Here is a 52,605-nt window from a genome sequence, read left to right on the forward strand (position 1 = left end):
GGTCACGTCGTCCGGCGCCTCTTCACCGAGGGGTACGGCACGCCCGCCCTCATCGCGATTCAGCAGGACGTATCGGGTCGGGCGCGCGATCTCGCCCTCGCCTACGCGATCGGTATCGGCGCCGGTCGCGCAGGCATCCTCGAGACGACGTTCAAGGAGGAGACCGAGACCGATCTCTTCGGCGAGCAGGCCGTCCTCTGCGGCGGCACGTCCGAGCTCGTTCGTGCCGGATTCGAGACCCTCGTCGAGGCCGGATATGCACCTGAGATCGCCTACTACGAGTGCCTGCACGAGCTGAAGCTGATCGTCGACCTGATGTGGGAAAACGGTCTCGCCGGCATGCGCTATTCGATCTCCGATACGGCGGAGTTTGGGGACTACACGCGCGGTAAGCGCGTGATCGACGAGCACGTGCGCGAGGAGATGAAGGGCATCCTGGCCGACATCCAGTCGGGCGCCTTTGCCCGGGAGTGGGTCGAGGACATGGACAACAACGAGGCCCGGCTCAAGGCGATGCGCGCCGAGGCGGCGCAGTCGCAGCTCGAGACCGTCGGTAAGGAGCTCCGCGGCCTGATGCACCGCGCAGGAGACCGCTGATGCGCAGCCCCCGCATCGTCGACCGCGTACCCGTAGGGGACGGGCGGATGCCCGTCCCGCGAGCGAGCGGATCTCCGATCATCCTCAGTGGCGAACCGGCGCACCGTGCCGTGGCCAGGCGCTAGACGTGGTCTCCGTTGACGTACCGGTAGCCCTCCTCGGGTACGGCACGGTTGGTGCCGCAGTCCATCGCCTGCTCGAGGAATCGGCCGACGAGATCGAACGCGCCACCGGGCATCGCCTCCGGGTCACACGCGCGCTCGTCCAGGACACGAGCAAGGACCGCGGGTTCTCGCCGACGCCTGGCGTTCTCACCGACGACATCGGCGATATCCTCGGCGACCCCTCGATCCAGGTCGTGGCCGAGGTGATGTGCGGCGTCGACCCGGCGGGCGGCTACGTACTCGAGCTGCTCCGGTCGGGACGCCCGGTCGTCACCGCGAACAAGCAGCTCGTCGCGCGCCGCGGCACCGAGCTCTTCGAGGCAGCCGCTGCTGGTGGCGTCCAGCTCCGATTCGAGGCGTCCGTCTGCGCTGCGATACCCGTGATCAAGGTGCTGCGCGAGTCGCTCGTGGTCACGAACGTGCACCGCGTGCTCGGGATCGTCAACGGCACGACCAACTTCATCCTCTCCGCGATGGAGGATGGCCGCTCGTACGCCGATGCCCTCGCGGAGGCACAGCGGCTCGGCTTCGCAGAGGCCGATCCGACCGAGGACGTCGGTGGGCTCGACGCTGCGGCCAAGACGGCGATCCTCGCCACCGTCGCCTTCGGCTCTCGGGTCCCGCTCGATTGGGTCGAGGTCGAGGGAATCGAGGGAGTCACGCTCGACCACGTCGTTGCTGCGCGGGCGCTCGACATGCACGTCAAGCTGATCGGGCGGGCGACGCTCGTCGGCGACCGCGTCGACGTGCGGGTCGGGCCGGCGTTCGTCGACGGTCACCATCCCCTCGCCGCAGTCGAGGGCGCGTTCAATGCTGTGATGTTGCACGGGGACGCCATTCGCGAGATCACGCTCGAGGGGCCGGGAGCCGGTGGGATCGAGACTGCGTCCGCCGTCGTCGCCGACATGGTCTCCGTCGTCGGGACGACCGGGACGGGATTTCTCCAGAACGACCCCGTCTGGCGCACGCTCGAGCGGCTGCCTCCCGGCGAGCTCGCCTCGCCGTTCTACCTCCGCCTCGAGGTCGAGGATCGCGCGGGCGTCCTGGCGCGCATCGCGCAGGAGCTCGCATCCGAGGGTGTCTCCGTTGCGCAGCTCGTGCAGCAGCAGGCCGAGGGGCGCGCCGTCCTTCATGTCGTCACGCACGAGGCACCCTCCGGACGCGTCGACGCCGCCCTGGCCGCAATCCGGGCGCTGCCCGAGGCCCGCGGAGAGTCGACCGCGATGCCCGTCATCTCGGGCCGCGGCGTTGCCGGGTTGGGCTGGGCATGACGATCGCGCTGATCGATCGCTTCCGCGCTGTCCTTCCGGTGAGCGAGGCGACGCCCGTGATCTCGCTGGGCGAAGGGTCCACACCGTTGCTCAGCGCACCCCGTCTCTCTGAACGCCTGGGCGTGGAGATCTGGCTCAAGTGGGAGGCGTCGAACCCGACGGGCTCGTACAAGGACCGGGGCATGACCATGGCCGTCTCGAAGGCGGCTGAGGACGGCGCCGAAGCGGTGATCTGCGCCTCGACCGGAAACACGGCGGCGTCGGCCGCAGCCTATGCCGCTCGTGCCGGGATCCCCGCCGTCGTGCTCACCCCCGAGGGCGCGGTCGCAGGCGCCAAGGTGTCGCAGACGCGGATGCTCGGCGCGAAGGTGCTCGAGGTCCGGGGCGACTTCGACGAGGCTCTTGCCGCGGCTCAGGAGCTCTCGCACCGGGGAACACACGTGCTCGTCAACTCGATCAACCCGTACCGCCGGGAGGGTCAGAAGACAGCCGTCTACGAGATCGTCGAGGAACTCGGCACGGCGCCCGACGCATTCGTAATCCCGTACGGAGGTGGCGGTAACACGTCTGCCTACGCGATTGCGATCGGGGAGCTCGGGATCTCGACTCCGATCTACTCGGTCGAGGCCGAGCACCGGCCAACGACGCTCGCCTCGGCGATACGGATCGGTGACCCGGTACACGCGGCAAGCGTGCAGGCCGCGGGAGCGAACATTGTCACGGTCTCCGACGACGAGATCGTGGCCGCGTGGCTCGAGCTCGCGACAACCGAGGGTCTGTTCTGCGAGCCGTCGTCGGCAGCCGGCCTCGCCGCGATCCGCCGCGGCGCAGTGCAGGGCGAGCGGGTCGTTCTCACGATCACCGGCCACGGCCTGAAGGACACCGAGGCCGCCGACCGCTACGCACCGCCGCTTGCGCAGGTCGACGCAGATCCCGACGCGATCGCCGCAGCAGCCCGCGCATGATCGTCCGCGCCCCCGCCACATCGGCGAACATCGGCGCCGGCTTCGATACGGCCGCGGTCGCTCTCGATCTCTGGAACGAGCTCGAGGTAACGAGCGGATCAGGCGTGATCGTCGAGGGTGAGGGCTCGTCCGAGCTCTCGCTCGATCAGGACAATCTCGCGGTACGCGCGTATGCGATCCTCGCCGATCCGAGCGGCAAGCAGTTCCGGTTCCGGAATGCAATCCCCCTCGAGCGCGGGCTCGGCTCGTCGGCAGCTGCGATCGCTCTCGGACTCGTCGCGGCAGCACCAGACGCGACTCCGGAAGAGTTGCTCGCGGCCGGCCTGACGCTCGAACCACACGCCGACAATCTGGGCGCGGCGCTCCTCGGCGGCCTGACCCTCGTGTGGGACGGAAAGATCGCGCGCATTGCAGAGACGCTCCCGCTCACCGCGATCGCCATCATCCCGAGCTCGAGAACGTCGACCAAGACGTCCCGCGGAGCTCTACCCGCGACGGTCCCGCATGCCGAGGCGGCCGCGAGCGCAGGACGTGCTGCGCTGCTCGGCGCCGGAGCGGCAAGTGGTGACGCAGCGCTGTTCGCGGCAGCGCTCGACGACTGGCTCCACGAGCCGTACCGCCCGTCCGAGGTACTGGACGTCGTTCGTCAGAGTCCGCCGCCCGGATGCCTCGGAGCAACGCTCTCCGGATCGGGCCCAACGGTGATCGCGTGGGTCTCGGATGCGGAACGGTGTGTCTCGTCGATCCGGGATCTCTTCCCCGACCACCGTGTGCTCGAACTGGATGTGGCCCCGCGGGGCGCTCTCCCGTGAGCGTCCGGCTGATCGACGTGCGGCGCCGAGACGCGTTCCTGGAAGGCCATATCCCGGGCGTTGCACATCTCGATCCGGAGCTTGACCTGTCGGCAATCGGATCCAACCCCGCAGCCGGGGGACGGCACCCTCTACCGTCTGTAGAGCAGCTCGAGGAAGCCTTCAGGCGCGTCGGCGTCGGACGCTTCGACTATGTCCTGGCCATCGATGACGGCTCGGGCTGGGCTGCACGCTGCTGGTGGCTGCTCCGCCACCTCGGCCACGACGGGGCTGGAACATTCGATCTCCGGGGCTACGTCGGCCCTCTGGTGACCGCACCGACCGCACCCGCGCGAGGCGACTTCGAGGCGCGCCCTCGAGACGATGACACGATCACCGGCGAGGAGATCCTCGCGCGCCTCGACGATGACCTGCTCACGCTCCTCGACGCCCGCAGCGAACCGCGCTGGCTCGGCGACGAGGAGCCGCTCGACCCCGTCGCCGGCCGGATCCCGGGTGCGCGCAACGCGTACTTCGAAGATCCCTTACCCGACGACGTGGCCGGCGCGCCCGAGCTCATCGCCTACTGCGGCTCGGGCGTGACGGCGTGCGTCGTCGTCCAGAAGATTGTTCTTGCGGGCCGCGAGGATGTCCGTCTCTATCCTGGCTCGTTCAGCGAGTGGTGTCGCCGTGAGAACTACCCCATCGAGAAAGGAACGCCGTGAGCACGCCGTACGATCTCCCGTCCGACCCCGCTAAGCGCCATAGCGCAGCATTGACCGACGGCCCTGACCGCGCTGGTGCCCGCGCGATGCTGAAGGCCACCGGCTTCACCGACGAGGATCTCGCGAAGCCGATCGTCGGCGTCGGCACGACGTGGATCGAGACGATGCCGTGCAACCTGAACCAGCGCGATCTCGCCGTGCATGTAAAGCGCGGGATCCGCGACGCGGGCGGCACACCGATGGAGTTCAACACAGTGGCAGTTTCGGACGGCGTCTCGATGGGAACCTCGGGCATGCGAGCCTCGCTCGTCTCGCGCGAGGTGATCGCGGACTCGATCGAGCTCGTCTGCCGCGGCCACCTCTTCGACGGCCTCGTGCAGCTGTGCGCCTGCGACAAGACGAACCCCGGCACCGCCATGGCGATCGGTCGGCTCGACATACCCGCGATCGCCTTCTACACCGGGTCGATCGCTCCCGGGCTCTACCGTCAGCGGGAGGTCTCGATCGGGGACGTCTACGAGGGCATCGGCGCGCATGCGGCAGGGAAGATCTCAGACGCGGACTTGCACGAGCTCGAGTCGGCGGCGTGCCCGGGGGCGGGGGCCTGCGGCGGGCAGTTCACGGCGAACACGATGTCGACGATCCTCGACTTCCTCGGGCTCTCGCCGCTCGGCGCGAACGGCATCCCGGCGATGCACGTGGCGAAGGAGGAGGCGGCCTACGAGATCGGCAAGCTCGCCGTTCAGACCGTGCGTGGCAACGTCACGCCGCGCTCGTTCGTGACGAAGGAGTCGTTCGAGAACGCGGTCGCGTCGGTCGCGGCGACAGGGGGCTCGACGAACGGCGTCCTGCACCTCGTCGCGATCGCACGTGACTTCGGCATCGACTTCACGATCGACGACTTCGAGCGCATCTCGGCGAAGACGCCGATCGTCGCCGACATGAAGCCCTGGGGCCGCTGGCATGCAAACGACATGTACAACGCGGGCGGAGTCGCGCTCGTGGCGCGGGAGCTGAAGAAGGCCGGTCTGCTGCACGCGAGCGCGCGGACCGTAGACGGCCGCACCTTCGGCGAGATCGCCGACGCAGCCGTCGAGACGGAGGGCCAGACGGTCGTCGTCCCGATCGGGACGCCGCTGAAGACGCGGGGCGGTGTCGCCATCCTCTACGGCAACCTTGCGCCCGAGGGCTGCGCGGTGAAGCTCGCAGGACACGATCGGACGCTCCACCGCGGTCCGGCGCGGGTCTTCGACTCGGAGGAGGACACGTTCGCAGCGGTCAAGGCCGGCAACGTCGTCGCGGGCGACGTCGTCGTGATCCGCTACGAAGGCCCACACGGCGGCCCCGGGATGCGAGAGATGCTGCACGTCACGGGAGCGATTGTCGGAGAGGGGCTCTCCGACTCGGTCGCGCTCCTCACCGACGGCCGCTTCTCGGGTGCGACGCACGGCTTCATGGTCGGCCACGTTGCACCGGAGGCGTCGCGCGGCGGCCCCATCGCAGCGCTACGCGAGGGTGACATCGTCGTCGTCGACGTGGAGAATCACGAGCTCAACGTCGAGTTGACCGATGCCGAGATCGCCGACCGCCTTGCCGACTGGGTCGAGCCCGAGCCGCGCTATCGCCGCGGCGTGCTCGCGAACTACGCAACGCTCGTCGCCTCCGCCTCGCTCGGCGCAGTGACACTCTCACGGTACGAGACGGAATAGAGGCCGTTCGTCGCCGCGTACCCGTGCGCAATACTATACTTCCGAAAGTATTAGTTGTTCGCGCTTGCGTCCCGGTACTAGGCTGGGCTCGGCAGCCGCGGACGGATGGGAGGGAACATGACGTTGCATATCGGTGATATCGCGCCCGATTTCGAGGCTGAGACGACGGAGGGGCGCATCCGTTTTCACGATTGGATCGGTGATTCGTGGGCGGTGATGTTTTCGCATCCGAAGGACTTCACGCCGATCTGCACGACCGAGCTCGGCTACATGGCGAGGATCAAGCCCGACTTCGACAGCCGCAACGTCAAGATCATCGGGCTGTCCGTCGACCCACTCGACAAGCACGCGGCCTGGTCGGCCGACATCGAAGAGACACAAGGCTACGCTCCCAACTACCCGATGATCGCCGACGTCGACTTCAACGTCTCACAGCTCTACGGAATGCTCGGTGCGGACGTGTCGGGCGACCCGGCTGACCGCACCGCAGCCGACAACCAGACCGTGCGGAATGTCTTTGTGATCGGCCCCGACAAGAAGGTCAAGCTGATCCTCGTCTACCCGATGACGACGGGCCGGAACTTCGACGAGGTGCTTCGCGTGATCGACTCGCTCCAGCTGACCGCGAAGCACAAGGTCTCGACGCCGGTCAACTGGCAGCCCGGCGAGGATGTCGTCATCGCCGGATCCGTCTCCGACGATCAGGCACGCGAGATCTGGCCCGACGGCTGGGAGTCGCCGAAGCCGTACATCAGGATCGTGCAGCAGCCGAGCTGACGGCCGCATGCCGGGGCCGTCGGTGGGATATACCTGACCCGCCGGCGGCCCCGCGTAGCTCCGAGATACGTTCGCATTTCCCTCGACACGTGAGTCCGTAGTTGGCCGCACGGGGGGTCGGTTACGTCCCCGATGCGCCTCTCGTCGAGCGCCCTCATGCTGGAACCGTCAGCTAGAGCGGGCCGCGTAGGCGCCCGCGGCGAGGAGACAGATGAAGACCATTGTTGTTGGATTTGACGAAACGGAGCCCTCGAAGAACGCCCTTGCGCGCGCCGCAGATCTGGCCGAGGCATTCGGCTCCAGCGTGATCGTCACGAGCGTCGCGCCGGTGCTCGTCGGCTCGCGCGAGATGGGTGGTGTCGATCCCGTGGATTCGCCCGAACTGCATGCCGACGAGCTTGCACACGCGAGGACGTTCCTTGCCGAGCGTGGCCTCGAGGGACAGTTCGAACTGGCCGTCGGCGACCCGGCGACCGCGATTGTCGATCTGGCGGAGCGGCACGCAGCCGACCTGATCATCGTCGGTACCCGTCAGCACAGCCTGATCTCGAGCATTCTCGGTCTCAGCGTCAGCGGTACGGTCAAGCGCAAGGCGCACTGCGACGTGCTCACGGTGCAATAGCGCCACGCATCGACACCGTCGTGAGCGATCGAGAGTTGCGCGTGGTCATCATCGGGGGCGGCGTCGCCGCCCTCGAGGCGGTGCTCGCGCTCGACGCCCTCGCGGGGACACGGGTCGGCGTCGAGGTCGTGGCGCCCGAGCCGCAGTTCTTCTACCGTCCGCTCTCCGTCGCCGCGCCGTTCTCCCCCGATGAGCTGCGACGCTATGACCTCGGCGCTCTCCTCTCACCGGCAGGTGCCCTGCTGACCCTCGGGACGGTGACAGCTGTCGACGCCGGCGCACACGAGATACGCACCGCCGACGGTGGCGTCCTTCGGTACGACGCACTCCTCGTCGCCTGTGGCACACAGCCGCGCACAGCCGTCGAGGGAGCACTCACATTCCGGGGGCCGTCCGATGTGGAGCTCGTGTCGGAGCTGCTCGACGACGCGGACAAGGGCCGCGTCAACAGCATCGCGTTCTCCGTTCCCGGGGGTGCCGTGTGGGGCCTCCCGGCCTACGAGCTCGCGCTGCTCACCGCCGCGTGGCTCGAGGCGCGTGGCCGACGGGATGTCTCGATCGTGCTCACGACACCCGAGGAGGCGCCGCTCGAGCTGTTCGGAGCGGATGCAAGTTCGGCCACGGCGGCGCTGCTCGAGCACCGTGGGATCGAGATCCGGACGCGGGCTCGGGCGCTGCACTACCGCGAGCGTGTCCTGACACTTGCCTCGGGCGAGACGATTGCCGTCGACCGCGTCGTCGCGATGCCACGGCTCGTCGGCCAATCGATACCCGGGTTGCCGCAGACGCGTCACGGGTTCGTGCCGATCGATCGGAGCTGCCGCGTGGTGGGCCTTCCGGGGGTCTACGCTGCGGGAGACATCACGACTTTCCCGGTCAAACAGGGAGGAATCGCAGCACAGCAGGCCGACGTCGCCGCCCAGGAGATAGCGAGCGCTGCAGGGGCCGACGTCGTACCGCAGTCCTTCCGACCGGTGCTCCGCGGGATGCTGCTGACGGGATCGGAGCCGCTGTTCATGCGCCACGATCTCGCCCACCACGACGAGTCGCCCGTCGTCAGCCTGAACGAGCTCTGGTGGCCACCGGCCAAGATCGCTGGCCACTACCTCGGCCCGCTCATCCTGTCTCTCGGCGCACCGGGCGCGCGGGACGAGGAGGAGACCGAGCCCGAGGACGGCGTTGCCGTCCACGTCGAGCTCGACCCCGATGCGGGGCTCCAGGGACGCACCGAGGTGGCCGCCGATGACGCGCCGGCCGCCGGTGACGCCGTTGGCAACCTGGCGACAGGCCCCCTCCTCCTCGTCGCCCCGGAGGACACTCTCGGGGAGGTGGCGGCACGCCTCTGCGACCTCGATACCGGATCGGCCGTCGTCGCCGAGTACGGGAAGGCCATCGGAATCATCACGACGCGCGACCTACTCGGGGCCTTCGCCCACCGCATCCATCCGAGCGAGGGACGCGTCCGCGCCTGGATGACTGCGCATCCATTCACGATCCGGGCAGGTCAGAGCAGGCAAACCGCCGCCGCCCTGATGACGGAGCACAGCATCCATCACCTCCCGATCGTCGACGACCGCGGCAACGCGATTGCAATCCTGGGACTCCGCGACGTCGTGCAGCCCGGTTCGTAGCTGCGAGATCGATTCGTCCGCTAGAGTTCCTGTCGGCGCGGGACCCGTCCCGCTCCGCATCAAGAGAGGCTGAGGGACCGGCCCTGTGACGCCTCGGCAACCTGCCCCACAGATCGGGTGACGGTGCCAATCCCGGACGGATGTCGAGCGACGACCAGGAGGTACCAATCCATGCCCGCTGTTTCTCTCTGCTGCCGCATCTGCGCGACCGAGCATCCGCTCGACGCGACAGGCACGTGCTCCCGCTGTTTCGGCCCGCTCGATCCGACCTACGACTGGGACGCACTCCGCGCCCGGGTCAGCCGCGCCTCGATCGAGGCCGGTCCACAGTCGATCTGGCGGTACGCCGACCTACTCCCGGTGGCTGCTCCCGAGGTCGCACGACTGGCCCCGGGGATGACACCGCTCGTGCCGGCTCCGCGACTTGCCGAGGAGCTCGGACTCGGGGAGCTATGGCTCAAGCTCGACACCGCGAACCCGACGCACTCGTTCAAGGATCGCGTCGTCGCAGTCGCGGCGCGGAAGGCACAGGAGCTCGGGCTCGACACGCTCTCGTGCTCGTCGACCGGCAACCTCGCCGGAGCGGTCGCCGCACGCGCTGCGGCCGAGGGCATGGAGGCGGCGGTCTTCGTCCCGAGCGACCTCGAGCCGGAGAAACTCGCTGCGGCCGCCGTGTACGGGCCGCGCATCTATGCCGTTGCCGGCACCTACGACCACTGCTCGCGCCTCTCGGTCGAGCTGTCGTTCGAGCTGCCGTGGGGGTTCGTCAACGTCAACCTCCGCTCGTACTACGCGGAGGGATCGAAGACTCTCGCCTACGAGATAGCGGAACAGCTCGGATGGGAGACCCCTGACGCCGTCGCGATCCCGATCGCTTCGGGAGCTCTCTTCCACAAGGTGGGCCAGGGGTTCGCGGAGCTCTCCGCGCTCGGCCTCGTCGACGGCACTCCGGCCCTCTTCGGAGGTCAGGCGGCCGGTTGCGAGCCCGTTGCGACGGCGTTCCGGGAGAACGCGCGCGTGGTACCGGTGCGCCCGTCGAGCATCGCCCGCTCACTCGCAATCGGAAACCCCGCAGACGGCGACTTCGCGGTCACGACCGCCCGCGCAACGGGCGGCGCGATCCACACGGTCGCCGAGGACGAGATCGGCTCCAACATGGCGCACCTCGCCGCGACGACGGGAGTCTTTGGCGAGACCGCGACCGGCGTCACGCTCGGCGCGCTGAAGGCCGCCGTCGCCGCCGGACAGATCGGGCCGCGCGCGCGGGTCGTCCTTCTCGTCACGGGCGACGGGTTGAAGACGCCCGGGCCTGTCTCCGACACCTACGATCCCATCATGATCGAAGCCGACGCAGATGCGTTTCTCGACGAAGTATTGATCGCCTAGTGGTCGTGACAGGACGGAGCCTGTTCGAGAAGGTCTGGGACCTGCACATCGTTCGCGACGAGACGGGCGAGCCGACGCTGCTCTACATCGACCTGCACCTCGTCCACGAGGTCACCTCGCCGCAGGCGTTCGAGGGCTTGCGCCTCGCGGGGCGACGTGTCCGCCGCCCCGACCTCACGGTCGCAACGATGGATCACAACGTCCCCACCCTCCCTGGCCCGGTGACGGACCCGATGGCCAAGGCACAGCTCGACGCGCTGCGGGCGAACTGTGAGGCGTTCGGCGTCGAGCTCCACGGAACCGGATCGGGGAGCGAGGGGATCGTCCACGTCATCGGCCCCGAGCTCGGTCTTACGCAACCCGGGAAGACGATCGTGTGCGGAGACAGCCACACCTCGACGCACGGCGCGTTCGGCGCGCTCGCATTCGGCATCGGCACGTCCGAGGTAGAGCACGTCCTCGCCACGCAGACGCTCAACCAGCAGCGACCGAAGACCATGCTGCTCGAGTTCCAGGGTGACCTTCCACCGGGCCTGACCGCGAAGGACATGATCCTCGGGGCGATCGGACAGGTGGGGGTCGACGGCGGCGTCGGCTACGTCGTCGAGTACGCCGGTGAGTCGATCCGCGCGCTTTCGATGGAGCAGCGGATGACGATCTGCAACATGACGATCGAGTGGGGTGCAAGGGCAGGGCTCATCGCTCCGGACGAGACGACGTTCGCGTACCTCGAGGGCCGTCCGCATGCGCCGCAGGGCGATGACTGGTCGCGGGCCGTCGCCGCATGGAGGCAACTCGCCTCCGACCCGGATGCGACGTACGACACCCACGTCGTCGTCGACGTGACCGAGCTGGCTCCGCAGGTGACATGGGGAACGAATCCTGGCATGGTTGTCCCGGTCACGAGCACCGTGCCCGACCCGAAGTCGTTCACCGACGGCGACGACCGGGACGCTGCTGAGCGGGCCCTCACCTACATGGGCCTCCGCGCCGGCCAACCGATCGAGGAGATCGCGGTCGACCGAGTCTTCATCGGCTCGTGCACCAACTCGCGCATCGAGGACCTCCGGGCCGCGGCGGAGATCGTTCGTGGCGGGACGGTCGACCCCCGCGTGACCGCGCTCGTCGTCCCTGGATCTGCTCAGGTGCGGCGGCAGGCGGAGAGTGAAGGGCTTGATCAGGTCTTTCTCGACGCGGGCTTCGAGTGGCGCCTCGCAGGCTGCTCCATGTGCCTCGGTATGAATCCGGACGTGCTCGCTCCCGGAGAACGGTGCGCGTCGACGTCGAACCGGAACTTCGAGGGCCGGCAGGGGAGAGGCGGACGCACGCACCTCGTGAGCCCACAGATGGCAGCGGCAGCCGCGCTCCACGGGCATTTCGTCGATGTGCGAGCCCTCGCAGCGGAGCCGGTGGCGTCGTGAAGGCGATCTCCGAGGTCAGCGCTCGCGTGGCTGTGCTGGATCGACCCGACGTCGATACCGATCAGATCATTCCGAAGCAGTTCCTGAAGCGGATCGAGCGGACGGGTTACGGGCAGTACGCGTTCTTCGACTGGCGCTTCGACGAGGACGGCAACGAACGATCGGGCTTCGCGCTCAACCAGCCCCAGTTCGCGGGGGCACGCATTCTGCTTGCCGGCCGCAACTTTGGCTGCGGCTCGTCGCGTGAGCATGCCGCCTGGGCGCTCCAGGATGCAGGCTTCGATGTCGTCATCGCCCCCTCGTTCGGTGACATCTTTCGGTCGAACGCGGCCAAAGTCGGGATGGTCATCGTCCAGTTGCCCGAGGATCAGGTGAAGGAGCTGATGGAGTCGGTCGATCTCGATCGCGGCTCCGAGCTCACCGTCGACCTCGAGGCGTTGACCGTGACGACGCCCGAAGGCCGGGTGTTCCCCTTCGCCTTCGACGCCTCGACCCGGTACCGGCTGCTGAACGGCCTGGACGACATCGATCTGACGCTCACGCACGAGGCCGAGATCACCGCCTACGAGACCTCCCGGGAGGCTCGATGAGTCACGTAGCGGTGTTGCCAGGGGATGGGATCGGGCCGGAGGTCACGGCGCAGGCGGTGCGTGTGCTCGATGCATTCGGGATCGCGTATTCGAAGCACGCTTTCGGCGGCAACGCAATCCTGGCGGAGGGAACGCCGCTGCCGGAGGACACGCTCGCGGCCTGCCGCAGGGCCGATGCTGTTCTTCTCGCTGCCGTCGGCCTCCCCGAGCTCGAGGGCAAGCCCGTGCGTCCCGAGCAAGGCCTCCTCGGACTGCGCAAGGAACTCGGCGTGTATGCGAACCTCCGGCCGGCGCGCGCGCCCGGGATCGACATCATGATCGTCAGGGAACTCGTCGGTGGTCTCTACTTCGGCGAGAAAGGGATCCGCGAGGATGGGACGTGGTTCGACACCTGCGAATACTCACGCCCCGAGGTCGAACGGATCGCGCGCCGCGGCTTCGAGATCGCCGGGGCGCGCGGGGGACGCCTGACCTCGGTCGACAAGGTCAACGTCATGCACACCTCGCGACTGTGGCGGGACGTGGTGACGCAGATGGGGTCGACCCTCTACCCCGACGTCGCCGTCGACCACGCCCTCGTCGACTCCTTCGCCATGACGATCGTGCAGGCGCCGGAGACCATCGACACGGTCGTTACCGAGAACACGTTCGGCGACATTCTGTCCGACATCGCTGCTGCGGTCACCGGTGGTCTCGGCCTCGCCGCATCCGCGTCGCTCGGAGACGATGGCCCGGGGCTCTTCGAGCCGGTGCACGGATCGGCCCCGCAGATCGCCGGCCGCGGGATCGCGAACCCGGCAGCGATGCTGCGATCCGTGGCGCTGCTCCTCGACCACGGTCTCGGACGCGCAGCCGATGCAGCGGCGCTCGAGGCGGCTGTCGATACGGCACTCCAGATCGCGCCGACACCCGATCTCGGTGGAACGAGCACGACGAGCGAGGTCGGCGACGCGGTGTTGCGCGCGCTCGATTCTGCCCGTACCCTGTGACGACGATGCGCCGCGCGCCCAACACTCGCTTTCCCCGCGCGCCATTCGGCTTCGCCTTTACGGGCTAGCCGGCGCCTTCGACCTGCCTCGCGCCGTCTAGCTCCCACTCCCGGCGAACCGATCTCCAGCGAAAGGCGCTCCAACCACCATGGCTTCCATAGAACTCACCGTCGCGTATCCCGGCCGCGAAGGCGCCCACTCTGCAGCCGCGTGCGATCGGCTCTTCCCCGCAGCCCGTCTCGTACCACTGCCCACGTTTGCGGAGGTGATCGGCGCTGTTGCGTCGGGACGCGTTCCCTACGGCGTGCTCCCGATCGAAAGCTCGCTGGTCGGGCCTGTCGCCGAGACGCACGACCTGCTGTACGAGTCGCCGCTCTCGATCGTCGCGGAGGCGATCATCCCGGTCAATCACTGCCTCGTCGGGCCGGGAATCGTCGAGCTGGCGGACATTCGCGAGATCCACAGCCATCCTGTCGCGCTCGATCAGTGCCGACGACTGCTGGCGTCTCTGCCGAACGCGATCGCCGTCGCCGCACCCACGACGGGTGATGCCGCCTCGATCGTCGCGACCTTGGCCGATCCTGCGGTCGTCGCGATCGCGAGCGACCGCGCGGCCCGGATCAACGGGTTGACGATCATCGACGGGAACGTCGGGGACCATCCCGAGGCCTACACACGGTTCGTCTCGGTTGCGCCGTATACGCGGCTCGATCGCCGGGATGGGCAGTGGCGTACCGCGTTCTCGTTCACCACCGATCACCGTCCGGGGGCCCTCTTCCACGCCCTCGAGCCGTTGTCTCGGCACGGCATCGATCTCAACCTGCTGGTCTCGCGACCGATTCCGTCGCGTCCGTTCAGCTACCGCTTCGATGCCGTGCTCGGCGGCCATCCCCTCGATCGGGAGATTTCGGCGACGCTCAGGGAAATGCGCGATCTGACCGCCCAGTTCCGGGTCTTCGGCTCGTACCGCGCCGATCACGAAGGAGGCGGCGCAGCCCGAACCGTCTGAGGCGTTCCGCGGCTACGCCGCGGCGTGCTCGAACTGCTCGAGCGACGGCAGGTACTGACTCCAGCTCTCTGGCACCCTCTGGGCTGCGAGACGGATGAAGAGCACGGGTGCCGGCGCGCGCGGCTGCCGCGGCAGCGTCATCGAGATCTCCTCGAGCAGCCGATCTCCCTTACGGAGATTGCACGGAGCACATGCGGTAACGACGTTCTCCCAGACCGAGTCTCCGCCCTTCGACCGGGGAATCACGTGGTCGAGCGTCAACCGTCCCGCCGCAGTGCCGCAGTAGACGCACTTCCATCCGTCCCGCGCGAAGAGGGCACGGCGCGAGATCCTTCGTTTCACGGCGCGAGGCACGCGCACGTACTGAAGGAGGCGGATCACATGCGGTCGGGCAAACGACTGCTCGGCGGAGCGGAGCGGCTGCGCGTGCTGCTCGACGACTTCGGCCTTGCCTTTCCACACGAGGACGTGCGCGCGCCGATCGGAGCACACGTTCAGCGGCTCGTAGCTTGCGTTCAGGACGAGGACCTGATGCACGGACCACGAGCCTACCAGCGGCGCATGAGGCTCCTGGCCGAAACGGACGGGCAGGGGCCGACGGTCAGAGGAGGGGTGGTGGGAACCGTCCCGCTCGATACACCTGTCCCTCGAGTTCCTCGCCGAGGATCCCCTCGAGCCAGACCGCAACGCCGATCAGCGCGTCGAGGTCGACGCCAGTCTCGATTCCCTCGCCGTCGAGGAGGTAGACGAGGTCCTCCGTAGCGATGTTGCCCGTCGCACGGGGAGCGAACGGGCAGCCGCCGATACCACCGAGCGACGCGTCGAGGAGGGTCGCACCGGCCGCGATCGCCGCAAGGGCGTTCGCATACCCCGTGTTGCGCGTGTTGTGTAGATGCACGCCGACGGGGAGTCCGAGCCCCGCGACGGACGCGACGAGATCCTCGACCTGTCGGGGGACGGCCACCCCGATCGTATCCCCGAGCAGGAGCTCGTTCGGCTGGGCGGCGACAACCCGGGCTGCGATCTCCCGGACGCGCCCGGGATCGACCGGCCCCTCGAAGGGACAACCGAACGCCGTGCTCAACGTGACCGTCGACGAGATGCCGGCCTCCCGCGCGCGTCCGATGACCGCCGTCGCTAGGGCGAGGGACTCCTCGACGCCCGCGCCCTGATTGCGTCGATTGAAGCTCTCGCTGACCGAAAACGAGAAGTGCGCCTCCCGAAGGCCGGCGGCGACAAGTCTGTCGTAGCCCCGCTCATTCAGGACGAGGCCGGCGACCGTGACCCCCGCCCGCGGGGTGATCCCCGCAACCACCTCCTCCGCACCCGCCATCTGCGGAACACGGGACGCACTGACAAAGCTGACGGCCTCGATACGAGGCAGCCCCGTCGCTGCAAGCCTCTCGACGAGCTCGGCGCGCACGTGCGGAGAGAGGATCTCGGGCCGATTCTGCAGCCCGTCGCGCGGGCCGACGTCGCAGAGTGTGATGGCGCTCATGCCGAGATCAACGCGCCATTGCCCGCTCGACTGCCATCTGCTCCTCGGGAGAGAGCGCCACGGACGCCGTGCCCCGCTCGACGTCCTTCACGTAGATGCGGGCATAGTCGCGACCCTGGATCGCCGTTACGACGGTTCCTGTCCGCGTTGCGTCGAGAAAGGCGAAGGACGCTGACTGCTTCCCGCCCGTGTCCTCATAGGCGTCGTAGCGCACGACGGCCGTGTTCGTGATCGCACCGTCGATGCGACGGTCGACCCGCGACAGTCCGGCCGCGACCTCGTCCACTGCGCGGTCAAGGTCGTCGATCCTTCCCTGGAGCGACACTGCGAAGTCGACCATGTCGTGAGAGGCACCGCCGAGAACGGCCTTTTGACCACCCTGGAGCTTCCGGAGCCGTCGCATGAGCACCAGGATCAGCAGGAGCGCGAGAGCGGCCACAAGGCACGCCGCGATCGCGACAGCAAGGGTGGCGTCCATCAATGGTCTCTCCGGAAAGTCCTGCAAGCACAGCGCACGGCTTCGTCCCTCGTCGCACCCTTACCGACCTGTCCGCGAACTCCCTGCCTCTTCGCCCTGCTCGGTCTTCGCCGGCGCACCACGACTGGACTTCCCGGAAAGACCACTACTCGAGCGAGAAGATGACGGGATACTCGGCGCTGTTGTTCCCCGTGTTTGTCTCGCCCTGAACAGGCTTCACGCTCACCTGTACCGACGTCTTCTCACCGAACGGCGGGTCGGGGAAGTCCTTGAACGTAACCGCCTTCGTCACGCCGATGTCGAGCAGGTCGATCGTCTGCTTCTTCACGATCGGAGCCGTGCCCTTGGGGATCGTCAGCGTCACCTCGATGCCCACCTCCTGGTTCTCGCCCGTGTTCTTCACGAACACCTCGAAGGCGAGGTTGGTCGACGCCTTGATCGTCGTCTCGGTGTCGGGCGAGAGTTGCGCGCCGCCCGGCTGGACCAGCACCTTCTCGAGCCCCGTGCCGTGGACGCCGGACGGCGTGCCCCCGGTCGAAGCACCGTGAATCCGGAGCCAGATCTGGGTCATCGAGCGCGTCGAGTAGAGCTCGGCAGTCTCCACGAACACCGACGATGGTGCCTTGAGGTCACCAACGCCCTCGTCCTCGAGTGTCGCCTGGGCGGGAACCTGGAACAGAACGCGCCAGACGACATCGCTCGCCTCGAGCTGCTGCGCCTGCGCAGCGAGCTTCTCGCCGGCCGCCGTCGCGTTGTCCGAGTCGTCGCCCTTCGTCGCCACGAACGTGTCCAGGAGCCCCTGCATCCCACTCACGCGAAGCTGGAGCGCCTCGGCCCCGTGATCGGTTGCCGGCCGCAACGGGCCGGGAACGTCCAGTGCCTGAGCGCTCTCGAGACCCTGCCGTTGCCGATCGATCAGGCCGCCGAGCTTCGTCTCGAGCTCAGCTTGCTTCAGGCCCGGCGTCGTCAGGAGCTCCGCGAGGTCGCTGCCGATCTTGGCCGAGCTCGCGCCGTTGGTCCCGAGCTCGGTCATCGCGTCGCCGTAGCTCGACCGCTTCTTGTCGCTGGAGCAGCCCTGTCCCCAGACGATGAGCAACACGATGATCAGGATCGCGAAAGCGACGAACCCGACGAGTCGCAGGATGGGTGCGAGCCCGTGAGGTGCCCGTAGCGACGGGCCTCGCGGGCGCCCGCCTCCTCCTCCGCCACGCGAGGGCTCCGCGCCTGCGGTGTCACGCGCGCCGCCCGAGCCGACGCCGGATTCGCGGGTTGCGTCGTCTTCGAAGAAGTCGAAGTCGAGAATATCGTCGTCGTTCGAGCTCACTGAAATGCTCCTGCAGGGGACGAGCGGAGTCTACGCCATGTTCCGGTCTGGAAGGGAGGTCCTCTGCCGCGGCGAAGAGTCGGTGGACGTGTCGAGCACAGCGTACGCCCTTCCCACACCCGAGCTCGTGCTCGACCGCTACCGGCCTCTCCGGCCGATCGGCCGCGGTGGTTCAGGCTCCGTCTGGCTCGCTCGAGACGAGCGAACGGGCCTCGAGGTCGCTCTCAAGATCGTCCCCCGTGAGGGCAAGCGAGCATCGCGCGCGGCGCGAGAGATGGAAGCTGCGTCGCGGCTTCGGCACGAGCGATGCGTGCGCGCCTACGACTTCGGTGGCGACAGCGGCCACGTCTACATCGCGTACGAGTACGTCGAGGGTCAGACGATGCGCGAGGCGCTTCGCAGTGGCAAGCTGAGCGACCGCGATTCGATCGAGGCGGCCGCCCAGATCCTCGACGCGCTCGCCCATGCGCATGGCCTCGGGATAGTCCATCGAGACGTCAAGCCGTCGAACGTGCTGGTCGAGGAAGGCCCCGAGCTGTCGATCAGGCTCCTCGACTTCGGACTCGCCCAGTTCGACGAGGCAGACACCCTCACCGCCGTTGGGGACGTTCCGGGAACGCTCGCATACATCGCACCCGAGCGCCTGACAGGAGGAGACGCAACGACGGCAAGCGACGTCTGGGCCGTCGGGGTGCTCCTGTGGGAGTCACTCGTGGGCGAGCATCCGTTCTGGGGCGTGCCCCTCCCGCAGGTCGCCGCCGCAATCGAGTCGGGGGCCGCGCCCCTCGCGGAGAAGCGCTCGGACCTGCCGCCGGCACTGACCGACGCCGTCTCCTCGGCCCTGACAGTCGACGCGACGCGGCGGCCGTCCGCCGAGCGACTCGCCCGCGACCTTCGAACCGCAGTCACGTCGCCCCGTCGAGATCGAACGGGCCCGGCGCGTGAACGCAGGCCGGCCCCAACGCCCAGGGTTGCGACGGCCGCGCTCCCGCTCGAACAGCGCCTCGTTCCGGCCGGCCTCGCCGCGATCATCGTGGTGATCGGTGCAACCCTGCTTCCGTTCTGGACGCCCGGGCTGACGATCCTCCTCGCGCTTGCCGCCGCACTTTCGACGCTGCGCTCCCCCCGACTCGGGCTCGCCCTCGCGCTGTCCGTACCCCTGTTTCCGCTCGGTAACGTCGCCCAGGCCGCCGCCGTCACCTACGGGGCTCTCGCCGTCCTCTGGTTCGCCTTCAGCTGGCGTGACGCACGTGCGGGCCTTCTCTTCATGACCGGCCCGGTTCTCGCAGCGATCGGAGCGATCGCGCTCCTTCCGCTCGCCGTCCAACCCGCGCGGGGCCGCGCTCGGCGAGCACTGCAGGCGTTCGCTGGTGTCTTCGCGGCCGTCGCCGTCGCAGGCCTCCGTGGTGGCCCGCTCCCGCTCACGGGCGATTCCGTCTCGAACCTCGGTGTCGCTGGCTCGACGAGCCTCGCCGCCGTTGTCGGCTCTGTTGTCGCCCTCCTGCAGGAGAATCCCTGGTTCGTCGCGCTCGCGACCGTGCTCGCCGGCGCGGCGGCGCTACTGCCCGACGCCCGCAAGCGGGGCTTCCGGGGGATCGCGCTCCTCGGGGCCTGCCAGATCGGACTGATCCTGTTCCTCGCTCCCACGCTCTCGGCGCTCTCGATCGTGCTCGGAACCTTCGCCCTCTGCGCGATCCTCGCGACCCGTACGTTCCAGGCCGGCCGCTACCCTTAGCCACCAGGCGGCAACTCCGGCACATGAGCGTTCTGCGTACCATCGAGAGCAAGATCGAGGGCCTCTTCGAGGGCGTCTTCGGTCGCGCCTTCCGAACGCACGTTCAGCCGGTCGAGCTCGCCCGCAAGCTCGCGAAGGAGATGGACGAGCATCGCTCGGTCTCCGTCTCGCGTGTGTACGTCCCGAACGAGTACACGATCTATCTCTCGAGCGGCGACCGGCAACAGTTCCTCTCCTACGAGGGGTCTCTGATCGGCGAACTGCAGGAGTACCTCACCGAGCACGCAAGACGCGAGGCGTATGCGCTGCTGACACCTCCGCGCGTCAAGTTCGCGACCGACGACGACCTCGCCGTCGGCGAGTTCGGGATCGCGACGCGCGTCGCGCAGCCCGAGGACGGGTTGCCCTCTCTCCCAGCGGCCCGGCCGGCGCTACCTGCCCCTGTTGAGAGCGTCTCGATCCCCATCCCGGCGGCACCGGCGCCGTCTGTCGAGGCGCCGGCCGCCGTCGCAACGACGATGATCTACCGGCAGGCCGAGCCCGAAACCTTGATGCCCGTCGTCCCCCTGGCTCCGGAGCCACCTCGGGAGGTCGTGACCTTGACGCTCGACGGACGAGCGCACCCCGTCACGCCCGCTGGTGTCGTGATCGGGCGATCCCGGGAGTGCGACCTTCGCGTCACGGATGGCAACGCCTCACGGCGCCATGCCGAGGTGAGGAAGGACGGCGATTCGTACGTCGTCGCCGACCTCGGTTCGACGAACGGAACGGAGCTGAACGGCCGCCGGATCACGCGCGAGACGTTGACCGACGGTGACCGAATCACGATCGGTGCGACCGATATCGTCTTCGGCCGCTCCCTTCCGTAGCGTGTTCGGGGACCTCGATACCGAGCAAACGCTGCTCGCTCTGAAGATCGCGTTTCTCGTTCTTCTCTATCTGTTCATCTGGGCCGTCGTGCGCTCGGTGACGCGGGATCTCCGGTCAGCCCCACAGGAGTCGATCGTGCTCAGCGCGAAGGAGGCGAACGAGCTCCGGGCGCGGTACGAGCCGGTACTGCCAACCCCCGCGGCCCGCCTACTCGTGCTCGAGAGCTCGACCTTGCAGCCCGGCAGCACGGTCGAGATCCGGGAGCCGACGAGGCTCGGTCGCGGCGGCGAGAACGCGATCCGCCTCGACGGCGACGATTTCGCGTCGACACGGCACGCGATGCTCGAACCGCGGCCCGACGGCCTGTGGGTCGAGGACGTCGGCTCGACGAACGGAACGTTCGTCAACGGTGCCCGCGTGACAACCGCCCGACTCCTCGTCCCCGGCGACATCATCCGCATCGGCAAGACCGACTTGCAGGTGGAGACGTGAGAACCGGGCGAGCGAGCGCGCTGACGGATACGGGTCGGCGCCGACCCCACAACGAGGACACGTTCGTCTGCGATCCGCCGCTCTTCGCCGTGGCGGACGGCGTGGGAGGTGCCAAGGCGGGCGAGATCGCCTCGCGGCTCGCAGCGGCAACGCTCGAGGAGCGCCTTCCCGGGTCCTTCGGCGAGGACACGCTCACCGCGCTCATCCTCGAAGCGAACAACCGCATCTACAGGCACGCTCTGGATGATCCGGACGCAGCCGGGATGGGCACGGTCGTGACCGCGCTCCTCGTGGACGAGACGGCCTGCACCGTCGCGATCGGTCATGTCGGTGACTCGCGTGCTTACCGGATCCGAGATGAAGGGCTCGAACAACTGACGCCGGATCACTCGCTCGTCGGCGAGCTCGTGCGCGCCGGTCGACTCTCGACCGAGGAAGCGGAGCAGCATCCACATCGGTCGGTGATCACGCGGGCTGTCGGCACGGAGCCAACCGTCGATGTTCACACCGAGGTGCTCGACGCCCTTCCGGGCGATCTCTACCTGATCTGCTCGGATGGCCTCACCGACCTCGTGCGGGATGAGCACATCCTCGAACTCATCGCTGCAGCCGAAGACGACCCGGAGGCGGCGGTGCAGTCCCTCGTCGACGCGGCCAACAGCGCCGGTGGGATCGACAACATCACCGTCGTCCTCTTCGAGATCCTGGCCGGCGACCCCGTGCCAGCGCCTGCGCCCGAACCGACAGCGCCCGATCCTGACGACGATACGGCAGAGCACGCACTCGAGCCCGGGGAGAACGCGGCCTCCGCAAGCGCGACCCCGCTTTCGACTCCGCCGATCCAGCGTCACGGCGCGGGCGCCGGAGGTCGTTGGCTCGCACTGCTCGCGATTCTCCTCGCAATTTCGATCGCGGCGATCGTCATCTGGTGGAGCCTCAAGCGGTGAGCGCGCGGAACAGGGAGCTCCTCAATCTCGGGTTCGTCGCTCTCGTCGCCTCCGCTGCGTTTGCGAGCGTCTCGATCGTCGGGACGGGGCTCGTGACGACCCGCTGGCTCGGCTACATCGGCGTCATCCTCGGGCTCTACCTCGTCGCGCATCTGGTCGCGCGATTCACGGTTCCGTACGCCGACCCGACGCTGCTGCCCCTCGTCGCCCTGCTGACCGCGCTCGGCCTCACGGTGATCTACCGCCTCAACCCCGAGGATGCGCGACGTCAGGCCGTCTGGGTAGCCCTCGGGATCGGCGTCCTCGCGGCGACGCTCTTCTGGCTTCGGTTCGACTACCGCGTGCTCGAGCGGTACAAGTACATCTTCGGGATCTCTGCGGTCGTGCTCCTGCTTCTCCCGTCGATTCCGGGCCTCGGGCATCGGGTCAACGGAGTCAAGCTCTGGATCAAGGTCGGCTCGATGCAGTTCCAGCCGGGAGAGCTCGCGAAGATCTTCATGATCATCTTCCTCGCCGGCTACCTCCGTGACAAGCGGGAGGCTCTGGCCCAGGGCCGGTTGAAGGATCTTGGACCACTGCTCCTGATCTGGGGCGCCTCGATGCTCGTTCTCGTCCAGACGAGCGACCTCGGCTCGGCCCTGCTCAACTTCGGGATCTTCCTGGCGATGGTCTACGCCGCGACGGGGCGGTTCCTCTACGTCGGCGCCGGGCTCGGCCTGTTCCTCGCGGGTTCGGCCATGCTCTACAACTCCCTCGGGCGTGTGCAGCAGCGCGTGACGGTGTGGCTCCACCCGTGGACGGACGAGCGGGTGTACTGCTCGATCAGCGGGGAGCTCGACTTCCGTCAGAACTGCGACTCATACCAACTCGTGAAGAGCCTCTACTCGATCGCGAACGGTGGGTACGGCGGCACGGGCCTCGGGAAGGGCACCTTCACGACGGTAGACGGGACGCAGCTGATCCCGTACCTGAACACCGATTTCATCTACTCGGCGATTGCCCAGGAGGTCGGGCTGGTCGGCTCGGCCGCGGTTCTCCTCCTCGTCATGGTGTTCGTCGCCCGCGGGATGAGGATCGCCCTGATCGCTCAGGACGGCTTCTCCAAGCTCCTTGCAACGGGCCTCACGTTCGGCCTTGCCCTGCAGACGTTCATCATCGTGGGGGGCGTCCTCCGCGTCGTCCCCCTGACCGGGATCACGTTGCCCTTCGTCTCGTACGGCGGCTCGTCGATTCTCTCGAACTTCGTCATGCTCGCTCTGCTGCTTCTCGTTTCGAATCGTGCAGCAGCGACGGCGGTGACGCGATGAACCGGCAGATCTCCCGCGTCGCCGGCCTCGCCATGGGGTTGATGATCGCGCTGATCGTCGCGACGACGTACTGGCAGACCTGGGCTCGCCCCGCGCTCGCCGAGCGACAGGACAACGCCATTCAGCGCGTCGCCCAGTTCGAGATCAAGCGCGGCCCGATCCTCTCCCCAGCCCGGGTGCTGGCACGCAACAAGGGGCGTCGCGTCGGCGACCGCACCTTCTACCTTCGCCGCTACCCGCAGGGCCCGCTCACCGCACACGTCGTCGGCTATTCGACCGTCGCACGCGCCCGCACCGGCCTCGAACGGTCGTTGAACTCGATTCTGACCGGGTCCGAGCGGAGTCTCTCCTCCCTCGTCGATCGTTCGCTCGACAAGCTGAACGGACGTCCCATCATCGGAGATACGGTCGTGACGACCCTCGATGTGAACGGCCAGCGCGCCGCACTCGAGGCGCTCGGGACGCGCTGCGGCGCGGTCGTCGTCCTCGACCCGAGAACGGGGCGCGTGCGCGTGATGGTCTCGTCGCCGACCTATAACCCGAACGACGTCGAGGAGAGCTTCGGGCGCATCGAGAAGATCCGTGCGGACTGCACACCGGCTTCGCCGCTCCTGAATCGCGCCAGCCAGGGCCTCTATCCGCCAGGCTCGACGTTCAAGGTCGTCACCGCTTCGGCAGCGCTCGACTCGCGCAAGTTCACAACGAAGTCGACTTTCTCCGACCCCGGGTACTGCACCGTGTACGGCAGGCGCGTGAACAACTTCGACACGAGTCGCCCGTACGGCACCGTCACGCTCGCGACGGCGCTGCAGTACTCCGTCAACTCCGTCTTCTGCAACATCGGCCTCAAGCTCGGGGCGAAGGCGATCGTCAGGCAGGCCAAGGCATTCGGTTTCTACGAGCGGCCGCCCCTCGAGACGCCCGAGAGCGAGCGGCTGCCGAGCGGGCTCTTCAAGGGCGGCGAGCTCTACGATCCTCGTCGCGATCGGGATGTCGACCCGGGGCGGATGGCATTCGGACAGGAGCGCCTGCTCGTCACTCCGCTGCAGATGGCGATGGTCGCAGGCGCGATTGGCAACGACGGCATCCTCATGCGGCCGTTCGTCGTCGAGAAGACGGTGAGCCCCAATGGAAAGACCCGCACGCGGACGCGTCCGACGAAGATCCGTCGTGCCGTGTCGCCGGCGACTGCCCGGGACGTCGGAGAGATGATGGTGCGAGCGGTTCAGGCCGGAACGGGTGGAGCAGCGCAGGTGTCGGGCTTGCGAATCGGCGGCAAGACGGGAACGGCCGAGACGGGCATCGACGGGAGCAACACGACCTGGTTCATTGCATTCGCCGGCGCTGACGGCGAGAAGCCCCGCTACGCCATCGCCGTCGTTCTCCAGAATCAGTCGCTGACCGGTGGTGCGACGGCTGCCCCGATCGCACGCCAGGTTTTGCAGGCACTCTTGACCTCGACGGCGAAGAACTAACGAGCACATCTCATGGCACGCAACGACCTCACAGGAACCCTCTTTGCAGAGCGATACCGCCTCGAGCGCAAGCTTGGCTCGGGCGGAATGGCCGACGTCTGGCTCGCAGAGGACCAGGAGCTCGGTCGTCGCGTCGCGGTGAAGATCCTTCACGAGCGCTACGCCTCGGACGAGCAGTTCGTCGAGCGCTTCCGCCGTGAGGCGACGCACGCCGCGGGGCTCTCGCACCCCAACATCGTCTCGGTCTTCGATCGCGGCGTCGCCGATGGCTCCTACTACATCGTGATGGAGTACATCGAGGGGCGCACGCTGAAGGAGCTCGTCGTGACGCGCGGGCCGTGCCCCGTGCCGGTCGCGATCTCCTACACCCGCCAGATCCTTGCTGCGCTGCGCTACGCGCACAAGAACGGGATCATTCACCGCGACATCAAGCCTCACAACGTGCTCGTCGATCGCGAGGGGCGCGTGAAGGTCGCCGACTTCGGCATCGCGCGCGCGGGCACGAGCGAGATGACCGAGGCCGGCTCGATCGTGGGAACGGCGCAGTACCTCTCCCCCGAGCAGGCGCGCGGCGCCCCGGTGGACGAGAGCTCCGATCTCTACTCGACGGGGATCGTCCTCTATGAGCTGCTCACCGGCACCGTCCCGTTCACGGGCGAGACGCCCGTCGAGATCGCGATGAAGCACCTCTCGGCGACCCCCGAGCCGCCGTCGGTGCGTCGCTCCGAGATCCCACGAGACCTGGACCTCGTCGTGCTCCGAGCGCTTGCGAAGGAGCCTGCCGACCGCTACCGCTCGGCAGGCGAGCTCGATCGCGACCTCGAGCTCGTGGCACGCGGGGAGGCCGTCGGCAGCGAGACGGAGACCGCGGCGACAATGGTTCTTGCGGGTGCGGGCGCAATGGACGCGACTGCCGCAACGCGAGTCGCGGCCCCGCTTCCTCCCGCTACGGGCGGGACGTACACCGGCGACGAGCGCTACCGCGCCTACGAGGCACCGGTCGCCCGTCGCAGAAGCCCCTGGCCGTGGGTGCTCGTGGCCCTCGCCGCGATTGCACTCGGCGTCGGAGGATGGTTCCTCTACGGGAACGTGCAGGATCAGATCAACGACAACAAGCCACTCGTCGTGCAGCAGTACACGGGGATTCTCGAGGTGCGTGCCGTCGACTTGATCGCCGGCGACGGATTCGAGTCGAATGTCCGTCGCGTCCCGAACGGCGACCAGCCAGCGGGCATCGTGTTCGACCAGTCACCGGTCGAGGGCACGGCACTCGCGCGGGACGGCATCGTCACGATCCTCGTCTCGACGGGAAAGAAGAATGTCACTGTGCCCGACGTCGTCGGCTCGCAGGTCACGGATGCGGTGGCCACGCTCACGCGAGTCGGGCTCGTGGCCAAGAGCGTCGGCGTTCCGTCCGACAAGCCGGCAGGTACCGTCACCGCACAGGATCCGTCCGCACAAACGTCCCTCGTCGAGGGGGCGACCGTCAGGATCAACTACTCGACAGGGCCGAAGCAGGTCGCGGTTCCCCCCGTCGTCGGGCTCGACTACTCGGCCGCACTGCAGCAACTGCAGGCAGCAGGGTTCGCGGTCGCGCGCACCGACGTCGAGAGTGACCAACCTGCGGGTGTCGTGGTCAGCCAGGTGCCCGCCGGGTCGTCAACAGCAACGAAGGGCTCTAAAGTCACTCTCTCCGTCTCGAACGGCCCCCAGACGACGCCCGTGCCGGATGTGACGGGCCTCACGACTGCCGACGCCAGGACGACGCTGACGGATGCCGGCTTCAAGGTCACGGTCACGAACCAGGAGACCGATGATCAGACGTTCGACGGTGTCGTCATCTCGCAGGATCCGCCGGGAAACACGCAGCAGGATCCGAACACCGTGATCACGCTCTCCGTCGGCGTCTACGTACCCACGACGTCGACGCCGGCCGCGACGACAACTACTCCGTGACGACGCGCATCCGGGTCGCGGTTCTCGCGGGTGGCCGGTCGAGCGAACACGAGATCTCGCTCGCGTCGGCTCGCTCCGTCGTCGAGGCCCTCGACCCTGACCGCTACGAGACACGAACGATCGAGATCGGCCGGGACGGCGTCTGGGCGCTGCCGCGAGGCCCCGGAGCCCCCGCCATCGACAGGGCCCACGCGAGCCTCCCGATACCTACGGCCGCCGCTCCGCAGGCGCTCGGGGCCATCGACGTGGTTCTGCCGATCCTCCACGGCCCCTTCGGCGAGGACGGGACGGTTCAGGGTCTGCTCGAACTCGCCGACATTCCCTACATCGGCGCCGGCGTGACGGCGTCCGCGCTGTGCATGGACAAGGATCTCTTCAAGGCTGTCCTCCGCGACCGCGGCATCCCGGTTGCCTCGAGCGTCACTCTGCGCACCGGCGACGCGGTGGAGAACCCCTTCGGCTACCCCGTGTTCGTGAAGCCTGCTCGCCTCGGATCCTCGGTCGGAATCTCCAAGGCCACGACGCCCACCGAGCTAGACGTCGCCGTCTCACTCGCACGACGGCATGACGACAAGGTGCTCGTCGAGGAGTTTCAGCCCGGAGTCGAGGTCGAGGTCGGCGTGCTCGGGAACCGTGAGCCGATCGCCTCTGTTGTCGGCGAGATCGTGGCGCACGCCGACTGGTACGACTACGACGCGAAGTACGCGGCCGGAGGGATGGATCTGATCGTTCCCGCCCGTCTCCCGGACGAGGTCACCGAGGAGGTGCGTCGGCTCGCCGTTGAGGCATTCATCGCGACCGACTGCGAGGGGATGGCGCGCGTCGACTTCTTCGTGCGCCCCGACGGACAGGTTGTCGTCAACGAGCTGAACACGATCCCCGGCTTCACCGCAACGAGCGTCTACGCGAAGCTCTTCGCGGAAAGCGGCATTCCGTACGCTGCACTTCTCGACCGGCTCGTCGAGCTTGCGCTCGACCGCCACGCGCAGCGGCGCGCGCTCGCGTACTAGCCGCTAATCGAGAACGCTCTCGAGCGCGTCTTCCCAGACAGCGAGAGCCTCGTCCAGCACCGCGTCCTCGATCGTGAGCGGGCACAGGACGCGGATGCAGTTGCCCGAGATCCCGGCCTTGAGCAGAATCAAGCCTCGTTCGAGAGCCGCGTCGATCACGGCAGCCGCGAGCTCTGATGCCGGTTCCCTCGTCGCAGGGTCCTTGACCAGATCGATCGCCAGCATGGCGCCGAGCCCACGAACATCCCCGATTCGCGGCCACCTCGCCTGCCACGCCAACATTCGCTCACGAATCAGCGCTCCGATGACGTTCGCACGCCCGACGAGATCCTCGTCGGCGACGATATCGAGGACGGCGAGCGCAGCTGCGAGCGCGACGGGGTTTCCGATGTACGTTCCCCCGATAGCCCCCACGTGTGGCGCGTCCATGATGGCCGCCTTGCCGATCACGCCCGAGAGAGGTAGGCCCGCGGCGATCGACTTGGCGACGCACATGAGGTCGGCCTCGACCGCGTAGTGCTCCATGGCAAACATCTTTCCCGTTCGCCCGAAGCCGGTCTGCACCTCGTCCGCGACGAGGAGGATTCCCTCGCGGTCGCAGATCCGCCTGAGCCCCTCGACGAACTCTGCGGACGCCGGAACGAACCCGCCCTCGCCGAGCTGCGGTTCGAAGACGATGGCGGCGACCTGGGAAGGAGCAACGTGCGAGGAGAACATCCGCTCGAGTTCACCGAGCGCGTCGGCCGCCGACGGGCCGCGGTACGCGTCAGGGAACGGGGCCCGGTACACCTCGGGAGCGAAGGGGCCCATTCCCGTCTTGTACGGGTGCACCTTCGACGTCATCGTCATGGCCAGCATCGTGCGACCGTGGAACGCGGCCTCGAACGCGATCACCGCGGGACGGCCCGTCGCGAGCCGGGCGATCTTGACGGCATTCTCGACGGCCTCTGCACCCGAGTTGAAGAACGCCGCTCGAGTGGCACCCTCGAACGGCGCAAGGTCGCCGAGCCGCTCGGCGAGCTCGACGTACAACGCGTACGGCACGACCGTGAAGTCGGTGTGCACGAACCGCGCTGCCTGTTCCTGAATAGCCTCGACGACCCTCGGGTGGCAATGACCCACGTTGATAACGCCAACACCGCCTGCGAAATCGATGAGCGTGTTGCCGTCGACGTCGGTGATCGTCGCGTTCAGCGCCTCGGCGGCGAACACCGGGAGATACACCTGCAACGGCTTCGCGATTGCGGTCTCGCCTCGCGCGAGAAGGTCGCGGGAGCGCGGTCCCGGGATGTCCGTGCGAATCTCGATCGATCGGGTCGTGGCCACCGGCGAAGCGTACCGGAGCGCCGAATGGCTACCCTCGGCCCGTGCGCACCGGCGACCTTTCCCTCGACCCTCACGCGCAGTTCGACACGTGGTTTGGCGAAGCAATCGCGGGCGGAGTCCCGGACCCCGAGCAGATGGCTCTCGCAACGGCAACGCTCGCTGGCGCGCCGTCGGTTCGCATGGTGCTGCTCAAGGGCCACGACGAGCGCGGCTTCGTCTTCTACACCAATCGCACCAGCCGGAAGGGTGCCGAGCTGAGGGACAATGCGCGGGCCGCCGGCGTTCTCCACTGGAAGCCGCTCGAGCGCCAGGTACGCATCGAAGGTTCGGTCGAGGAGCTCTCTGCGCAGGAGTCCTCCGCCTACTTCGGTACGAGACCCCGCGACAGCCAGATCTCCGCGTGGGCGTCGCCGCAGTCGCAACCTGTCTCGGGTCGCGACGAGCTGGAGCGGCGAGCCGCCGAGGTCGCGGAGCGATTCGATGCGCAGGCGAGCCTACCGCTGCCTCCGTTCTGGGGTGGGTACCGCATCGTGGTGACGACGTTCGAGTTCTGGCAGGGCCGCCCGGGACGACTCCACGACCGTGTCCAGTACGCGCTCGCAGCAGGCGGCTGGACGAAGCAACGACTGGCGCCCTAGGCGGGCCAGCAAGCTTCAGCCGCCGTAGGTGCCGGCGGGCGCGAGAGCAGCGGTCGTGTACAAGCCGGAGGCGTTCCACAGCAGATAGCCCTTGGCCCCCTGGAGACGCGCGGCGTCGATCTGGGCGAGAACCTCCTCGGTGCCGTAGTCCCAGTCCTGAATCCACGGGACGAGCTGGGCCTCTGAGCCCTTGAGCTGGCGCCGGAAGTCCGTCAGCGTTCTGAACACGGTCTCGCCCGGCTCGGCGCTCGGACTCTCGAGGCCGAGTTCGCCACCGCCGTAGAGCACCGGGTAGGACATCGGCGAGACGCTGTCAGCGCTCTTCGAGATCCACCGCGGAACCTGGCCGATCCCGAGATCGCGCGTTGCTGCGAGTCCGAAGAGCGCCGTCGACACTCTCGTACCGTACGGTTCGAGTCTCTTGCTCGCGTACGCGACGAAGTCGGCAATGACGCGGCCCTTCGAGACGCTCGTGCGACCCGGGTACACCGCGGCGCCGACGTCGCCGTCCGATGGGAAGCGCACGTAGTCGAACATGATCTGGTCGAAGCCTGCCTTCGCAGCCGCCTCGGCAATCGAGGCGCAGTAGTCCCAGACCCGACGGTCGTACGGGTTGACCCACCCGAGGCCGGCCGAGGTCGTCCACACGCTGCCGTCGGAGCGCTGGACTGCGAGGTCGGGACGTGCGCTCGCGAGCAGCGGATCCTGGAAGCAGACGACACGTCCGATCATGTACACGCCATTCCGGTGTGCGAGCCCGACGAGGGCCTTGGGGTTGTAGTACGGGCGGGTCGCGCCGGACGTACGGGCCAGAGGTACGTCGGCCGGCGTGAACCCGATTTCCCCGCCCTCGTCCTTGACGTCGAGCTCGATCGTGTTCAGGCCATAGCGCTTGTAGCCGATGTACTCGCGGAACTTCCCGGGCAGCGAGGCCAACGCCCCCGTGACGTGGACGCCGCGGATCTCGACCGGAAGTGGGCGCCGCTCGCTTCGTGCGCTAGCGCTCGGAACGCCCACGGCTGGAGTTGCAGCACCGTTGGCGCGCACACCCGGTGCGATAGTGGACGCGTCACCGACGAACCGGGCGCCCATGGCAACGGCGATGACGACGACGAGGAGGAGGGCGAGGACCGCAGCGCGTCGGCGCCGCTTCGTTCGGCGTGTCTGGTCCCGACGGGCGCGGAAACGCTCATTCGGGTCCATCGGTCCGTAGAGCATGGACACAGGATCACCGAGCGTACCTCATCGCGGCCCTCAGCGAACAGATTGCGCAAACCCTCTAGGATCGCTGGCATGGTTCTCTCCGACAGGTCGATCCGCCGGCTGATCGCCGAAGGCAGCATCATCATCGACCCGTACGACGACGCGCTCATGCAGCCTGCGAGCCTCGACGTCCGCGTTGATCGCCTGTTTCGGGTCTTTCGAAACTCGCGATATCCCTTCATCGACGTCAAGACCGAGCTCGAGGGCTTGACCGAGCTCGTCGAGATCGAAGGCGACGAGCCTTTCATCCTCCATCCCGGCGAGTTCGTGCTCGGCTCGACGCTCGAGCGCATCGCTCTCCCCGATGACCTCGTCGCGCGCCTCGAGGGCAAGAGCTCGCTCGGTCGACTCGGGCTACTGATCCACTCGACAGCGGGGTTCATCGATCCGGGTTGGGACGGTCACGTCACGCTCGAACTCTCGAACGTGGCCAATCTGCCGATCACGATCTATCCGGAGATGAAGATCGGGCAGCTCTCGTTCGTCCAGCTGCTCGAGCCCGCGGAGCATCCGTACGGGTCGGCAGGCCTCGGCTCGAAGTACCAGGGACAGCGCGGGCCGACGCCGAGTCGCTACTGGAAGAACTTCGAAGTCCCGTCGTGATCCTCGTCACCGGAGCAACCGGGTTCGTCGGCGGCCACGTCGTCCGCGCGCTCGTCGATGCGGGAGAGCGCGTTCGGGCTCTCGTCCGAGACGCGAATGGGGCTGGCGCGCTCGCCGGGGTCGACTGCGAGCTCGCCCGCGGGGACGTGACCGCCCCGGCAAGCCTCCTCGCCGCCACCGAGGGGTGTTCGGCCGTCGTCCATCTCGTCGCCATCCTCACGGGAAGGCCGGAGGACTTCAACCGCGTGATGGCCCGGGGAACCCAGAGCCTCATCGAGGCCGCCCGCGATGCAGGCGTGCAACGGTTCGTCCAGATGAGTGCCCTCGGCACGAGCGAGGCGACAAAGGACACCGTTCCCTACTACCGGGCCAAGTGGACGACCGAAGAGGCCGTGCGGGCCTCCGGACTCGGCTACGCGATCCTTCGGCCCAGCTTCGTTTTCGGGCCTAACGGCGGCGCCCTGGCGCAGTTTTCACGAATCGCACGGCTTGCACCCGTGACACCCGTCATCGGAAAGGGAACCCAGCGGCTCCAGCCGATCTGGGCGGACGACCTCGCCCGGGCTGTGTGCCTGGCGGTGCGTCGCACCGACGACGTTCTGGTCGAGATCGGGGGGCCTGACATCGTCGATTGGAACGAGTTCTGGTCTCTCCTGAAGGAGGCCCTCGGCACGCGACGGCCGACCATCCACGTGCCGTTCTGGTTCATGCGCCCGCAGGCAGCGATCATGGAGCGCCTCCCTCACCCCCCGGTGACCCGCGATCAGCTGCAGATGCTCGAGCTCGGAGACAACGTCGTATCGGACAGTGGTGCGAGCATGGCCGCAATCGGTCTCGACCGGACGATGCCTCTCGCCCAACAGCTCGAGCTCGCCGTCGGTCGCTCGCAGTAGCGGTCACGCCGCCACGCCCGCCGAACGGTGGCTAGCCCTGGACGGGGCCTCTTGTCGGCGGCGCCGTTGTGAGAAAAGATGAGGGCCGCCTTTCGGCGGCCCTCGATCCCGGTAACCAGCGTTGGATTTGGCAGAGGCGCTTCCTGCCTGCCCGCTCACCCGAAGGAGAGACGGTCGGCGGCGCGGAACGCGCGTCCCCTACGCTTGGCTATGGCGATTCCCCGGTGGGTCTCGGGAACACGCCCCTACCCGCTGGTACCTCCACTGCCGGTACTGCTGGAATCTGTCACGTCCGGACCACCTCCTTTCCGCGGTTCATCGGAGTGTATACCGACGGGGGTGGACGGCGGCAACTCCCAAACGAAACCCGAACCCACGGCGACCCGATCAAGCGTCGATGACGACCATTCCGTCGTCCCGCACACGCGCCGGAAACGTGTCGACATCGATGTACGCCGGAAGGGTCAGCGCACGGCCGGTCGTGATGTCGAACCGGGCGCCGTGCCGGGGGCAGATCGCGACTCGCTCGGCACAGTCGAACTCGCCTTCGCACAACGGGCCTTCGTCGTGGGTGCACTGATCCTCGATCGCGAACAGATCACCGTCGCAGTTGTAGACCCCGACCGAGAGGGACGGCGTTACGACGACGATCCTGACCGTCCCCGCGGGGAACTCGGCAAGGGGGCACACATCGATCTCGGCCATGGTCAGTTGACCGAGATGTCGCCGCTCGAGGTGCCCCACTCCTCCGGGAGTGGCGTCCCCTTGCCCTTGTGAAGCGCAATCTTGAGAACGCCCATCCCGAGCAGCGCGCACTTGAGGCGGACGGGGCTCAACGGAATCCCGATCTCGTCGAGGAGCTCCTCCTTCGACATCACGGCGACCTCCTGTGCCGAGCGACCCCTCACGAGATCGGTGAGCATGGACGTCGCGGCCTGGCTGATCGCGCAGCCGCGTCCCTCGAACCCGACGCTTTCGATGGTGTCTCCGTCACCGAACCGCACCGAGACCGTCACCTCGTCGCCGCAGAGGGGGTTCTGGCCCTCAGCGACGGCGTCGTTCGGGTCGAGGAGCCCGTGGTTCCGGGGACTCTTGTAGTGGTCGAGGATGACCTCGCGGTACATCTGCTCGAACTCGCTCATCCGAGGTTCGCCCTGACCTTGTGGAGGCCATCGACCAGACGGTCGACTTCCTCCGCGATCGAATAGAGGTAGAAGCTTGCGCGGGTCGTCGCAGCGACACCGAGTCGGGTCATCAACGGCTGCGTGCAGTGATGGCCCGCGCGTACGGCGACTCCCTCCCAGTCGAGGATCTGGGCGACATCATGTGGATGGATGCCGGCAACCTCGAACGACACGATTCCGGCGCGACGCTCCGCCGGCGGCCCGAACAGGCGCACCCAGTCGAGCTCCGAGAGCCGCTCCATCGCATAGCGCGTGAGCTCGTGCTCATGCTGCTCGATCGCCGGGAGACCGATCGCCGTGATGTAGTCGATCGCGGCACCGAAGCCGACCGCCTCGGCGATCGCCGGCGTTCCCGCCTCGAATTTGTAGGGGAGCTCGTTGAACGTCGTTCGGTCGAGCCCCACCGAACGAATCATCTCTCCACCGAGATTGAACGGCGCCATCTCCTCGAGCAGCTCCCGCCTTCCCCAGAGGGCGCCAATTCCGGTCGGGCCGCAGAGCTTGTGAGAGGAGAGCGCAAGGAAGTCACAGCCGAGCGACTGGACGTCGATCGGTCTGTGCGGCGCGGCCTGTGCCGCATCGACGACGATGATCGCGCCCTGCTCGTGCGCCCAGGCTGCGATCGCCTCTACCGGATTGATCGTGCCGAGTGAGTTCGAGACCAGACCGACGCAGACGACCTTGATCGAGTTCTCACGCGCGAGTTCGTCCAGAGCGTCGAGCTGCAGCTCGCCCGCGTCGTCGATCGGGATATGGCGAAACGCGGCACCGGTGCGACTGGCGATGAACTGCCAGGGAACGAAGTTCGCGTGATGCTCGAGCTCGGTGACCACGACCGCGTCGCCGGGGCCGAGGTTCTGGAGTCCCCAAGCGTACGCGACCAGGTTGATCGCTTCGGTCGCGCTGCGTGTGAAGATGACCTCACGCTCCGAGGGAGCGTTGACGAAGGCCGCGGCGGTCCGCCGAGCGCCCTCGTAGCCCTCGGTTGCCCGCTCGGCGAGCTTGTAGACACCACGATGGACGTTGGCGTACTCGTGCTCGTAGAACGTGCGCATCCGATCGAGAACCTGACGCGGCTTCTGCGTCGACGACGCGGAATCGAGGTAGGCGAGTGGCTTGCCTCCCGAGAGCTCCTCGAGGAACGGGAAGTCGGCTCGGAGGACAGTGGAGTCGAGCGGGGTCGCGGTATTGACGTCCATTGCACCCATCGTAGCCGGGCGGCTCATTCCGGCCTGCTCCGGAGCGGAATGAAGCGGTCGTCCGTGAGCCAGAGGAAGCCGATCGCGATCCCACAGCCCACCGCGATCAGAACGACCGACGCCGGGTTCGGGATCGCGAGCTCGAAGAATTGCCGTAGCCCCGGTACGAGAAGAATGAGCAGGTAGGTGACGAGCAGCAGCCCGCACATCGTTCCGACGAGACGAGCCCTCCTCGTGCTCGTCGCCTCGAGCGCGAGGACGAGGTAGAGCCCGATCACGATGAGCGCCGTCGTGGCCGCAGTTCGCGACTGGAGCAGCCCCAGGTCGAAAACGTTGAGCGCGACGAGGTACGTCGTCGTCACGCCGAGCCCTGCTGCAACGCCCGCCGGGACCGAGAACCGCCCGACCTCGCGGAGGAACCCGTCGGTGCGCCAGGGCCCGTCGCTCGGGGCGAGCGCAAGGAAGAACGCGGGAATCCCGACCGTCAGCGTCCCGACGATGGTCAGATGCCGCGGCAGCAGGGGATACTCGGCAGGCGTGATTCCGATCGCGACGATCAGGAACGCAGCGAAGACGGACTTCGTCACGAACAGCTTCGTCACCCTCTGGAGGTTGCGGAGGACGCGCCGTCCCTCGGCGAGCATCGCCGGTACTGCGGCAAAGTCACCGTTGACGAGAACGATGTCCGAGACCGCTTTGGCCATCTGCGTACCCGAGCCCTGCGCGATCGACAGGCGCGACGCCTTCAGCGCGGGGACATCATTGACGCCGTCGCCAACCATTGCGACGTAGCGACCGCGCCGTCGCAGAGACTCGACTACCCGACGCTTGCCCTCCGGCGAGATGCGCCCCACAACGCCGATCTCGGCCACCATGCGATCCAGCTCGCCGTCGTCGTCAGGCAGATCCTCGCCCGTGCGGCACGGGCCTCGTTCGGGAATGCCGGCATCTCCCGCGATCGAGGCGACAGTGCTCACAGCGTCGCCCGAGAGTACGACGATCTCGACGCCCTGGTCGGTGAGGAACGCGATCGTCTCAGTGGTCGCCGGGCGGAGCTCCTCCGCGAGAACGGCGAGACCGAGCGGTTTCACCTGCCGAAGCGTGCCGCCGCTAGCGGGGAACTCTCCGTCAGTGACGCCGAAGCCGATGACCCTTCGACCTGCCGTCTGGTACTCACGGACGGGGGCATCGAGCTCTCCGAGAGCGAAGGTCTCGGGAGCGCCGAGGACGTAGCGAGTGCCGCCGAGCCGCAGACCGCTCCAGCGACGGCGGGAAAGGAACGGTACGACATCGTCTGCGCGTTCCGGATCGGCAGGCCATGCGGTCGCGACCGCCGCGAGCGTCGCGTTCTGCCCTTCGGACGAAGCGGCAAACCGGCCGAGCGCCGAGCCGAGTTCCTCCTCGGTCACACCGGGAGCCGGGACGAGCGAGACGACACGGAGCCCCGGCTCGGTCAGCGTGCCGGTCTTGTCGATACACAACGTGTCCACCGACGCCAGTGACTCGATGGCGTTCAGCTGCTGCGAGAGAGCACCGGCGCGGGCCATCCGCACTGCTGCCGCCGCATAGGTGATCGAGACGAGGAGCACTAGCCCCTCGGGAATCAGCGTCACCATGCCCGCAACCGCCGTCTCGACGGCGTGGCTGACAGCTACGTCCTGCTTCCACAGAGCGACGATGAACATCGCGCCGAGCGGCACCGTCACGCCGAGCAGCACGTACAGCAGCCGGTCGATCGCCCGTTCGAGCGGCGAGCGCGGGTGACGGAACTCGCGGGCCGTTCCCGTGATGCGCTCCGCGTAGCTCTCGGCTCCGACCGCGGCGACGCCGAACGAACCGGTTCCCTCGATGACGAACGATCCCGACCTGACTTCGTCGCCGATCCCGCGCGCGACCGCCTTCGCCTCGCCGGTCAGAATCGACTCGTCGACACGTAGGTCGTTGCTGGAGACGAGCGTCCCGTCGGCGACGACCTGATCGCCAGGAGCAAGGAGCACATAGTCGCCGACGACAATCTCCGCGACGTGCAACGGCCTTGTCGTTCCTTCTCGTACGACCGTCGCGCGCGGCTGGACGAGCGCCGCGAGCTCGTCGAGCTTGCGCCGAGCGCGAAGCTCCTGCCAGATCCCGATCCCGGTGTTCGTGACGATGATGGCCAGGAACAGTGCATCGCGCCAGTCGCCGAAGACGAGCGTGAGCAGGCCAAGCGCGAGGAGAATCGCGTTGAACGGTGTGATCGCGTTCGCGCGAACGATCGTCGCCGTCGAGCGACTGGTCTGAGGCTCTCTGGGCTCGCCCCGTGCTGCGAGTCGCCGAGAAGCCTCCGCCTCGGTCAGGCCTGAGCTCACACGGCCGAGGCTAACAGCGGTCCGCTGCCACGGATCTCGAGAACCCCGAGGTCAGCTCGGAGGATGAACCTTTCCGTTCGTCTGCGCCCGCAAGGCGACTTCCCTCTGCCGCTCCACGGTCTCCGCTGCGATCGCGAGCAACTCACAGAGGCGTACGAGCCTGACGCGCTCGGAGCTTTCCGCCAGGAGCTCCTGCTTCAGCTCGGCCGAGAACTCGAAGCGGCCGGCGATCGAGAACGAAAGCTCGGGCGTCCCGCGGTCGGGGGCGACCACGTCGCTCTCCGTCAACTCGGCGAGGCGCCCGAACAGCTCCAAGGCACGATCGATGTCGGCGTCCTCCGCCGGATCGTCCTGGTCGGCGAACGGCTCCACGCTGGCCGTGACGAACGATCGGCCCGAGGTCAACTCGAGCAACCGGAAGCGCTCACCCCCAACGACGATGACGTTCGAGCGTCCGTCCTCGAAGCGCTCCGTCACGTCGCTGATGGTCGCTAGCGTCCCGACCTGACGTAGCCCATCGTCGTCCGCGTAGACGATCCCGAAGGGATTACCCTGCTCCAGGCTCTCCCCGATCAGCTCCTGATAGCGGGGCTCGAAGATGTGCAGCGGCACCTGCTCTGTCGGTAGCAGGACGAGGCCCAACGGAAAGAGACCTATCTCGGACATCGGCTGAAGCCTACCCCTCTCGCACGGCGACTCAGTACGCTGCCGGTGCTCAGTTGTCGAAGACGATCACGCTCCTCGCGACGTCCCCCTCGCCTCATCTCGTTGTGGAGCCCGCTCGAGGGCCACGTCGGTCGGTCAGGCCTGCGGAATCCGCGCTTCGAGCGCGGCGCCGAGCGCTGTTCTCACGGGCTCGAGCTCGATCCGGTCGAGCACGTCCTGGAAGAAGCCGCGCACGATCAGGCGCTCGGCCTCCTGGCGGGACAGCCCACGCGCCATCGCGTAGAAGAGCTGCTCGCGGTCGACCTGACTCAGGGTCGCACCGTGCGTGCACCGAACGTCGTTCGCGAGGATCTCGAGCCCGGGAATCGAGTCCGCGTGTGCCGTCTTGGAAAGGAGCAGGTTGCGGTTCTCCTGGTAGGCGTTCGTCTTCTGCGCGTCCTTCTCGACCCGGATCATGCCGCGCCACACGGCGCTCGCCGTGTCACGCAGCACGCCCTTGAATGCGAAGTCCGATGTCGTGTTCGGTGCAATGTGCTCCTGGAACGTGTCGTAGTCGAGGCGCTGCACGTTGTCGGCGAAGTAGGCACCCGTCACCCTCGAGGTCGCCCCTTGACCGGCAAGGTCGTTCTGGATCCACACCTTGCCGCCGCCAGAACCGAAACCACCGGCGACCCAGTCGAGCTCGGCGTCACGCCCGACTGTCGCGTGATGCGAGGCGAAGTGCCACGTGCTCTGGGAGAGGTTCTGGACGGAGACATACTCGACCTTGGCGCCGTCCTCGACGATGATCTCCACCGCGGCATTCGAGTAGCCGGACAGCTCGGGCGAGGCCGACGCGTACTCCTCGATCACGGTGAATGTGCTCTGAGCCTCGGCGACGATCAGCAGCCGCCAGAACAGCGAGCCCCCCTCAACCGTGTTCGCGATCCGGATGTAGAGGGGCTTATCGACCTCGACGCCCTTCGGGACGTGGACGAGGATGCCGTGCTGCCACATCGCTGCGTTGTGGGCCGCAAACTTCTCGGTGTGCCCGACGAGCGTTCCGAGGAGCGGATGGTCGTCGGTCAGCAACTCGAAGCGGATTCCCTCCGGGGCATGCTCGATCGTGATGCCGGACTCGCCGACGAGGGCGACACCGGAAGCGTCGATCTCGAGCATCGTCTCGGGGAGCGCGGTGGCATCGGCGCTCGCCGCCGTGTACGCGTCGGGGTCGAAGCCCGTCAGATCGGTGAAGCGCCAGTGCTCCTCCGACCTCGTCGGCAGAGGAATCGCCTGATAGCTCTCGAGCAGGTCAGCTCTCATGCGGGGCATGCCGACGGTGCAGCATGAAGACGTTGCCGTCCGGATCGCTGAAGTGAGCCATATGACAGACACCCGTATCGAGGGTCTCGCCCTCGAAGGCAATTCCTTCTGCCTCGAGCTCGCCGCGAGCCTCCTCGACGTCAGCGACCCGCAACGCGATGGGGCTCGCGTGCGGTCCGACGAACGTCTGCCCCATGTTCGTCGGGTCGACGAGATACAGGCTCACGTTCTCGCCGAGCTGGAACTCCGGCCACATGCCCTCCCCGATCTGCTCGAGCCCGAGCGTGTCGCGGTAGAACGCGGTGGAGCGCTCGAGATCCGTGACAGGCACCGAGACGAAGTCGACGCGCTCGACGATCAACCGATCAGCCAACGCTGCCTTCCATCTGCAGCTGAATCAGGCGGTTCATCTCGACGGCGTACTCGAGGGGAAGCTCCTTGGTGATCGGCTCGACGAACCCGGAAACGATCATTGCACTGGCGTCGGACTCGGAGAGGCCACGACTCATCAGGTAGAAGAGCTGCTCCTCACCGATCTTCGAGACCGTCGCCTCGTGGCCGAGGTCGACATCGCTCTCGTCGACCTTGATGTATGGGTAGGTGTCCGAGCGCGACTCGTCGTCGAGAATGAGCGCATCGCAGACGACCTTGGACTTCGAGCCGGTGGCGCCACGGGCCACCTCGAGCAGACCGCGGTACCCGGCCCGGCCACCGTCCTTGGAGATCGACTTCGACGTGATCACGGACGACGTGTTCTTGCCGACGTGGACGACCTTGCCGCCCGCGTCCTGATGCTGGCCTTTGCCGGCGAACGCGATCGAGAGAACCTCACCGTGCGCCCGCTCACCCATCAGCCAGATCGCGGGGTACTTCATCGTCAGTTTGGAGCCGAGGTTGCCGTCGACCCACTCCATCGTCGCGTCCTCATGGGCGACAGCACACTTGGTGACGAGGTTGTAGACGTTGTTCGACCAGTTCTGAATCGTCGTGTAGCGGCAACGACCCCGGGGCTTGACGATGATCTCGACGACCGCCGAGTGCAGCGAATCGGACGAGTAGATCGGAGCAGTGCAGCCCTCGACGTAATGCACGTAGGCGTCCTCGTCGACAATTATCAGTGTCCGCTCGAACTGCCCCATGTTCTCGGCGTTGATCCGGAAGTACGCCTGCAGCGGCATCTCGATGCGGACGCCGGGCGGGACGTAGATGAACGAGCCACCCGACCAGACCGCCGAGTTGAGCGCGGCGAACTTGTTGTCGTTCGCCGGGATGATCGTCGCCATGTGCTGTTTGACGATGTCCTCGTGCTCGCGCAGCGCGGAATCCATGTCGAGGAAGATCACGCCCTTGGCCTCGAGATCCGCCTGCAGCTTGTGGTAGACGACCTCGGACTCGTACTGGGCACCGACGCCGGCGAGGTACTTTTTCTCGGCCTCGGGGATGCCCAGCTTGTCCCATGTGTCGAGGATCTCGGCCGGGAGGTCCTCCCACTTGTCGACCTGATTCTCGGTCGGCTTGATGTAGTAGTAGATGTTCTCGAAGTCGATCTCGCCGACGTTTCCACCCCACTCTGGCATCGGGCGGGCATAGAAGTAGTCGAGCGCCTTGTGGCGAAAGTCGCGCATCCACTGCGGCTCGTTCTTGTGCTCGGCGATCGCCTCGACGACCTCGTGCGAGAGCCCACGACCGGACTTGAAGAAGTAGTCCTTCGCCTCATCGGGGTTCGAGAAGCCGTACTGGTACTCGCTGCGAATGCCCTTGACGACGTCGTTCTCGGTGGTGCTCATGCGCCCTCGCCTCCGACTCCTGCTGGGATGAAGGCTTCGTAGCCCTCCGCCTCGAGTTGTCGCGCAAGCTCCGCGCCTCCCGAGGCCACGATCCGTCCGTCCACGAAGACGTGCACGTGATCCGGGGTGATGTAATTGAGTATTCGTTGATAGTGGGTGATCACGAGCGCGCCCATCTCCGGGCCGACGAGCTCGTTGACGCCGTTTGCGACAACCTTGAGGGCGTCGATATCGAGGCCCGAATCGGTCTCGTCGAGCACGGCCATGCGGGGCTTCAGCATCGCCATCTGGAGGATCTCCACCCGCTTCTTCTCGCCACCCGAGAAGCCGTCGTTGAGGTAGCGCTGCGCGAGCTCGCGCGGAACCTTGAGGTGCTCCATCGCGGCGAGCATCTCGATGCGAAACTCCTTGACAGGGACCGGATCGTCCTCGCCGCCGTTTGCCGCCTTGCGCTTCGCATTGATCGCGCTACGAAGGAAGCTCGTCACCGTCACGCCCGGGATCGCATGCGGGTACTGGAAGGCGAGGAACAAGCCCTTCTGTGCACGCTCGTCCGCCCCGAGCTCGACGACGTCAACGCCGTCGAGGAGAATCTCGCCCTCGGTGATCTCGTACGAGGGGTGGCCCATGAGGGCGTAGGCGAGCGTCGACTTGCCCGAGCCATTCGGACCCATGATCGCGTGCTTCTCGTTGGTGTTGACCGTCAGGTCGACACCCTTGACGATGGGCGTGCCGTCCTCGAGCGCGACGTGCAGGTTCCTGATCTCGAGCAGTGCCACTGTTCTCCGTCCTTGCCGTGTGTGGGGAAAGCCGCGGGCTCTTTGCGGGAAAGCCGCAGGCTCCGTCTATCCTCATCGTACCCGGACCACCAAAAAATAGAACGCGCAGCCCATTCGCTGCTACTCTCGATCTATGCCTTTCGGAATCGGAATCTGGGAACTGCTCATCCTGTTGCTCGTTCTGCTCCTCGTCTTCGGCCCCAAGCGGCTGCCGGAGATGGGTCGGCAACTCGGCAAGGGGATGCGCGAGTTCAAGGACTCTGTCACGGGCGACTCGAAAGACGACGACATTTCGTTGCCGCCAGCCGAGCCGGCCGTCCCCGCCGCACCTGCCGCGTCCGAGTCGCGCGAGCGGGATACCGTCTCCTAACTCCGCCTGCGAATGTTCCGTAGGCTCGCCCCGCGCCGTCTCGGCACGGACGAAGAGGCGACCGTTGTCGAGCACCTGACGGAGCTGCGACATCGCCTTCTGATCTCGGTCTCCGCGATCGTGCCGGCGTTCATGGTGGCGTTCTACTTTCACGAGCAGCTGATCGAGTGGTTGATGGTGCCGCTCCCGCCGGACAAGAACCTGGTCACGCTCGCCGTTCTCGAGCCGTTCACGACAGCCGTGAAGGTCAGCGCCATGGCCGCGATCGCGGTCGTGCTCCCGATCCTCATCTGGCAGGTCTGGGGCTTCCTCGCCCCGGCCGTCGACGAAGCGACGCAGCGAACGCTTCGGGTCTTCATCGCGCTCGGAACCGGACTCTTCGCAATCGGCGTCGCGTTCGCCTACTTCGTGATTCTGCCGCGGGCGATCGACTTCCTCACGAACTTCGACGACAACCTCTATGACGTCCAGATCCGGGCGAGCTACTACCTCTCGTTCACCGCGCTCGTCCTGCTCGCGAGCGGGATCGCGTTCGAGATGCCCATGTTCATCCTGGCCCTCGTACGAATCCGGGTTCTCAGCTCGGCAAAGCTGCGGCGCAATCGCCGGATCGGCTACCCGCTCATGCTCGCCTTCGCCGTCCTGCTACCCACCGTCGACCCCGTTTCCCTCGCCTTCGAGGTCATCCCGTTGCTGATCCTCTTCGAGACCTCGATCTGGCTCTCGGTGATGATGGAGAAGCGCTGGAACCCGAACCCTCCGGACGAGGAAGGACCCGAGGCATCTGCGGACGATGGCGACGCATCGGAGTACGACGAGTTCGATCTTTCTTCTGACGAGGAGACGGCGGAGTTCTCTGCTGACGACCCGCTGGAAGGCCCCGTCGCCGACGCCGAGCTCTCTGACGAACCCCGGGCGGAGGAGGACGACGCTCCTTGAGGGTGATCTCGGCGGACTGGGTCGTCCCTGTCGAGGGCTCGCCAATCGAGAACGGTGCCGTTGCGATCGCCGATGACGGCACGATCGAGGCCGTCGGGAGAGCGGGTGACCTCGGCCCGGGCGAGAACCACGAGGGCTGCGTGATCATCCCGGGGTTCGTCAATGCGCACTCACATCTCGAGTACGCCGTCTACGCGGGGTTTGGCGACGGGCTCCCGTTCGTACCCTGGATCGGGATGCACATCCAGCGGAAGGATGCACTCGATTTCGGTGACATGACTTCGATCGCAACGGTGGGCGCGCACGAGTCACTCCGCTCGGGCACGACGACGGTTGGTGATTGCAGCTTCTCCGGTGCCTCTGCCCTTGCGGCAGCGTCGAGCGGCCTGCGGGCAATCGTCTACCTCGAGGTGTTCGGCACCGACGGGGCGCCACTCGACCGATTCGAGGAGGCCCACACCCGGGTCGAGCATGTGGTCTCCGACCGCGTTCGAATCGGCGTCTCGCCGCATGCGCCGTACACCTGTCGGATCGAAACCTACCGCGCCTGCGCCGAGCTCGGCATTCCCCAGGCGACCCACTTCGCCGAGAGTGCGGCGGAACGCGACTGGCTCGTCAGCGGGGTCGGAGACTGGAGTCCCCTGGCGCGCTTTCTGGTGCCGCCGCCGGGAGAGACAGGAATCCGCATGCTGGCGGCCGAGGGCCTGCTCGGCCCGAGCCTGATGGCCGCCCACTGCGTTCACGCCGACGCGGAGGAGATCGCGCTTCTTGCCCGCCACGACGTCGGCGTCGCGCATTGCCCGCGGTCGAACGGCTACCTCGGCTGCGGCGTGGCGCCGCTCGCGGAGCTTCGACAGGCCGGAGTGCAGGTGTCGATCGCGACGGACAGTCCCGCATCGACCCCGTCATTCGACATGTTCGACGAGATCCGTGCAGCGATCGTCGGCGCGCGAGCACGCGCGGGAGATCCCGGAGCGCTCGCGGCATCCGATGCGCTCGAACTCGCGACGCTCGGTGGCGCGCGCGTTCTCGGCCTCTCCGACCGGATCGGGTCGCTCGTGCCCGGCAAGGAGGCCGACCTGGCCGTAATCTCACTCGCCGGCTCGCCGTTCGATCCAGTTGAAGATCCTGTTATCGCCGTCGTTCTGGGGGGATCGCCCGAGCGTGTCGCAGCTACTCTTGTTGCCGGCGAGCAGCGCTATGTGAAAGGAACATCCCGATGGCCCGATTCGACAAGAGCAGCACGAAGAGCCCGCAGCCTGATGCTGCCCTAGCGGCCTCTCGGCGCGCCAAGAAGTCGACCGCGCCGTCGATCGAGGACACGATGTTCTTCCCGCGGCTGCGACGGCACGCGAAGTGGATGTTCGTCTTCCTCGCGGTAGCGCTCGGCGGCGGATTCGTCCTCTTCGGCGTCGGTGCCGGCGGTACGGGGGTCGGAGACATTCTCCGGGGTGGGGGCGGAAGCAGTGGCCCTTCGGTGTCGAGCGCGCAGAAGAAGACCGAGGAGAATCCGAAGGATCTCGAAGCGTGGCGAGAGCTCTCGACCGCCTACCAGGCCGACAACAAGACGGACGAAGCGATCGAGGCTCAGAACACCGTGGTCGTGCTAGCTCCGAAGGACACGAACGCCCTCCGTGAGCTCGCGAGCCTCTACCTCGCCCAGGCGAGCGCCAAGCAGACCGAGGCCCAGATTCTGCAGACCCAGGCCGCCTACCAGGGCGCCGGTCAGGGCTTCCCGGGCGCGTTCACGTCGCCAACGGGGCAGCCCCTTCTCGAGGACTCGATCAGTAGCGTGCTCCGGACGCAGGCTTCACCGAGAATCCAGGAGCTTGCCCAGGCCGCACAGGCGGCGTCTGCCGCGAGCGTCGACGCCTACAAGAAGATCGTGGTCATCAGCCCGAAGGATCCGAACGTCCAGCTCGAGCTCGCCCAGGCCGCCCAGCAGGCCGGCGATCTCGCGACGACGATCAGTGCGTTCGAGGCCTTCCTCCGGCTTGCGCCGGACGATCCGAACGCACCGGTCGTCAAGCAACAGTTGAAGCAGCTGCGCGCGTCGCAATCGGGATAGACTCGCGGCATGACGCCGATCGTCTCTCGCTCGCATCGACTGCCGATGGCCATTGCGCTGGTTTCGCTCGCTGCTTTGGTGCTCCTCGGAGCAGGCTGCGGCGAGACTGTTGGCTACACGGAGGCGACGGGTGATAAGACGAACGGCAAGACGTTGTTCACGGCGAAGTGCGGTAGCTGCCACACCCTTGCTGACGCCGGGACGGCCGGCGCAATCGGGCCGAACCTCGATGACGCGTTCGCCGAGTCGCGGCGAAATGGTCTCGGCGAAAGTACGTTCGTGCAGGTGGTTCGAGATCAGATCGCCTACTCGATCGAGGAGACTTCGACCGGGGCACCCGGAATGCCCGCCGACATCGTTACCGGTCAGGATGCGATCGACGTCTCCACCTACGTCGCAAGCGTCGCGGGCACCGGGAAGGCACCAACACCTGCTCCTCCACAAACGACGACGACAAACGTTGAGCCGGGCGGTGATGTTGGAGACGCGGCTGCCGGAAAGGTCGTCTTCACCAACGGCTGCGGTGGATGTCACACACTCGGCGACGCCGGCACCACCGGGGCGATCGGCCCGAATCTCGACGATCGTCCGCCGAGCTCCGAACTCGTCACGGAGCGTGTCACGAACGGGCAGGGCGCGATGCCGTCGTTCTCCGCGACGCTGACGGCAGCACAGATCGCCGACGTCAGCGCGTACGTCTCCAGCGCCGCCGGCAAATAGCAGCGCGTCACGTCGGCAGGCGATGCTCTGCAGCGTCGCCCCGACCGCCGCCTGTCGAGTCCCCGATGACGTGCGTGACGGGCACGTCGGATCGAGCGCGTGCGCCCTCCACGACGCCCCGCTCGAGCCAGTTCGAGGAGCCCACCGGGTGGGTGGAGATGACGATCGTGTCAGCAGAGAACGTTCGGAGCGCGTCTTCGAGGGCCTGGAGTGGATCTCCGTCGCCGATCTCGCCGCGGGCCCGGAGGCCGGCACCCCGAAGCGCCTCGAGGGCGACAGCCAGGCGCGAGGCTGCGGCTTCGCGCGCACCGTCCTCGTCCGATGTCCAGGTGCGAACCCTCGAGTTGAGAGCAGGGCAGACGACGAGGACATCCTCGGCGACTCCTCGAGACAGGCGCAGGATCTCGTCGCGCAGCCCTTGTCCGCGCAGCGTCTCGTTGGCGATCACGAGGATTCTCAACGTGTCCGCGACCGGAACCCGCTCAACGGGCTCGCGCAGGGGCAGTTGTCTCTTCCCCCCTCGTAACATGGCAAGCGCGGCACCGGTGACCACCAGGAATACGACCACCGCGAGCCAGGTCGCGATCAGCGACGCGGCGACGATCAATGCGAAGTAGACGAGCGTGCCAAGGAGAAAGCGAAACGCCGTATCCTCGCTTTTGAATGGGTTCCGCACGAAGGCTCCCCGGGTCGACGCCTCCATGATGCGCAGATCGTGCGGCGCGACACAAGCGCCGCGCGATCGGACAGAGTGGGCGCCTAGATCAGGTAGACGGTCACGTAGACGACGATCCACATCACATCGACGAAGTGCCAGTAGATGCCGGGAAGCTCGACTCCATGGTGATGCTCGGGCGAATAGTGCCCGCGGAAGGCCCGAATCGTTGCGAACGTGAGGAGGAGGAGCCCGACGAGAACGTGTGCCCCGTGGAGGCCGGTGAGCCCGAAGAAGACCGATGCGAATGCCCCGTCGCCCGTGTTGAAGCCGATGTGGGCGTACTCGATGAACTGGGTCAGAAGGAACGCTATCCCCATCAGGATCGTGAGCACGAGCCCCGCCTGGAGGCCGCGTCGGTTGTTCCGCTTCACCGACTGCAGCGCCCAGTGCATGGTGAAGCTCGACGTCACGAGGATCGCCGTGTTGATCCCGGCGACGAATTGCGGGAACTCGTACGGGCTCGGTGGCCAGGAGTCCGGGGCATCAGGGTTCACGACCCGAACGAAGAAGTAGGCGGCAAAGAAGGAGCCGAACAGCATTGCCTCGGTTCCGATGAACAGGAACATTCCGAGGATCGTGGGCGCGATCCGAGAGCTCTGATTCGCCGCGGGAGGCCCATGATGGTCGCTCCCGTGGAGTGCCTCGGCGTGCGCGCTCATCCGTGCACCTCCTGCGCAGCCGGCGCGGTCGTGCTGGTGAGGATCGCATGGCGGGCCCCGGGCACGCCGTACTCGTACGGACCACCGACGACCTGTGGGATCTCGTCGAAGTTGAAGATCGGGGGTGGTGAGGAGACCTGCCATTCGAGAGTCATTGCGCGCCACGGGTTCGGGTCGGCGATCGGCCCACGTGTCCAGCTGACGATCATGTTGTAGAAGAAGACGACGACGGAGGCACCGAGCGCGAACGACGAGATCGTGACGACGAGATTCAGGTCTGCGAATCGGTCGGCGTAATCGGCGACGCGCCGCGGCATACCAACGAGCCCGACCCAGTGCATCGGGAAGAACGTCAGGTTGAAGCTGATGAACGTAAGCCAGAAGTGCAGCTTGCCGAGCCGCTCGTTGTACATCCGGCCGGTCATCTTGGGGAACCAGTAGTAGATGCCGGCGAAGATCGTCAGCACGGAGCCGCCGAAGAGGACGTAGTGGATGTGGGCCACGATGAAGTACGTGTCGGAAGCGTGGATCGTGATCGGCACCGATGCGAGGTAGATCCCGGAGAGACCACCGATGACGAACATGGAGATGAAGCCGAGCGAGAAGAGCATCGGTGTGTTGAGCTTGATTCGACCCTCCCACAGCGTCGCCAACCAGCTGAACACCTTCACCCCGGTCGGAACGGCGATCAGCAGGGTCGAGATCATCATCGGGACGCGCAGCCAGTCGGTCATGCCCGCCACGAACATGTGGTGTGCCCACACCGAGAACCCGAGCACGAGAATCCCGAGCAGCGACATCGCCATCAGTCGGTAGCCGAAGATCGGCTTCCGGCTCATCACCGAGATGATCTCGGAGATGATCCCGAATCCAGGCAGGATCATGATGTAGACGGCGGGATGGCTGTAGAACCAGAAGATGTGTTGGTAACCGAGGACGTATCCGCCTTCTGCCGGAACGAAGAAGCTCGTGTGCATCACGCGGTCGAACATGACGAAGAACTGGGAGCCGGCGATGAACGGCGTCGCGATCACGACGAGCAGTGACGTCGTGAAGTTCGCCCACACGAGCAACGGCATCCGCCAGAAGGTCATCCCTGGCGCCCGCATCGTGATGATCGTGACGAGGAAGTTGAGCGCAGTCAGGATCGACGAGGCCCCGGCCCACTGAACGCCCATGTTGAAGAAGACCTGCCCGATCGGCTGGTCCGAGGCGAGCGGGGCATAGCTCGTCCACCCGGTGGCAAACGCGCCGCCCGGGGCGAGGAAGCTGCAGAGGAACATCGTCCCTGCGATGGGAAGGAACCAGAACGACAGGGCATTCAACCGTGGAAACGCCATGTCGGGCGCACCGAGCATTAGCGGGACGGCGAAGTTCGCAAGACCTGCGAAGGCAGGGATGATGAAGACGAAGATCATCAGCGCGGCGTGCATCGAGACGAGACCGTTGTAGGTCTGCGTGTCCATGAACTGCATGCCGGGTTGGGCGAGCTCGGCGCGGAAGAGCATGGCCATGAGGCCACCGAGCGTGAAGAACACGAACGTCGTCACGAGGTACTGGACACCGATCACCTTGTGGTCGGTGTTGACCTTGAAGTAGTCCTTCCACGTTCGCGCGCCGTGGTTTGCGTGATCATCCGGGATCGTGGGACGACCGGAGATCCAGTAGAGCCAGTAGTCGAACGAGCCGAGACCGAGCAGGAACCCGATCGGGGCGAGCGTCAGCCCACCGACGAGCACGATGATGTTCCAGTCGTAGACCGGATCCCAGCCAGCGAGCCACCGGATGCCCGCGACGAGGTAGAGCCCGACCAGGAAGAAGAGCGCGAAGCACCAGGCCGCGCGGACGAATCCGGGCCGCATCAGAATGCTTCGCTGCCGCGTCGGCTCCCCACTGCCGTGGCCCGCTCCATGCGATTCGTGCTCGACGGCGCTCATCCGTTCGGCTCCCTCGTTTTACTCACTTCGCCCCCGTCAAATACGCGACGAGGGAATCTATCTCTGCCGGCGAGAGCGTCTCGCCGTAGCTCGGAGGCATGACCCCGTCCTGGTAGCCGGGAGCGATGACCTTGCCGGGGTCGACGATAGCTTCCCGGACGTAGTCGGCAGGATCCTGGCCTGCCTTCTGGGCGGCGGCGACGAGGTCGTCGAGGTTTGGACCGATCTCACCGGTCGTGCCAGCAGGAGTGAACGCGTGGCAGCCACCGCACCCCGCGTCGGCAAAGAGAGCAGCGGCCTTGTCTCCGGAGACACCGCCCCCTCCCCCGCCGTCGCTTCGCTCCTTGACCCAGGCGACGAAGTCCTCCTGCGAGACGACTCTGACGGTCGCGCGCATCGTCGCGTGTCCGACGCCGCAGAGCTCGGTGCAGACGAGCGAGAACACGCCCGTGCGGGTGGGTGTGACGATGATCCTGGTCTTGATTCCGGGTACGAGATCCTGCTTCTGACCCATCGCCGGGATCCAGAACGAGTGGATCACGTCGGCAGACTCCATCTCGAACTTGGCGCTGCGATTCACCGGAAGTACGAGCTCTCCGGACTTGACCTCGTTGTCGTCCGGGTAGACGAACCGCCATGCAAACTGCTGGGCGAAGACCTTGACGTTGAGCGGGTTCGGCCCGGCCTCACCGTTCTTCGACATCACGAACGCGCTGATGACACCGATCGCGATGACGAGGATCGCGGGGACGACCGTCCAGGCGACCTCGAGATTCGTGTTCCCGTGGATCGGGGGACCATCGGACTCGTCCTCGGGAGGCGAGCGGAACGCCATCACCGAGTAGAGCAGCACCGCCATCACGAGCGCGAAGACAGCGATGCAGATCACCGTTGCGAACCAGTAGACGAACTCGATCCGGTCCATCTCCTCGGAGGCCGATGTCGGCAACCAGGGAATCAGGACGGCGACCAGCGTGACGAGGATCGCGATCACGATCCCGAGCCCTGTCATGCGAATAATCGCTCCCCTGCGCACGGGCCGAGGTTACATCACCTGCCGGAGCCACGGTGTCGGTAACGGGCATCGGAATGACGTTCTCACGGCGTCACGAGGTCGGCTGGGCCTTGCACCGACCTCCTCGGAGCCCCGGCTGAGCGATCGGTTGTGCTCGGTTGAGGGGTCCTGCGTTGTGTTCAGTTGAACGGTCCTGCGGTGTTGTGCCGTCTTTCAGGCGCGACATCATCCACGGCCGCTCGCGCTTCGGGCGGCCAGGAGGTCTTCGTCTGCGCGACTAAGAAGGTCAGCAAGCTCATCAGCGGGCTTGTATTCGGCGACGCCAAATGTGATCGCGTGCCGCCTGTCGGCGGCGGCGAGCATCGCGGCGACCGTACCGAGGCGCTTTGTTGCCGCTCTCCGGGTGGCGCTCGGCATCGCGCAGATGAACTCGTGTTCCTGGTAGCGAACGATCAGATCGTACGAGCGGAGGTTTGCTTTCAAGCTGTCGCCGATGAAGCGGAGGATCGTGTCCGCGTCGGCCCCGCCGTTCGCCTGCGTGATCTCGTCGAGGTGCTCGACCTCGATAGCAGCGAGCACCAGCGTGCTGTCTGCTCGTTCGGCGCGATCGAGCTCGTGGGAAACCCCCGAGAGCCCAAACGTTCGCGTGAGTGTGCCCGTCACCTCGTCCATTGCCACGCGCACGAGGTTGTGCTCGGCCTCGTGCCGGGCTTCGGTCAGGGCGCGAAGGGCATCTGTGCGGTCTCGCGCTGCAGCCTCCCGTTCGGTCGTCGCCCGCTCGCGATCTGCTGCCGCCCTGGCACGATCATCAGCGGCCTTTGCGCGATCGCGTCCAGCGCGCAGGAGAATATCCTCCGCGCCCTCCGTGTCATCGTGAAGCACTTCCCTCATTCGCGCCTGAAGATCGCGACCCTCGGCGCCACGATCACGGAGCTCTGCAGCATGGTCGTGATCCTCGGCAGCCTCCGCCCTCCATCGCGCGGTCTCATCCTCGAACCGTGGCACGTCCCCCGGGCCGGGCACTGAGACGCTGTCGTGGGATCGATGCGGATCGTCGCGGAGCATCGCCCGATCGTCGTCGCTCCCGCCTCGCTGCGGGCCGGACACTGCCCGGGCCTGGTCGCGCAGAAGCTGGTCGACCGCCTGAGAGACATCGACCTCACCGACGCCGCTGCAGACGGGGCAGAGCACGCGGTCTCCCATGCCGCTCAACCCCTCCCGGGCTCGCGGGAGGTCTCGCTGGTGGTCCCGCGGCTGGCCTTTGCGCGGTAGAGGTCGGCGTCGGCTCGAGCGACGAGAGATTCGAGACTGTCGTCCACGCGGAGCTCGGCAAGCCCGGCGCAGATCGTCGCTCCCGGGTGGAGCACCTCGAGCTCGCGTTTGATCTGACTCACGCGGTCCGTGGCCGCGACCTTCGTCATGTCCGGGAGCGCACAGACGAATTCGTCGCCGCCCCAGCGCACGGTCACATCGTAGGAACGCAGGGTGACGGTGATCGCGGTGGGGACGGCGCGCAGAAGTGTGTCGCCGGCGGCATGCCCGTCGTGGTCGTTGACGAGCTTTAGGCCGTCGATGTCTATGACCAGAAGGATCAGTGGGTGACCAGCTCGCCGCGAGCGCTCGATCTCGTGAACGAGGGCGAACTCCCCGGTCCCGCGCCGAAAGACACCGGTCAACTCGTCGAGGCCGGCATCGCCCCGGTCGGCCGCGGCATGCTGCCGGTCGACGGCCGCGGCTGTACGGTCCTCGGCGGCGGCAGCGCGTTCCTGCGCCGATTGTTTCCTGGTCGATGCGCCAGACACGCGGATCGTGTGCAGCGTGCCAACAGCCTCATCGACATCGTGCGCCTCGGCGGCGTGGAGTCCACGTGCTTCGGCAGCTCTGTCGCGTGCGTCAGCTGCCTTGTCACGCGCCTGCGCGTTCCGATCGCGAACTGCGGCGGTCAGGTCTCTGGCGCCAGCGACCTCGTCCCTCGCCTCTGCCGTAAGCAGCCGCCGACCCGTTGATCTCGCCCGGGCAGCCGAGGTCCGCGCCCGGTCGTCCGTTGTCATGTCACGCTCGGCACGCGAGGCTTCGAGCGCCTCCGTCTCCTCGGGCGAGCTTACAAATCGACGGCGCCTTCGCTCCGAATCTGCGACGGCCTGATCGATGTCCGAATCATGCTGATCCCGATCGGCCAGCTCCTGGTCGGTGTTGGAGGCGTCCTGATCGGCATCCGCCGCCGACTGATCCGAATCGGCGTACGTCTGATCCGAATCCGCATGGGTCTGATCCAGGTCCGCCGCCGACTGATCCCCGCTCTGGAGCGCTTCATCCCCCCTCTCCAGCTCGTCGGCTACCTTCATCTTCAACTCACGGGTATCGCTCATTGCGACTCCGATCTCGGAGCTCGGGTCCGGCGCAGGCGATCAACGATGAGAGCACACAATGCGCCCTCGAGCACCCTCTTGCC

51 protein-coding genes and 1 riboswitch are annotated in these 52,605 nt (G+C 66.9%); of the genes, 30 read left to right on the top strand and 21 right to left on the bottom strand.

Features of this window, described 5'->3' with window-relative positions; translation table 11 throughout:
- From ilvC to ABIR74_RS06105, 14 genes are all read left to right on the top strand, one after another.
- Positions 1 to 597 (top strand): ketol-acid reductoisomerase (gene ilvC, locus ABIR74_RS06040; protein WP_348175913.1); only part of this gene is annotated, 597 nt, incomplete at its 5' end.
- 127 nt (positions 598 to 724) lie between these two features.
- Positions 725 to 2,032, top strand: coding sequence for a homoserine dehydrogenase (locus ABIR74_RS06045; protein WP_348175914.1), 1,308 nt, complete (start codon positions 725 to 727; stop codon positions 2,030 to 2,032).
- Positions 2,029 to 2,997: a threonine synthase gene (gene thrC / locus ABIR74_RS06050; RefSeq protein ID WP_348175916.1), complete on the top strand. Its 969-nt coding sequence runs from the start codon at positions 2,029 to 2,031 to the stop codon at positions 2,995 to 2,997. The genes ABIR74_RS06045 and thrC (ABIR74_RS06050) overlap by 4 nt, the downstream gene beginning before the upstream one ends.
- Positions 2,994 to 3,809, top strand: coding sequence for a homoserine kinase (locus tag ABIR74_RS06055; protein WP_348175918.1), 816 nt, complete (start codon positions 2,994 to 2,996; stop codon positions 3,807 to 3,809). The genes thrC (ABIR74_RS06050) and ABIR74_RS06055 overlap by 4 nt, the downstream gene beginning before the upstream one ends.
- Positions 3,806 to 4,513 carry a rhodanese-like domain-containing protein gene (locus ABIR74_RS06060; protein WP_348175919.1) on the top strand — a complete coding sequence of 236 codons (708 nt, stop codon included), beginning with the start codon at positions 3,806 to 3,808 and terminating at the stop codon, positions 4,511 to 4,513. Before ABIR74_RS06055 ends, ABIR74_RS06060 begins: the two co-directional genes overlap by 4 nt.
- Complete coding sequence (gene ilvD / locus ABIR74_RS06065) at positions 4,510 to 6,222, top strand: dihydroxy-acid dehydratase (protein ID WP_348175921.1); 1,713 nt, start codon at positions 4,510 to 4,512, stop codon at positions 6,220 to 6,222. The genes ABIR74_RS06060 and ilvD overlap by 4 nt, the downstream gene beginning before the upstream one ends.
- Before the next feature lie 117 nt (positions 6,223 to 6,339).
- Positions 6,340 to 6,999 (top strand): peroxiredoxin, encoded by a 660-nt coding sequence (locus ABIR74_RS06070; RefSeq protein WP_348175923.1) that lies wholly within the window; start codon positions 6,340 to 6,342, stop codon positions 6,997 to 6,999.
- A 211-nt stretch (positions 7,000 to 7,210) separates the two neighbouring features.
- Positions 7,211 to 7,621 (top strand): universal stress protein, encoded by a 411-nt coding sequence (locus ABIR74_RS06075; protein ID WP_348175924.1) that lies wholly within the window; start codon positions 7,211 to 7,213, stop codon positions 7,619 to 7,621.
- Between the two features lie 20 nt (positions 7,622 to 7,641).
- Complete coding sequence (locus tag ABIR74_RS06080; RefSeq protein WP_348175927.1) at positions 7,642 to 9,252, top strand: FAD-dependent oxidoreductase; 1,611 nt, start codon at positions 7,642 to 7,644, stop codon at positions 9,250 to 9,252.
- A 53-nt stretch (positions 9,253 to 9,305) separates the two neighbouring features.
- A riboswitch (SAM riboswitch) is annotated at positions 9,306 to 9,399 on the top strand.
- Positions 9,400 to 9,423: 24 nt separating this feature from the next.
- Positions 9,424 to 10,638 carry a threonine synthase gene (thrC, locus tag ABIR74_RS06085; RefSeq protein WP_348175929.1) on the top strand — a complete coding sequence of 405 codons (1,215 nt, stop codon included), beginning with the start codon at positions 9,424 to 9,426 and terminating at the stop codon, positions 10,636 to 10,638.
- A gap of 5 nt (positions 10,639 to 10,643) precedes the next feature.
- Complete coding sequence (leuC, locus tag ABIR74_RS06090) at positions 10,644 to 12,059, top strand: 3-isopropylmalate dehydratase large subunit (protein ID WP_348175932.1); 1,416 nt, start codon at positions 10,644 to 10,646, stop codon at positions 12,057 to 12,059.
- A complete protein-coding gene (gene leuD, locus ABIR74_RS06095) occupies positions 12,056 to 12,649 on the top strand; it encodes a 3-isopropylmalate dehydratase small subunit (RefSeq protein ID WP_348175934.1) in 594 nt (197 codons plus the stop codon). The genes leuC and leuD overlap by 4 nt, the downstream gene beginning before the upstream one ends.
- Positions 12,646 to 13,638 (top strand): 3-isopropylmalate dehydrogenase, encoded by a 993-nt coding sequence (gene leuB / locus ABIR74_RS06100; RefSeq protein WP_348175937.1) that lies wholly within the window; start codon positions 12,646 to 12,648, stop codon positions 13,636 to 13,638. The genes leuD and leuB overlap by 4 nt, the downstream gene beginning before the upstream one ends.
- A 148-nt stretch (positions 13,639 to 13,786) precedes the next feature.
- Positions 13,787 to 14,647, top strand: a complete 861-nt coding sequence (locus tag ABIR74_RS06105) for a prephenate dehydratase domain-containing protein (protein ID WP_348175940.1) — start codon at positions 13,787 to 13,789, stop codon at positions 14,645 to 14,647.
- Between the two features lie 12 nt (positions 14,648 to 14,659).
- Here ABIR74_RS06105 and ABIR74_RS06110 read toward each other — a convergent pair whose 3' ends face one another.
- The 4 genes from ABIR74_RS06110 to ABIR74_RS06125 all read right to left on the bottom strand — a co-directional run bounded on the left by ABIR74_RS06110 (position 14,660) and on the right by ABIR74_RS06125 (position 17,947).
- Entirely contained in the window at positions 14,660 to 15,184 is a 525-nt protein-coding gene (locus ABIR74_RS06110) for an HNH endonuclease (protein ID WP_348175943.1), read from the bottom strand.
- A gap of 64 nt (positions 15,185 to 15,248) precedes the next feature.
- Positions 15,249 to 16,145, bottom strand: coding sequence for a hydroxymethylglutaryl-CoA lyase (locus tag ABIR74_RS06115; RefSeq protein WP_348175945.1), 897 nt, complete (start codon positions 16,143 to 16,145; stop codon positions 15,249 to 15,251).
- A 7-nt stretch (positions 16,146 to 16,152) separates the two neighbouring features.
- A complete protein-coding gene (locus ABIR74_RS06120; protein WP_348175948.1) occupies positions 16,153 to 16,623 on the bottom strand; it encodes a DUF4446 family protein in 471 nt (156 codons plus the stop codon).
- 145 nt (positions 16,624 to 16,768) lie between these two features.
- Complete coding sequence (locus ABIR74_RS06125; protein ID WP_348175951.1) at positions 16,769 to 17,947, bottom strand: hypothetical protein; 1,179 nt, start codon at positions 17,945 to 17,947, stop codon at positions 16,769 to 16,771.
- Positions 17,948 to 18,035: 88 nt separating this feature from the next.
- On the opposite strand from ABIR74_RS06125, the gene ABIR74_RS06130 reads away from it, so the two are divergent.
- From ABIR74_RS06130 to ABIR74_RS06165, 8 genes are read left to right on the top strand one after another with little or no spacing between them, the layout of a single operon-like run.
- Positions 18,036 to 19,682, top strand: a complete 1,647-nt coding sequence (locus ABIR74_RS06130; RefSeq protein ID WP_348175954.1) for a serine/threonine-protein kinase — start codon at positions 18,036 to 18,038, stop codon at positions 19,680 to 19,682.
- A gap of 23 nt (positions 19,683 to 19,705) precedes the next feature.
- On the top strand, positions 19,706 to 20,551 hold the full coding sequence (locus ABIR74_RS06135) for a DUF3662 and FHA domain-containing protein (RefSeq protein WP_348175957.1): 846 nt from the start codon (positions 19,706 to 19,708) through the stop codon (positions 20,549 to 20,551).
- Position 20,552: 1 nt separating this feature from the next.
- Complete coding sequence (locus tag ABIR74_RS06140; protein ID WP_348175960.1) at positions 20,553 to 21,044, top strand: FHA domain-containing protein; 492 nt, start codon at positions 20,553 to 20,555, stop codon at positions 21,042 to 21,044.
- Positions 21,041 to 21,991, top strand: coding sequence for a Stp1/IreP family PP2C-type Ser/Thr phosphatase (locus tag ABIR74_RS06145; protein ID WP_348175963.1), 951 nt, complete (start codon positions 21,041 to 21,043; stop codon positions 21,989 to 21,991). The genes ABIR74_RS06140 and ABIR74_RS06145 overlap by 4 nt, the downstream gene beginning before the upstream one ends.
- Positions 21,988 to 23,298, top strand: coding sequence for an FtsW/RodA/SpoVE family cell cycle protein (locus ABIR74_RS06150; protein ID WP_348175966.1), 1,311 nt, complete (start codon positions 21,988 to 21,990; stop codon positions 23,296 to 23,298). The genes ABIR74_RS06145 and ABIR74_RS06150 overlap by 4 nt, the downstream gene beginning before the upstream one ends.
- Positions 23,295 to 24,773 (top strand): penicillin-binding protein 2, encoded by a 1,479-nt coding sequence (locus tag ABIR74_RS06155; protein WP_348175969.1) that lies wholly within the window; start codon positions 23,295 to 23,297, stop codon positions 24,771 to 24,773. Before ABIR74_RS06150 ends, ABIR74_RS06155 begins: the two co-directional genes overlap by 4 nt.
- A 12-nt stretch (positions 24,774 to 24,785) precedes the next feature.
- Positions 24,786 to 26,729, top strand: a complete 1,944-nt coding sequence (gene pknB, locus ABIR74_RS06160; RefSeq protein WP_348175972.1) for a Stk1 family PASTA domain-containing Ser/Thr kinase — start codon at positions 24,786 to 24,788, stop codon at positions 26,727 to 26,729.
- A complete protein-coding gene (locus ABIR74_RS06165) occupies positions 26,726 to 27,739 on the top strand; it encodes a D-alanine--D-alanine ligase family protein (RefSeq protein ID WP_348175974.1) in 1,014 nt (337 codons plus the stop codon). Before pknB ends, ABIR74_RS06165 begins: the two co-directional genes overlap by 4 nt.
- Before the next feature lie 3 nt (positions 27,740 to 27,742).
- Here ABIR74_RS06165 and gabT read toward each other — a convergent pair whose 3' ends face one another.
- Positions 27,743 to 29,065, bottom strand: a complete 1,323-nt coding sequence (gabT, locus tag ABIR74_RS06170; protein WP_348175977.1) for a 4-aminobutyrate--2-oxoglutarate transaminase — start codon at positions 29,063 to 29,065, stop codon at positions 27,743 to 27,745.
- 41 nt (positions 29,066 to 29,106) lie between these two features.
- On the opposite strand from gabT, the gene pdxH reads away from it, so the two are divergent.
- On the top strand, positions 29,107 to 29,703 hold the full coding sequence (pdxH, locus tag ABIR74_RS06175) for a pyridoxamine 5'-phosphate oxidase (protein ID WP_348175980.1): 597 nt from the start codon (positions 29,107 to 29,109) through the stop codon (positions 29,701 to 29,703).
- Between the two features lie 15 nt (positions 29,704 to 29,718).
- Here the strand turns inward: pdxH and ABIR74_RS06180 are convergent, their stop codons facing one another.
- Positions 29,719 to 30,921, bottom strand: coding sequence for a putative glycoside hydrolase (locus ABIR74_RS06180; RefSeq protein WP_348175983.1), 1,203 nt, complete (start codon positions 30,919 to 30,921; stop codon positions 29,719 to 29,721).
- Positions 30,922 to 30,996: 75 nt separating this feature from the next.
- On the opposite strand from ABIR74_RS06180, the gene dcd reads away from it, so the two are divergent.
- Positions 30,997 to 31,569 carry a dCTP deaminase gene (gene dcd, locus ABIR74_RS06185; RefSeq protein ID WP_348175985.1) on the top strand — a complete coding sequence of 191 codons (573 nt, stop codon included), beginning with the start codon at positions 30,997 to 30,999 and terminating at the stop codon, positions 31,567 to 31,569.
- A complete protein-coding gene (locus tag ABIR74_RS06190) occupies positions 31,566 to 32,462 on the top strand; it encodes an NAD-dependent epimerase/dehydratase family protein (RefSeq protein ID WP_348175988.1) in 897 nt (298 codons plus the stop codon). The genes dcd and ABIR74_RS06190 overlap by 4 nt, the downstream gene beginning before the upstream one ends.
- A gap of 387 nt (positions 32,463 to 32,849) precedes the next feature.
- Here the strand turns inward: ABIR74_RS06190 and ABIR74_RS06195 are convergent, their stop codons facing one another.
- The 9 genes from ABIR74_RS06195 to sufC form a co-directional block, all read right to left on the bottom strand.
- Positions 32,850 to 33,167 (bottom strand): Rieske 2Fe-2S domain-containing protein, encoded by a 318-nt coding sequence (locus tag ABIR74_RS06195; RefSeq protein ID WP_348175991.1) that lies wholly within the window; start codon positions 33,165 to 33,167, stop codon positions 32,850 to 32,852.
- Positions 33,168 to 33,169: 2 nt separating this feature from the next.
- The gene (gene sufU, locus ABIR74_RS06200) at positions 33,170 to 33,604 is read right to left on the bottom strand and encodes a Fe-S cluster assembly sulfur transfer protein SufU (protein WP_348175994.1); all 435 of its coding nucleotides are present in this window, start codon (positions 33,602 to 33,604) and stop codon (positions 33,170 to 33,172) included.
- Positions 33,601 to 34,872 carry a cysteine desulfurase gene (locus ABIR74_RS06205; RefSeq protein ID WP_348175997.1) on the bottom strand — a complete coding sequence of 424 codons (1,272 nt, stop codon included), beginning with the start codon at positions 34,870 to 34,872 and terminating at the stop codon, positions 33,601 to 33,603. Before ABIR74_RS06205 ends, sufU begins: the two co-directional genes overlap by 4 nt.
- Positions 34,869 to 37,193 (bottom strand): HAD-IC family P-type ATPase, encoded by a 2,325-nt coding sequence (locus ABIR74_RS06210; RefSeq protein WP_348175999.1) that lies wholly within the window; start codon positions 37,191 to 37,193, stop codon positions 34,869 to 34,871. The genes ABIR74_RS06205 and ABIR74_RS06210 overlap by 4 nt, the downstream gene beginning before the upstream one ends.
- A gap of 51 nt (positions 37,194 to 37,244) precedes the next feature.
- Complete coding sequence (locus tag ABIR74_RS06215) at positions 37,245 to 37,859, bottom strand: LON peptidase substrate-binding domain-containing protein (RefSeq protein WP_348176002.1); 615 nt, start codon at positions 37,857 to 37,859, stop codon at positions 37,245 to 37,247.
- Between the two features lie 135 nt (positions 37,860 to 37,994).
- Positions 37,995 to 39,161: a Fe-S cluster assembly protein SufD gene (gene sufD, locus ABIR74_RS06220; RefSeq protein WP_348176005.1), complete on the bottom strand. Its 1,167-nt coding sequence runs from the start codon at positions 39,159 to 39,161 to the stop codon at positions 37,995 to 37,997.
- Positions 39,151 to 39,534: a VOC family protein gene (locus tag ABIR74_RS06225; protein WP_348176008.1), complete on the bottom strand. Its 384-nt coding sequence runs from the start codon at positions 39,532 to 39,534 to the stop codon at positions 39,151 to 39,153. The genes sufD and ABIR74_RS06225 overlap by 11 nt, the downstream gene beginning before the upstream one ends.
- On the bottom strand, positions 39,527 to 40,948 hold the full coding sequence (gene sufB / locus ABIR74_RS06230; protein WP_348176011.1) for a Fe-S cluster assembly protein SufB: 1,422 nt from the start codon (positions 40,946 to 40,948) through the stop codon (positions 39,527 to 39,529). Before sufB ends, ABIR74_RS06225 begins: the two co-directional genes overlap by 8 nt.
- On the bottom strand, positions 40,945 to 41,727 hold the full coding sequence (gene sufC, locus ABIR74_RS06235) for a Fe-S cluster assembly ATPase SufC (protein ID WP_348176014.1): 783 nt from the start codon (positions 41,725 to 41,727) through the stop codon (positions 40,945 to 40,947). Before sufC ends, sufB begins: the two co-directional genes overlap by 4 nt.
- Before the next feature lie 133 nt (positions 41,728 to 41,860).
- Here sufC and tatA point away from each other — a divergent pair, with 133 nt between their 5' ends.
- From tatA to ABIR74_RS06260, 5 genes are read left to right on the top strand one after another with little or no spacing between them, the layout of a single operon-like run.
- Positions 41,861 to 42,097, top strand: coding sequence for a twin-arginine translocase TatA/TatE family subunit (gene tatA, locus ABIR74_RS06240; RefSeq protein ID WP_348176017.1), 237 nt, complete (start codon positions 41,861 to 41,863; stop codon positions 42,095 to 42,097).
- Positions 42,098 to 42,109: 12 nt separating this feature from the next.
- Entirely contained in the window at positions 42,110 to 43,036 is a 927-nt protein-coding gene (tatC, locus tag ABIR74_RS06245) for a twin-arginine translocase subunit TatC (protein WP_348176020.1), read from the top strand.
- A 2-nt stretch (positions 43,037 to 43,038) separates the two neighbouring features.
- The gene (locus ABIR74_RS06250; protein ID WP_348176044.1) at positions 43,039 to 44,310 is read left to right on the top strand and encodes an amidohydrolase family protein; all 1,272 of its coding nucleotides are present in this window, start codon (positions 43,039 to 43,041) and stop codon (positions 44,308 to 44,310) included.
- Positions 44,256 to 45,104, top strand: coding sequence for a tetratricopeptide repeat protein (locus tag ABIR74_RS06255; protein WP_348176022.1), 849 nt, complete (start codon positions 44,256 to 44,258; stop codon positions 45,102 to 45,104). The genes ABIR74_RS06250 and ABIR74_RS06255 overlap by 55 nt, the downstream gene beginning before the upstream one ends.
- Positions 45,105 to 45,113: 9 nt before the next feature.
- Complete coding sequence (locus tag ABIR74_RS06260; RefSeq protein ID WP_348176025.1) at positions 45,114 to 45,824, top strand: c-type cytochrome; 711 nt, start codon at positions 45,114 to 45,116, stop codon at positions 45,822 to 45,824.
- A 7-nt stretch (positions 45,825 to 45,831) separates the two neighbouring features.
- Here ABIR74_RS06260 and ABIR74_RS06265 read toward each other — a convergent pair whose 3' ends face one another.
- From ABIR74_RS06265 to ABIR74_RS06290, 6 genes are all read right to left on the bottom strand, one after another.
- Positions 45,832 to 46,527 (bottom strand): hypothetical protein, encoded by a 696-nt coding sequence (locus ABIR74_RS06265; RefSeq protein WP_348176027.1) that lies wholly within the window; start codon positions 46,525 to 46,527, stop codon positions 45,832 to 45,834.
- A 56-nt stretch (positions 46,528 to 46,583) separates the two neighbouring features.
- Positions 46,584 to 47,201, bottom strand: coding sequence for a cytochrome c oxidase subunit 3 (locus tag ABIR74_RS06270; protein WP_348176030.1), 618 nt, complete (start codon positions 47,199 to 47,201; stop codon positions 46,584 to 46,586).
- Entirely contained in the window at positions 47,198 to 49,138 is a 1,941-nt protein-coding gene (gene ctaD / locus ABIR74_RS06275) for a cytochrome c oxidase subunit I (protein WP_348176032.1), read from the bottom strand. Before ctaD ends, ABIR74_RS06270 begins: the two co-directional genes overlap by 4 nt.
- A gap of 22 nt (positions 49,139 to 49,160) precedes the next feature.
- Complete coding sequence (coxB, locus tag ABIR74_RS06280) at positions 49,161 to 50,174, bottom strand: cytochrome c oxidase subunit II (protein WP_348176035.1); 1,014 nt, start codon at positions 50,172 to 50,174, stop codon at positions 49,161 to 49,163.
- A 204-nt stretch (positions 50,175 to 50,378) separates the two neighbouring features.
- A complete protein-coding gene (locus tag ABIR74_RS06285; RefSeq protein WP_348176038.1) occupies positions 50,379 to 51,356 on the bottom strand; it encodes a diguanylate cyclase in 978 nt (325 codons plus the stop codon).
- A gap of 5 nt (positions 51,357 to 51,361) precedes the next feature.
- A complete protein-coding gene (locus tag ABIR74_RS06290; RefSeq protein ID WP_348176041.1) occupies positions 51,362 to 52,522 on the bottom strand; it encodes a GGDEF domain-containing protein in 1,161 nt (386 codons plus the stop codon).
- Positions 52,523 to 52,605 lie beyond the last annotated feature (83 nt).

The sequence above is a fragment of the Gaiella sp. genome (assembly GCF_039915195.1).
Taxonomy (GTDB): Bacteria; Actinomycetota; Thermoleophilia; order Gaiellales; family Gaiellaceae; genus Gaiella.

Coding starts and splice junctions, on each gene's coding strand:
- thrC (WP_348175916.1), top strand. CDS start 2,029: ATGACGATCGCGCTGATCGATCGCTTCCGCGCTGTCCTTCCGGTGAGC.
- ABIR74_RS06055 (WP_348175918.1), top strand. CDS start 2,994: ATGATCGTCCGCGCCCCCGCCACATCGGCGAACATCGGCGCCGGCTTC.
- ABIR74_RS06070 (WP_348175923.1), top strand. CDS start 6,340: ATGACGTTGCATATCGGTGATATCGCGCCCGATTTCGAGGCTGAGACG.
- ABIR74_RS06075 (WP_348175924.1), top strand. CDS start 7,211: ATGAAGACCATTGTTGTTGGATTTGACGAAACGGAGCCCTCGAAGAAC.
- thrC (WP_348175929.1), top strand. CDS start 9,424: ATGCCCGCTGTTTCTCTCTGCTGCCGCATCTGCGCGACCGAGCATCCG.
- leuB (WP_348175937.1), top strand. CDS start 12,646: ATGAGTCACGTAGCGGTGTTGCCAGGGGATGGGATCGGGCCGGAGGTC.
- ABIR74_RS06105 (WP_348175940.1), top strand. CDS start 13,787: ATGGCTTCCATAGAACTCACCGTCGCGTATCCCGGCCGCGAAGGCGCC.
- ABIR74_RS06115 (WP_348175945.1), bottom strand. CDS start 16,145: ATGAGCGCCATCACACTCTGCGACGTCGGCCCGCGCGACGGGCTGCAG.
- ABIR74_RS06120 (WP_348175948.1), bottom strand. CDS start 16,623: ATGGACGCCACCCTTGCTGTCGCGATCGCGGCGTGCCTTGTGGCCGCT.
- ABIR74_RS06135 (WP_348175957.1), top strand. CDS start 19,706: ATGAGCGTTCTGCGTACCATCGAGAGCAAGATCGAGGGCCTCTTCGAG.
- ABIR74_RS06155 (WP_348175969.1), top strand. CDS start 23,295: ATGAACCGGCAGATCTCCCGCGTCGCCGGCCTCGCCATGGGGTTGATG.
- pknB (WP_348175972.1), top strand. CDS start 24,786: ATGGCACGCAACGACCTCACAGGAACCCTCTTTGCAGAGCGATACCGC.
- ABIR74_RS06180 (WP_348175983.1), bottom strand. CDS start 30,921: ATGCTCTACGGACCGATGGACCCGAATGAGCGTTTCCGCGCCCGTCGG.
- dcd (WP_348175985.1), top strand. CDS start 30,997: ATGGTTCTCTCCGACAGGTCGATCCGCCGGCTGATCGCCGAAGGCAGC.
- ABIR74_RS06195 (WP_348175991.1), bottom strand. CDS start 33,167: ATGGCCGAGATCGATGTGTGCCCCCTTGCCGAGTTCCCCGCGGGGACG.
- sufU (WP_348175994.1), bottom strand. CDS start 33,604: ATGAGCGAGTTCGAGCAGATGTACCGCGAGGTCATCCTCGACCACTAC.
- ABIR74_RS06205 (WP_348175997.1), bottom strand. CDS start 34,872: ATGAGCCGCCCGGCTACGATGGGTGCAATGGACGTCAATACCGCGACC.
- ABIR74_RS06215 (WP_348176002.1), bottom strand. CDS start 37,859: ATGTCCGAGATAGGTCTCTTTCCGTTGGGCCTCGTCCTGCTACCGACA.
- sufD (WP_348176005.1), bottom strand. CDS start 39,161: ATGAGAGCTGACCTGCTCGAGAGCTATCAGGCGATTCCTCTGCCGACG.
- sufB (WP_348176011.1), bottom strand. CDS start 40,948: ATGAGCACCACCGAGAACGACGTCGTCAAGGGCATTCGCAGCGAGTAC.
- tatA (WP_348176017.1), top strand. CDS start 41,861: ATGCCTTTCGGAATCGGAATCTGGGAACTGCTCATCCTGTTGCTCGTT.
- tatC (WP_348176020.1), top strand. CDS start 42,110: ATGTTCCGTAGGCTCGCCCCGCGCCGTCTCGGCACGGACGAAGAGGCG.
- ABIR74_RS06255 (WP_348176022.1), top strand. CDS start 44,256: ATGGCCCGATTCGACAAGAGCAGCACGAAGAGCCCGCAGCCTGATGCT.
- ABIR74_RS06260 (WP_348176025.1), top strand. CDS start 45,114: ATGACGCCGATCGTCTCTCGCTCGCATCGACTGCCGATGGCCATTGCG.
- ABIR74_RS06265 (WP_348176027.1), bottom strand. CDS start 46,527: ATGGAGGCGTCGACCCGGGGAGCCTTCGTGCGGAACCCATTCAAAAGC.
- ABIR74_RS06270 (WP_348176030.1), bottom strand. CDS start 47,201: ATGAGCGCGCACGCCGAGGCACTCCACGGGAGCGACCATCATGGGCCT.
- ctaD (WP_348176032.1), bottom strand. CDS start 49,138: ATGAGCGCCGTCGAGCACGAATCGCATGGAGCGGGCCACGGCAGTGGG.
- ABIR74_RS06285 (WP_348176038.1), bottom strand. CDS start 51,356: ATGGGAGACCGCGTGCTCTGCCCCGTCTGCAGCGGCGTCGGTGAGGTC.
- ABIR74_RS06290 (WP_348176041.1), bottom strand. CDS start 52,522: ATGAGCGATACCCGTGAGTTGAAGATGAAGGTAGCCGACGAGCTGGAG.